The 57671-nt window shown below is 38.4% G+C and carries 55 protein-coding genes and 1 riboswitch (1 of these 56 only partly in view); of the genes, 20 read left to right on the top strand and 35 right to left on the bottom strand.

The window, feature by feature from the left end; translation table 11 throughout:
• Positions 1–151: 151 nt before the first annotated feature.
• From F985_RS20875 to prfB, 3 genes are all read right to left on the bottom strand, one after another.
• On the bottom strand, positions 152–1210 hold the full coding sequence (locus F985_RS20875) for an alkene reductase (protein WP_004704960.1): 1059 nt from the start codon (positions 1208–1210) through the stop codon (positions 152–154).
• 28 nt (positions 1211–1238) lie between these two features.
• The gene (locus F985_RS20870; RefSeq protein ID WP_002053977.1) at positions 1239–1541 is read right to left on the bottom strand and encodes an ArsR/SmtB family transcription factor; all 303 of its coding nucleotides are present in this window, start codon (positions 1539–1541) and stop codon (positions 1239–1241) included.
• A gap of 199 nt (positions 1542–1740) precedes the next feature.
• Positions 1741–2836, bottom strand: a protein-coding gene (gene prfB / locus F985_RS20865; protein ID WP_099143691.1) for a peptide chain release factor 2 whose coding sequence is annotated in 2 segments (ribosomal slippage) — positions 1741–2763 and positions 2765–2836 — 1095 coding nt in all. Because the reading frame shifts where the segments join, the coding sequence is not laid out codon by codon here.
• Positions 2837–3227: 391 nt separating this feature from the next.
• Between prfB and F985_RS20860 the strand changes: the two genes are divergently transcribed.
• Positions 3228–3995, top strand: coding sequence for a putative porin (locus tag F985_RS20860; protein WP_004704957.1), 768 nt, complete (start codon positions 3228–3230; stop codon positions 3993–3995).
• 40 nt (positions 3996–4035) lie between these two features.
• On the opposite strand, the gene recJ is transcribed toward F985_RS20860, so the two are convergent.
• From recJ to F985_RS20805, 11 genes are all read right to left on the bottom strand, one after another.
• The gene (recJ, locus tag F985_RS20855; protein WP_004704954.1) at positions 4036–5736 is read right to left on the bottom strand and encodes a single-stranded-DNA-specific exonuclease RecJ; all 1701 of its coding nucleotides are present in this window, start codon (positions 5734–5736) and stop codon (positions 4036–4038) included.
• Positions 5737–6393 (bottom strand): pyridoxamine 5'-phosphate oxidase, encoded by a 657-nt coding sequence (pdxH, locus tag F985_RS20850; protein ID WP_004704952.1) that lies wholly within the window; start codon positions 6391–6393, stop codon positions 5737–5739.
• A 10-nt stretch (positions 6394–6403) separates the two neighbouring features.
• Positions 6404–7741: a phosphoglucosamine mutase gene (gene glmM, locus F985_RS20845; protein WP_004704951.1), complete on the bottom strand. Its 1338-nt coding sequence runs from the start codon at positions 7739–7741 to the stop codon at positions 6404–6406.
• A 149-nt stretch (positions 7742–7890) separates the two neighbouring features.
• Positions 7891–9357: an IMP dehydrogenase gene (guaB, locus tag F985_RS20840; protein WP_004704949.1), complete on the bottom strand. Its 1467-nt coding sequence runs from the start codon at positions 9355–9357 to the stop codon at positions 7891–7893.
• Positions 9358–9492: 135 nt separating this feature from the next.
• Positions 9493–9858, bottom strand: a complete 366-nt coding sequence (locus tag F985_RS20835; protein WP_004704948.1) for a YkgJ family cysteine cluster protein — start codon at positions 9856–9858, stop codon at positions 9493–9495.
• 92 nt (positions 9859–9950) lie between these two features.
• Positions 9951–10748 (bottom strand): oxygen-binding di-iron domain-containing protein, encoded by a 798-nt coding sequence (locus tag F985_RS20830; RefSeq protein ID WP_004704946.1) that lies wholly within the window; start codon positions 10746–10748, stop codon positions 9951–9953.
• 269 nt (positions 10749–11017) lie between these two features.
• Entirely contained in the window at positions 11018–11593 is a 576-nt protein-coding gene (locus F985_RS20825) for a TMEM165/GDT1 family protein (RefSeq protein WP_004704943.1), read from the bottom strand.
• Positions 11594–11648: 55 nt separating this feature from the next.
• A riboswitch (yybP-ykoY riboswitch) is annotated at positions 11649–11805 on the bottom strand.
• A gap of 36 nt (positions 11806–11841) precedes the next feature.
• A complete protein-coding gene (locus F985_RS20820) occupies positions 11842–12114 on the bottom strand; it encodes a hypothetical protein (RefSeq protein ID WP_004704942.1) in 273 nt (90 codons plus the stop codon).
• 149 nt (positions 12115–12263) lie between these two features.
• Positions 12264–14243 carry a 2-oxo acid dehydrogenase subunit E2 gene (locus F985_RS20815; protein WP_004704939.1) on the bottom strand — a complete coding sequence of 660 codons (1980 nt, stop codon included), beginning with the start codon at positions 14241–14243 and terminating at the stop codon, positions 12264–12266.
• Positions 14244–14245: 2 nt separating this feature from the next.
• Positions 14246–16963, bottom strand: a complete 2718-nt coding sequence (aceE, locus tag F985_RS20810) for a pyruvate dehydrogenase (acetyl-transferring), homodimeric type (protein WP_004704938.1) — start codon at positions 16961–16963, stop codon at positions 14246–14248.
• A 250-nt stretch (positions 16964–17213) separates the two neighbouring features.
• Positions 17214–17906, bottom strand: a complete 693-nt coding sequence (locus tag F985_RS20805) for a M23 family metallopeptidase (RefSeq protein WP_004704936.1) — start codon at positions 17904–17906, stop codon at positions 17214–17216.
• Positions 17907–18013: 107 nt separating this feature from the next.
• On the opposite strand from F985_RS20805, the gene F985_RS20800 reads away from it, so the two are divergent.
• Positions 18014–18457 carry a DciA family protein gene (locus F985_RS20800; RefSeq protein WP_004704934.1) on the top strand — a complete coding sequence of 148 codons (444 nt, stop codon included), beginning with the start codon at positions 18014–18016 and terminating at the stop codon, positions 18455–18457.
• A 97-nt stretch (positions 18458–18554) separates the two neighbouring features.
• Here the strand turns inward: F985_RS20800 and lpxC are convergent, their stop codons facing one another.
• The 8 genes from lpxC to gshB all read right to left on the bottom strand — a co-directional run bounded on the left by lpxC (position 18555) and on the right by gshB (position 27792).
• A complete protein-coding gene (gene lpxC / locus F985_RS20795; protein ID WP_004704931.1) occupies positions 18555–19457 on the bottom strand; it encodes a UDP-3-O-acyl-N-acetylglucosamine deacetylase in 903 nt (300 codons plus the stop codon).
• A 110-nt stretch (positions 19458–19567) separates the two neighbouring features.
• The gene (gene ftsZ, locus F985_RS20790; RefSeq protein WP_004704930.1) at positions 19568–20743 is read right to left on the bottom strand and encodes a cell division protein FtsZ; all 1176 of its coding nucleotides are present in this window, start codon (positions 20741–20743) and stop codon (positions 19568–19570) included.
• A 164-nt stretch (positions 20744–20907) separates the two neighbouring features.
• Positions 20908–22170, bottom strand: a complete 1263-nt coding sequence (gene ftsA / locus F985_RS20785) for a cell division protein FtsA (protein ID WP_004704928.1) — start codon at positions 22168–22170, stop codon at positions 20908–20910.
• Positions 22171–22230: 60 nt separating this feature from the next.
• Complete coding sequence (locus F985_RS20780; RefSeq protein WP_004704927.1) at positions 22231–23085, bottom strand: cell division protein FtsQ/DivIB; 855 nt, start codon at positions 23083–23085, stop codon at positions 22231–22233.
• Positions 23086–23087: 2 nt separating this feature from the next.
• Positions 23088–24014 carry a D-alanine--D-alanine ligase gene (locus F985_RS20775; protein ID WP_004704925.1) on the bottom strand — a complete coding sequence of 309 codons (927 nt, stop codon included), beginning with the start codon at positions 24012–24014 and terminating at the stop codon, positions 23088–23090.
• 38 nt (positions 24015–24052) lie between these two features.
• Positions 24053–25501 (bottom strand): UDP-N-acetylmuramate--L-alanine ligase, encoded by a 1449-nt coding sequence (gene murC, locus F985_RS20770; protein ID WP_004704924.1) that lies wholly within the window; start codon positions 25499–25501, stop codon positions 24053–24055.
• Positions 25502–25512: 11 nt separating this feature from the next.
• A complete protein-coding gene (gene murG, locus F985_RS20765; RefSeq protein ID WP_004704922.1) occupies positions 25513–26610 on the bottom strand; it encodes an undecaprenyldiphospho-muramoylpentapeptide beta-N-acetylglucosaminyltransferase in 1098 nt (365 codons plus the stop codon).
• A gap of 237 nt (positions 26611–26847) precedes the next feature.
• The gene (gene gshB, locus F985_RS20760; RefSeq protein WP_004704921.1) at positions 26848–27792 is read right to left on the bottom strand and encodes a glutathione synthase; all 945 of its coding nucleotides are present in this window, start codon (positions 27790–27792) and stop codon (positions 26848–26850) included.
• Positions 27793–27953: 161 nt separating this feature from the next.
• On the opposite strand from gshB, the gene F985_RS20755 reads away from it, so the two are divergent.
• The 6 genes from F985_RS20755 (at position 27954) to F985_RS20735 (ending at position 34310) form a co-directional block, all read left to right on the top strand.
• Entirely contained in the window at positions 27954–28166 is a 213-nt protein-coding gene (locus tag F985_RS20755) for a DUF1737 domain-containing protein (protein WP_004704920.1), read from the top strand.
• Between the two features lie 226 nt (positions 28167–28392).
• Positions 28393–30582 (top strand): TonB-dependent receptor, encoded by a 2190-nt coding sequence (locus F985_RS20750; protein ID WP_004704919.1) that lies wholly within the window; start codon positions 28393–28395, stop codon positions 30580–30582.
• A gap of 584 nt (positions 30583–31166) precedes the next feature.
• On the top strand, positions 31167–31340 hold the full coding sequence (locus F985_RS25820; RefSeq protein ID WP_004704918.1) for a hypothetical protein: 174 nt from the start codon (positions 31167–31169) through the stop codon (positions 31338–31340).
• A gap of 85 nt (positions 31341–31425) precedes the next feature.
• Complete coding sequence (locus tag F985_RS20745) at positions 31426–32214, top strand: SAM-dependent methyltransferase (protein ID WP_004704917.1); 789 nt, start codon at positions 31426–31428, stop codon at positions 32212–32214.
• A gap of 10 nt (positions 32215–32224) precedes the next feature.
• Positions 32225–33091: an SAM-dependent methyltransferase gene (locus F985_RS20740; RefSeq protein WP_004704916.1), complete on the top strand. Its 867-nt coding sequence runs from the start codon at positions 32225–32227 to the stop codon at positions 33089–33091.
• 10 nt (positions 33092–33101) lie between these two features.
• The gene (locus F985_RS20735) at positions 33102–34310 is read left to right on the top strand and encodes an MFS transporter (protein WP_004704915.1); all 1209 of its coding nucleotides are present in this window, start codon (positions 33102–33104) and stop codon (positions 34308–34310) included.
• Positions 34311–34321: 11 nt separating this feature from the next.
• Here the strand turns inward: F985_RS20735 and F985_RS20730 are convergent, their stop codons facing one another.
• Together F985_RS20730 and pyrE are read right to left on the bottom strand one after the other, a co-directional pair.
• Positions 34322–34780: a CxxCxxCC domain-containing protein gene (locus F985_RS20730; protein ID WP_004704913.1), complete on the bottom strand. Its 459-nt coding sequence runs from the start codon at positions 34778–34780 to the stop codon at positions 34322–34324.
• A gap of 540 nt (positions 34781–35320) precedes the next feature.
• A complete protein-coding gene (gene pyrE, locus F985_RS20725) occupies positions 35321–35971 on the bottom strand; it encodes an orotate phosphoribosyltransferase (RefSeq protein WP_004704912.1) in 651 nt (216 codons plus the stop codon).
• 38 nt (positions 35972–36009) lie between these two features.
• On the opposite strand from pyrE, the gene F985_RS20720 reads away from it, so the two are divergent.
• Together F985_RS20720 and F985_RS20715 are read left to right on the top strand one after the other, a co-directional pair.
• Positions 36010–36834, top strand: coding sequence for an exodeoxyribonuclease III (locus tag F985_RS20720; protein WP_004704909.1), 825 nt, complete (start codon positions 36010–36012; stop codon positions 36832–36834).
• Positions 36835–37290: 456 nt separating this feature from the next.
• Positions 37291–37641, top strand: a complete 351-nt coding sequence (locus F985_RS20715; RefSeq protein ID WP_004704908.1) for an arsenate reductase — start codon at positions 37291–37293, stop codon at positions 37639–37641.
• A 37-nt stretch (positions 37642–37678) separates the two neighbouring features.
• Here F985_RS20715 and F985_RS20710 read toward each other — a convergent pair whose 3' ends face one another.
• Complete coding sequence (locus F985_RS20710; protein WP_004704906.1) at positions 37679–38116, bottom strand: DUF2147 domain-containing protein; 438 nt, start codon at positions 38114–38116, stop codon at positions 37679–37681.
• A gap of 149 nt (positions 38117–38265) precedes the next feature.
• Between F985_RS20710 and F985_RS20705 the strand changes: the two genes are divergently transcribed.
• Entirely contained in the window at positions 38266–39177 is a 912-nt protein-coding gene (locus tag F985_RS20705) for an alpha/beta hydrolase (protein ID WP_004704904.1), read from the top strand.
• A gap of 176 nt (positions 39178–39353) precedes the next feature.
• Positions 39354–40523: a sensor domain-containing diguanylate cyclase gene (locus F985_RS20700; protein ID WP_004704902.1), complete on the top strand. Its 1170-nt coding sequence runs from the start codon at positions 39354–39356 to the stop codon at positions 40521–40523.
• A gap of 24 nt (positions 40524–40547) precedes the next feature.
• On the opposite strand, the gene dsbD is transcribed toward F985_RS20700, so the two are convergent.
• From dsbD to F985_RS20680, 4 genes are all read right to left on the bottom strand, one after another.
• Positions 40548–42359 carry a protein-disulfide reductase DsbD gene (gene dsbD, locus F985_RS20695; protein WP_004704900.1) on the bottom strand — a complete coding sequence of 604 codons (1812 nt, stop codon included), beginning with the start codon at positions 42357–42359 and terminating at the stop codon, positions 40548–40550.
• 18 nt (positions 42360–42377) lie between these two features.
• Positions 42378–43145: a transporter gene (locus F985_RS20690; protein ID WP_004704898.1), complete on the bottom strand. Its 768-nt coding sequence runs from the start codon at positions 43143–43145 to the stop codon at positions 42378–42380.
• Between the two features lie 12 nt (positions 43146–43157).
• The gene (locus F985_RS20685) at positions 43158–43703 is read right to left on the bottom strand and encodes an ankyrin repeat domain-containing protein (protein ID WP_004704896.1); all 546 of its coding nucleotides are present in this window, start codon (positions 43701–43703) and stop codon (positions 43158–43160) included.
• A gap of 158 nt (positions 43704–43861) precedes the next feature.
• Positions 43862–44212 carry an HPF/RaiA family ribosome-associated protein gene (locus tag F985_RS20680; RefSeq protein ID WP_004704894.1) on the bottom strand — a complete coding sequence of 117 codons (351 nt, stop codon included), beginning with the start codon at positions 44210–44212 and terminating at the stop codon, positions 43862–43864.
• A gap of 252 nt (positions 44213–44464) precedes the next feature.
• On the opposite strand from F985_RS20680, the gene puuE reads away from it, so the two are divergent.
• The 5 genes from puuE (at position 44465) to F985_RS20655 (ending at position 48591) form a co-directional block, all read left to right on the top strand.
• Complete coding sequence (gene puuE / locus F985_RS20675; protein WP_004704892.1) at positions 44465–45430, top strand: allantoinase PuuE; 966 nt, start codon at positions 44465–44467, stop codon at positions 45428–45430.
• 99 nt (positions 45431–45529) lie between these two features.
• A complete protein-coding gene (gene uraD, locus F985_RS20670; RefSeq protein ID WP_025469225.1) occupies positions 45530–46033 on the top strand; it encodes a 2-oxo-4-hydroxy-4-carboxy-5-ureidoimidazoline decarboxylase in 504 nt (167 codons plus the stop codon).
• A complete protein-coding gene (gene uraH, locus F985_RS20665; protein ID WP_004704888.1) occupies positions 46030–46353 on the top strand; it encodes a hydroxyisourate hydrolase in 324 nt (107 codons plus the stop codon). The genes uraD and uraH overlap by 4 nt, the downstream gene beginning before the upstream one ends.
• A gap of 23 nt (positions 46354–46376) precedes the next feature.
• The gene (locus F985_RS20660) at positions 46377–47744 is read left to right on the top strand and encodes a nucleobase:cation symporter-2 family protein (protein WP_004704886.1); all 1368 of its coding nucleotides are present in this window, start codon (positions 46377–46379) and stop codon (positions 47742–47744) included.
• 121 nt (positions 47745–47865) lie between these two features.
• Positions 47866–48591 (top strand): outer membrane protein OmpK, encoded by a 726-nt coding sequence (locus F985_RS20655; protein ID WP_004704884.1) that lies wholly within the window; start codon positions 47866–47868, stop codon positions 48589–48591.
• A 54-nt stretch (positions 48592–48645) separates the two neighbouring features.
• Here the strand turns inward: F985_RS20655 and hpxO are convergent, their stop codons facing one another.
• The gene (hpxO, locus tag F985_RS20650) at positions 48646–49803 is read right to left on the bottom strand and encodes an FAD-dependent urate hydroxylase HpxO (protein ID WP_004704883.1); all 1158 of its coding nucleotides are present in this window, start codon (positions 49801–49803) and stop codon (positions 48646–48648) included.
• Positions 49804–50002: 199 nt separating this feature from the next.
• On the opposite strand from hpxO, the gene alc reads away from it, so the two are divergent.
• A complete protein-coding gene (alc, locus tag F985_RS20645) occupies positions 50003–51013 on the top strand; it encodes an allantoicase (protein ID WP_004704881.1) in 1011 nt (336 codons plus the stop codon).
• Positions 51010–51513 carry an ureidoglycolate lyase gene (locus F985_RS20640; protein ID WP_004704879.1) on the top strand — a complete coding sequence of 168 codons (504 nt, stop codon included), beginning with the start codon at positions 51010–51012 and terminating at the stop codon, positions 51511–51513. Before alc ends, F985_RS20640 begins: the two co-directional genes overlap by 4 nt.
• Before the next feature lie 116 nt (positions 51514–51629).
• On the opposite strand, the gene parE is transcribed toward F985_RS20640, so the two are convergent.
• Both parE and F985_RS20630 read right to left on the bottom strand, forming a co-directional pair.
• The gene (parE, locus tag F985_RS20635; protein ID WP_004704878.1) at positions 51630–53513 is read right to left on the bottom strand and encodes a DNA topoisomerase IV subunit B; all 1884 of its coding nucleotides are present in this window, start codon (positions 53511–53513) and stop codon (positions 51630–51632) included.
• 14 nt (positions 53514–53527) lie between these two features.
• A complete protein-coding gene (locus tag F985_RS20630; protein ID WP_004704876.1) occupies positions 53528–54109 on the bottom strand; it encodes a YqiA/YcfP family alpha/beta fold hydrolase in 582 nt (193 codons plus the stop codon).
• Positions 54110–54320: 211 nt separating this feature from the next.
• Between F985_RS20630 and F985_RS20625 the strand changes: the two genes are divergently transcribed.
• Positions 54321–55664 (top strand): PGAP1-like alpha/beta domain-containing protein, encoded by a 1344-nt coding sequence (locus tag F985_RS20625; protein WP_004704875.1) that lies wholly within the window; start codon positions 54321–54323, stop codon positions 55662–55664.
• 96 nt (positions 55665–55760) lie between these two features.
• On the opposite strand, the gene F985_RS20620 is transcribed toward F985_RS20625, so the two are convergent.
• The 3 genes from F985_RS20620 to F985_RS20610 form a co-directional block, all read right to left on the bottom strand.
• Positions 55761–56282 (bottom strand): hypothetical protein, encoded by a 522-nt coding sequence (locus tag F985_RS20620; protein WP_025469224.1) that lies wholly within the window; start codon positions 56280–56282, stop codon positions 55761–55763.
• 90 nt (positions 56283–56372) lie between these two features.
• Positions 56373–56996: a hypothetical protein gene (locus tag F985_RS20615; protein ID WP_025469223.1), complete on the bottom strand. Its 624-nt coding sequence runs from the start codon at positions 56994–56996 to the stop codon at positions 56373–56375.
• A gap of 271 nt (positions 56997–57267) precedes the next feature.
• Positions 57268–57671 carry the 3' portion of a hypothetical protein gene (locus F985_RS20610; protein WP_004704868.1) on the bottom strand. The gene runs 268 nt beyond the window's last position, so the window shows 404 of its 672 coding nt (coding positions 269–672); the start codon falls outside the window, past its right edge; it ends in the stop codon at positions 57268–57270.

The raw sequence follows: 57671 nt of genomic DNA, 5'->3' as shown, positions 1-57671 counted from the left end.
GTCAAAATTTAAAAACTGGGGAAAATATAACATAGATAAAAAAAATGGCAGAGTTTCGATACCTAAACTCTACCATATACAAGAAAAGTCATTGACTGAACTCACAAAAGAGCAAGTTCAGTAAAAAGAAAAACTTAATAATAAAATGATTTTATGAAGCTTCTAAAGCAGGATAGTCTGTATAACCTTCAGCGCCTTTAGCATATAAAGTCGTTGGTTGAATTTCATTTAATGGTAGACCTTGCTCTAAACGTTGTAAAAGGTCTGGGTTCGCAATATAAGCCTTACCAAAAGATACTGCATCTGCCTGACCTTCACGTAAAATACGTTTTGCCGACTCTGGTGTCAGATTTTCATTGGCAATCCACACACCATTAAATTTTTCACGTAATTGCGGACCAATACTATCGGCAGCTTCGTATTCGCGAGAGAAAATGAAAGCTACATTACGTTGACTCAATTGTTCAACCACATAACCGAATGTCGCTAACGGATTTTCATCCCCCATATCATGAGAGTCGCCACGCGGTGCAATGTGTACACCTACTCGGCCAGCGCCCCACACTTCAATAAAGGCATCAACCACTTCTAATAACAAGCGAGCACGATTTTCAACCGGACCACCATACTCATCATCACGTTGGTTGGTATTACTTTGAAGGAACTGGTCAATTAAATAACCATTTGCAGCGTGCAACTCAACACCATCAAAACCAGCGGCTTTAGCCAGTTCTGCTGAATGTTTATATTGAGCTACAACTTCTTGAATTTCTTCAATTGAAAGTGCGCGCGGTTTTACGAATGGGCGTTTAGGGCGTAATAGACTCACTTCACCCGCAGGTTGAATCGCACTTGGTGCAACTGGAATATCACCATCTAAAAGTTCAGGGTCTGAAATACGGCCCACATGCCAAAGCTGAACTACAATTTTTGAACCTTGCGCATGAACTGCTTCAATAATCTTATTCCAAGCTTGTGCCTGCTCTTGTGACCATAGTCCCGGAGTATCTGCATAACCCACAGTTTTTGAACCAATCACAGTGGCTTCCGTGAGAATGAGACCAGCATTTGCACGTTGCTGATAATATTCCACCATTAAGTCGTTTGGAACACGGCTTTCGCCACTACGTGCACGTGTTAATGGGGCCATTACCAGTCGATTTTTAATTTCAAAATCACCAACTGTTAAGGGAGTATTGAGTTCAGCCATGATCGCCTCGACTTACACTTTATTTGTTTTAAAGTGTTTGTTTTAAATGTTCGATATATTGCTGAATCAAAGCTTCGTTACGTGAAAAATAAGACCATTGTCCATATTTTTGGACCTGAATGAGACCGGCCTGCTGTAATACAGACAAATGATTGGACATTGTAGACTGAGCTACTTTACCCAAACGTTCAATATGACCTGCGCAAACCCCTTTTTCAAAACTACCACCACACTCTTCTACCGGTAAATAATGCGCAGGTTCTTTTAACCATTGCAGAATCTGCCGACGCAGAGGATTGGCTAGGGCTTTGCTAATTGCATCAATATCCATAGGCTCAACACGTCTTTTAAACGAACAAAGCTTCGTTCAGCATTTCGAAAACATAATATCGCATTTTCTCGATATTCATATCTATTTTTTTCGATATTCATATCGTATTTTTCCGATTAACTTCCGATCACTGAACTGCTTTGCCGTTTTAATCGCTAAAAATTTAAGAGTTTTAGAGAACTAAAAGTTCGAAAAACTCTTATAACCCCTGCTTTAAACTCGCTTCAATGAAACGATCAAGGTCACCATCAAGAACTGCACCAGTATTTGAGTTTTCAACACCTGTACGTAAGTCCTTAATACGAGAGTCATCAAGTACATAAGAACGAATTTGGCTACCCCAACCAATATCAGACTTCGAGTCTTCAAGTGCTTGAGCCGCTTCATTACGCTTTTGCATTTCTAGTTCATACAATTTTGCTCGTAACTGTTTCCATGCATGATCACGGTTCGCATGTTGTGAACGCTGGTTCTGACACGCAACCACAATACCAGATGGAATGTGCGTCAAACGAACTGCTGAATCTGTTTTGTTAATGTGCTGACCACCTGCACCAGATGCACGGTAAGTATCAGTACGAACATCCGAAGGATTAATATCGATTTCGATATTGTCATCAACTTCCGGTGAAATAAATACAGCAGAGAATGAAGTATGACGGCGGTTACCACTATCAAATGGTGACTTACGTACTAAACGGTGTACACCTGATTCTGTACGTAACCAGCCATATGCATATTCACCTTCTACACGAATCGTTGCAGATTTAATCCCTGCTACGTCACCATCAGATACTTCCATAAGCTCTGCTTTAAAACCGTGACGTTCAATCCAGCGCATATACATACGTAATAACATTGAAGCCCAATCTTGTGCTTCTGTACCACCAGAACCTGCTTGAATCTCGACATAGCAAGGATTTGGGTCCATTGGGTTGCTAAACATACGGCGGAATTCAAGTTTTGCTAATTCTTCTTCGGCAGCGCCAAGCTCAGATTGGACATCTACCAGCAAGCTTTCATCATCAGCTTCAACAGCTAAATCCAGCATTGCTTTGGCATCTTCAAGCTGTGTAGACAAGCCATCTAATACATTAATAACGTTTTCCAGTTCGCCCTTTTCTTTTGCCATTGCCTGAGCACGGTTTTGATCATTCCAGATCGCAGGATCTTCTAACTCACGTAAAACTTCTTCTAAACGCTCTTTTTTCAGATCGTAGTCAAAGATACCCCCGTAGTGTTTGGCTACGATCAGTTAAGTCTTTCAATTGGTTTAGATAAGGATTAATTTCCACGCGAGTGTTCCCATAAAAGCAGATAAACAATCGAATATTTTATCATAGCTATGGTTATCTTCGAACCTGCTTTAATCTTTAACTCATATTTTCAATTTAAAAAGTTTTTATTTCTTTCAGAAGATTTTAAGCTTTATTCGTAACATCCCCATACAAAATTGGGTACTTTTCCAGCATTTTTGAGTTTCTACACAAAATCTCCTCAATTTTAATAAAATAAAACATTGTGTATTTATATAATTAAATCAATAACTTAATTTAATTAAATTTACAAAAAAAGCACATGGTTACAGTACAGTTACTCGTGCAAGATTGACGCTAAATGATTTTGCTCTAGACTAAAAGTTGTAACAAAACATTTATAAAATCGTTTTTAGAGGGGAGAGATTCCATGAAAAAACTAGCAATTGCATCAGCTCTTTTATCTGCGCTTGCAGTAAGTGGCGCAGCAAACGCTTACCAAGCTGAAGTTGGTGGTTCTTACACTTATCTTGATCCAGATAACGGCAGCAGCGTAAGCAAATTTGGTGTTGATGGTACATATTATTTCAACCCTGTTCAAACACGTAATGCACCGCTTGCTGAAGCAGCATTCTTAAACCGTGCAAGCAATGTTAACGCACACGTTAACTATGGCGATAACAGCGGTACTAAAGATACTCAATACGGCGTAGGTGTTGAATACTATGTTCCTAATACTGACTTCTACCTTAGCGGTGATGTAGGCAGAAATGAACGTGAGATCGACAACACAAACTACGACCAGAAAGTTACAACTTATGCGGCTGAAGTAGGTTACTTACCAGCACCTGGTTTGTTACTTGCTTTAGGTGTTAAAGGTTATGACGAAAAAGATGGTAAAGACGGCGCAGACCCTACCGTTCGTGCAAAATACGTAACTCAAGTTGGTCAACATGACGTAAATCTTGAAGCTTACGGCGCGTTTGGTGACCTTGACGAATATAAAGTTCGTGGCGACTACTACATCGATAAAACTTTAAGTTTAGGTGTGGACTACTACAACAATGACTTAACTGATAAAGACGAATGGGGCATTAATGCTAAAAAATTCTTGAATCAGCAAGTAAGTGTTGAAGGTCGTATTGGTTTCGGTGATAACGACAACACTTATGGTGTTCGTGCAGCATACCGCTTCTAATCTTACCTAGATTAAAAAATCCGCTCAATTGAGCGGATTTTTATTGTTTTAAATGCACAATTCGCAGCTGTAAACTCACATTACCATTAAAAACATTACGGTCTATTTCATAGACTAAATGTACATGGTCACGCATAGGATCAAACTCGAAGCGGCCTGCTGCGTTAAAAGCAATTGCATCGAAACTATATTGATCTAAAGCCAATTTAAGTTTTAAGTGTGTCTCTTTGAGCCAACGGAAATCGATAACTTTAAAATATCCTTCAAATTGAGGCAGTGGAAATTTTTGTCCCCACGGGCCTAACTGTTCAATCCAGTTCAAGGTATCTAACTGCAAAGCAGAAACAGGGAGCTCACCATCAGTCCATAAGGTCGCTTGAAAGATAGATTCATCCATTGAAGCCACACAGTTACTAAATACTGTTTTAAAAGCCTCAAAGTTTTCTTTACGTATCGTCAAACCTGCTGCTGCAGCATGCCCACCAAAATGGCTCACCAACTCAGGATGCTGTTCGGCAACTTGTTCAATGGTATCTCGAATGTGCACACCGTCAATTGAACGCGCTGAACCTTTAATATGAATGCCATCTTCATCGGGTGCAAAAACAATCGTTGGTCGATGGAACTGTTCTTTTAGACGGCCCGCAACAATACCAATCACACCTTGATGCCAGTTTTCTTCAAATAGAACAAGCGCCGCAGGAATATCTTGCTGTGAAAGTTGCAAAGTATCTAAGGCCGATAAAGCTTGTTGCTTCATCTCTCCTTCAATTTGACGGCGATCGATATTTAACTGGTTTAATTGCTGCGCAATGGGATAAGCCGTTTCCATTGAATCTGCTAATAAACACTCGATCCCAATACACATGCTCTCCATACGCCCTGCTGCATTAATACGCGGGCCAAGAACAAATCCTAAGTCTTGAGCACGTATTGAAGTAGCTTCCCGACCTGCGATATCGAGTAAGGCTAAGATTCCTACTCGACACTGATATTGCTGAATGCGTTTTACGCCCGCATCGACCAAAATGCGGTTGTTATAGTCTAGAACAGCCACATCGGCATAAGTGCCCAAAGCGACTAAATCTAAATATTGTGTGACTTTACTAGTACTTTTGCCTTGTCTACTACGTAAACTCGCCAAATTGGCAAGCACATAAAAAGCAACACCAACACCAGCAAGCGCTTTACTTGGAAACTCACAGCCTAATTGGTTTGGGTTTACCACCGCCTCAGCAAGTGGGGTCTCTTTGGTCGTTAGATGATGGTCGGTAATAATGACTTGCATGCCTAGAGCATGTGCTGCATCAACACCAGCATGGCTAGAAATTCCATTATCTACCGTGATTAATAGATCGGGTTGATAAGTTCGATGGGCAAGTTCAGCAATGGCTGGAGTAAGACCATAACCGTATTTAAATCGATCTGGAACTAAATAGTCGACCTGTGCTCCCATGTCGCGAAGCACAAGCATCATTAGAGCTGTACTAGTTGCACCATCGGCATCATAGTCGCCTACAATCACAATTTTCTTCTGCTCATCAATGGCTTGATCCATTAATGCGACAGCAGCATCCATTCCTTTGAGCTCTGGTGCAAGCAGGTTCTTAAGTTTTAGCTCTAGTTCTTGTTCAGATTGCACTCCACGTCTTGCCAAAATCTCGGCAATAAACGGAGGCACGCCCTGAAACTGTTCAGGGCGTGTCAATAAAGGTCTTTTTTTAATTTGTATTTTTGTCATTTAAGGCATCAGTCGGTGCAACGTCCATTGACCGTCGATTTTTTCATAACTCAAGCGGTCATGTAAACGATTTGGTCGCCCTTGCCAGAATTCATAATAATCCGGTTGCAGACGATATCCGCCCCAAAACTCTGGCTTATCGAGTATTTCACGGCTTTGAACTTGTTGTTGCAAGTCTTGGAAGCGCTGTTGCAATAACTCTCGACTTTGGATCTTTCCGCTTTGAGGCGTACTAATATGAGCTGCAATCTGACTATCACGTGGACGCTTATGGTAATAGTCGGTAGATTCCTGTTCAGGAATCTTCACAACATGCCCGCCCACACGTACCTGACGCTCTAGACTCGGCCAATAAAATAGCAGCTCAGCATATGGATTTTCTGCCAAATCTGCGCCTTTTTGACTGTCATAATTGGTATAGAAATCATACCCGGCTTCTGTCGCACCACGTAATAATACAGTTCTGACATGCGGACGACCATTCGCACTTGCTGTTGCCAACGACATCGCATACGGTTCGTGCAAGTTAGCAGCTAAGGTATGATTAAACCAACCTAAGAATTGCTCATGTGGATTACTCGCGACTTGCGTCTCGTACAACTCACCTTGTTCATAACTTAAGCGTAATTCGCTTAAATCTTTAATGACATCACTCATGCCATACACCTTATGCGACTTGTGCTTGTGAACGAACTGCATTTGCTAAATGTTCAGCCAAAGCATTCACTTCTTGTTCGTCATCACCTTCAACCATGACCCGAATGACTGGCTCAGTTCCTGACTTACGAATCAGGATACGACCACGGCCTTTAAGCTGTGCTTCTGCTTTATCAAATTCGGTAACCAATGCAGGAATAGAATACGGATCAAGCATTTGTTCTAAACGTATATTTACCAGCACTTGTGGGAACAATTTAAACTCTTGGACTAATTCATGAAGCGCTTTATTCTGCTCAACCATTACCGTTAACACTTGAAGTGCTGCAATAATCGCATCACCTGTTGTGCTCTTATCTAAAGTTAAAATATGACCAGATGGTTCTCCACCTGTAACCCAACCATTTTCTTCTAATGCTTGTAGTACATAACGGTCACCGACTTTCGCGCGGACAAAGCCAACTTTCGCTTTTTCAAGTGCTACTTCAAGTGCCATATTACTCATGACCGTACCGACCACGCCCACAGGTTTTTTCTGAGCTTGAGTCGCTAGAATATATAAAATATGGTCCCCATCAATTAATTTACCAAACTTATCAACCATCACCACGCGGTCAGCATCACCATCAAAGGCAATACCTAAATCTGCTTCATGCTCAACCACTGCTTTTTGTAAGTGTTCTGGATGTGTTGAACCGCAGTTCTCATTAATGTTTAAACCGTCTGGTTCGTTGTATAAAGCAACAACTTTAGCACCTAGTTCACGAAAAACTGAAGGGCCAACACTATAGGCTGCACCATGTGCACAGTCCAACACGATCTTTAAATTATTTAAATCGAAGTGGTAAGGGAAAGTAGATTTACAAAATTCGATATAGCGACCATTTGCATCATTTACACGAACACTTTTACCTAAATTTGCAGTGTCCTCAATGAATAAATCCTTTTCTAATTCTTTATTAATTTCTTCTTGTAATGAATCCGGTAATTTTTTACCTTCACTTGAGAAAAATTTAATCCCATTATCATAATATGGATTATGTGATGCAGAAATTACAATACCTGCATGAGCATGTAATGCACGAGTAAGATGTGCAATCGCAGGTGTAGGTAATGGACCAAGTAAATGAACATATACGCCAGCTGCGTTTAACCCAGCTTGCAAAGCAGACTCTAAAATATAGCCAGATAAACGAGTATCTTTCCCTAATACAACAAGCGGTTTATTTTTTGGACTTTTTCGTTTTAATACCTTCCCTGCGGCAAACCCGAGCTTTAACGCAAACTCTGGTGTAATGGGCATTTGCCCAAATTTTCCACGAATACCATCCGTTCCAAAATAACTCATAGCTTATCTCATTTTTACGCCACTTCAACCGTGGCCTATTTCATATATGGCTATTTTGCCATATCTCTTTTCATCAGATTTACTTTACACCAAAAACAAAAAGCCGTCAGTGTACTGACGGCTTTCTTACTTGATTTAGTTACGAAAATCTAACCAACACGATAGTTTGGAGCTTCTTTAGTAATCGTTACATCATGAACATGTGACTCAGACATACCCGCTGAAGTAATTTTCACAAATTTCGCATTTTGGCGAAGATCTTCAATCACAGCTGAACCTGTATAGCCCATCGATGAACGTAAACCACCCATCATTTGATGAACGATATTACCCATTGGGCCTTTATATGGAACACGACCTTCAATACCTTCTGGTACTAATTTTTCAGCACCCGCTTTTGAGTCTTGGAAGTAACGGTCAGCAGAACCAGTGGCTCCAGCCATTGCACCTAATGAACCCATACCACGATATGCTTTGTAGTAACGACCTTGGAAAAATTCAACTTCACCAGGTGCTTCTTCAGTACCAGCTAGAAGTGAACCGACCATAATTGTGCTTGCACCAGCACCGATCGCTTTAGCCATATCACCAGAGAAACGAATACCGCCATCTGCAATTAAAGGAATTTGATCTTTTAGTGCGCTAGCAACGCTGTCAATTGCAGAAATTTGTGGCATACCAATACCTGCTACAATACGTGTAGTACAGATAGAACCAGGACCAATACCTACTTTTACAGCATCTGCGCCTGCATCTAATAACGCCAATGCAGCATCACCAGTTGCAATATTTCCACCAATCACTTGTACTTGAGGGAAGTTTTGTTTCACCCAACGTACACGTTCAATTACACCAGCAGAGTGACCATGTGCTGTATCAACAACAATAACGTCAACACCAGCTTCAACCAATGCTTCCACACGACTTGGTGTATCAGCACCAGTACCTACCGCAGCACCAACACGTAAACGACCAAGATCATCTTTACAACTGTTTGGATAACTCTCAGCTTTACGGAAGTCAGTTACCGTAATTAAGCCTTTAAGTTCATTGCTCTCGCCAACGACTAAGACTTTTTCAATACGGTGTTTTTGCAATAATGCTTGAATATTTTCTTTAGACTCGCCTTCACGTACAGTGACTAAACGATCTTGGCCTGTCATGATGTTGCTAACAGGTTGTTCTAAATTGGTTTCAAAACGCGTATCACGGCCTGTCACAATTCCAACAACCTTGCTGTCTTTAACAACAGGTACACCACTAATGTTATTAGCACTGGTAATTGCAATCAGTTCACGTACTGTAGTTTCAGGCGTTACAGTGATAGGATCTTTCACCATACCCGCTTCGAATTTTTTCACACGGCGTACTTCTGCAGCTTGAGCAGCAATATCCATGTTTTTGTGCAAAATCCCGATACCACCATTTTGTGACATCGCAATCGCCATACGTGACTCAGTCACTGTATCCATTGCAGCTGAAACTAATGGGATATTTAAATGAATGCCGCGAGTTAAACGTGTCTTTAGAGAGACATCTTTTGGGAGAACAGTAGAGTAGGCAGGAAGTAATAAGACATCATCGAAGGTTAGCGCTTCTTGAACGATGGTCAGCATAACAATCTCACTGGTAAATTCCGTGAGCTATTATAAACAAATTTCAATGCAATTTTCATATTATCTTTGCCTTTTTCAGCAATAGATATTCACCTACTCTAAATATTTCTCACTTATTATAGTGTTAGTTCATATTTAACTCACCTGATCATAGTCATGATCATTTTCTGAATCTGCTGGGTTGACCTCAATCAGAGGAATCAACTGGTGCGCTAGACGCGCTTTGTTACACTGTTCATCAGCAATCTGTACTTCTCTACAGGTAGAACTACGCACACCATAGATAGAACAGCCCACCTCTTTACCAATTTCCCCCGTCAAAGCCTGACATCGTGGCTGAGCCTGATTAGTTCCACGCATGCATGAATAAACGGGTGTCAAAGGTTCAACAAGATGTTCATCTATTAACTCGGCCTCAGCCCAGTAAAATGAAACCCGAAAATGTGCACAACATGCACCACAGCGAAGGCACTCATCTGGAGTCGCAACTTGAGATAACATTTTTATTCAAATTCTCGTCATCAAAATTTTTTCTGTGACGCAGAATCCTAAAAAAATTTCAAATTGGACTCAAGATATTGAACTTAACTTTTTTATGTTGGACAGCTGAAAATTTGTTCAGTCATTAAATCTACACCACATGGCAAGGTCTCAATCCAGTCTAAAAACTGCTTAATCATTTCTTTGCCAATAAATGGAGTACCATGCTGAGGCACAATCATTTCAATATCCATTTGACGAACCATGTTGACCCATAAACGGATGACTTTATTTGAGCACATATAGCGCTGATGAAAAGCCTTCATTTTCATCACATGAGCATCGAAATCTTTGAGAGGCTGACTTGCATCTTCAACAATAGAAGCCCCCATATCGCCTGAAAATAAAATTTTGGCAACTGGATCATAAAACTGAAAATTACCCACCGAATGTAGAAAATGTGCAGGAACCATGACAAGCTTTGATTCGCCCAATTGAATCACTTGACCACGATCTGGCAGCTCAATGAGACGGTCTTCCCAATTTCCTTTCATACGCTCACTCATAAATGATGAATTTAAGTGAGGTAAAAATCTCGCCCATAATTTAGAGGCAACCACTTTAGCATCGGTATAAACCAACCAACGAGGCATTGAAGTAATAATATCTGGGTCTTGATGCGAAGCAATTACATAGTCCAGATTTTTAAGACGAGTATATTTATTAAGTTCCATCGTTAATGGAACGTAGGTCAAGTCACCACCTGGATCGATTACAGCTGCTCGTTCATGATCAATAATTAAAAATTGATTGGCTTGTATGCCTTCCCCTTTAACCAAACTGGTAAAACTAATACATTTATGTACGCCATTATCAAATAGTATCTGCGATGTTGTTTTTTCAAACCCCATACAATTCCCCAAAAAAACTTTAAATATTAGATATTTTTATATCCCTACTAAAATAAAGGGATTCTAAAGTACTTGCAATGAATTGATTGATATTTCTCATAATATTTTAAAATTGATTTTACTTTTCTTATTCTATAAATGAATCATCAAGAAATTGTATAATCTTCTAAGACTTTCTTAAATAAATGTATTTTCAAGTTTAATTACTAAAATGACCTATAAAAAAAGCACTCAATTCGAGTGCGTTTTTTATAGCAGCGTTGAATATCTTAAAAGAAATAATGTTGTACTAGCGTAGAGACACCTACAATTAAGAAAATAGCAGCACCAATTTTATGAATAAGTGAGATAGGTAAACGTTCTGCCAGTTTATTACCAATAAATACAGCAGGAGCATTGGCAATCATCATACCAACTGTTGTACCTAGCATTACCCAGAAAATACTGTCATAGCGTGCAGCTAAAGCGACCGTTGCAATTTGTGTTTTATCACCAATTTCAGCTAAGAAAAATAAAATAAAGGTTGCACCAAAAACACCAAATTTTTGCCATTTATTAATACTATCAGTTTCATCATCGAGCTTGTCTGGAATAAGCATCCAGAATGCCATACCAATGAAACCAACAGCGAGCACCCAAACCAAAATCTCAGGACTTAACACAGTTGTAATCCACTGCCCAAGCACAGCAGAAATACCATGGTTAATGAGTGTGGCTAAAAGAATCGCAATTAAAATAGGAATTGGTTTACGGAAACGCGCAGATAGTAGCAGAGCCAATAGTTGAGTTTTATCACCCATTTCAGCGAGGGCAACAATCGATGTAGAAATCAGAAATTCTTGCATATTAGTTCTCTGGCTAGCATAAATGCCTATGACCTACCCCTCCTGCTAGCCAAATATCATAAAATGATTGCAGAGTGGTAAATCAAAGGTCTTGCCAACTCAGGAACGATGAGACGTTTAAGATATGATGACCATGTTCTGTTGAACAATTATGTTGACCATCACCTATTCACATTTGCTGTAAATAGCGGCTACTCCCCAATGAAGTATGTATTTATTATAATCAAGTCACTCTATTTTTCAAACATTCAAGCAACAAATTTTACCCACGCCCAAACAAATAAGCGTGCAATACCTAATAACACTGCAAAATAAGCACTTATATGAAGGAAACCAATATGGTTATTACTTACTCCTGTCTGATATTCAAAGGGTAAAATCAAGGTAGCTACAAACACCTCAAAACCCATCACCACATAAGTCATCCATTCCCACGGGAAGTGTAAAATACTGACCCATATTCCCATCAATAAAAATACAATCAACAGTAAGGGCAACATAATTTTCAGGAAACCCAACATTTACTATTTCTCCTTTACCTAATAACGAGAAATTTCTCCTCACGCTCAATAAGCCTTGCTTAATCTGTAGATTAACCCAAAATTTAATTAAAGAGATATCAAAAACAAAACCCCGCCGAAGCGAGGTTTTGGTTAATAATTTAAAAGAATTAGATTAATAAAGTACGAATATCTTTAAGAAGTTTCGTAAGTTTATTTGTAAAGCGAGCTGCATCTGCACCATTAATTACACGGTGGTCATAAGACAATGACAACGGCAACATTAAGCGCGGATCAAAGTCTTTACCATTCCATACCGGTTGCATCGTTGCAGGTGAAATACCCAAAATTGCAACTTGTGGCCAGTTTACAAGTGGTGTAAACGCTGTACCACCAATTGCGCCTAAACTTGAAATGGTGAAATTCGCACCTTGCAAGTCTTTCGGTGTTAATTTCTTATCACGCGCTTTTTGACCCAACACACCCAATTCAACTGCAATTTGCTTAATTGATTTTTGGTCTGGATTACGAAGTACTGGCACAGTTAAACCATCAGGTGTTGCTACTGCAATTCCCATATGGATTTCATTACGCAAGAGCACTGATTTACCATCATCAGATAGATGACCTGCGAACTCACGCTCTTCTTTCAACAAGTACGCAACCGCTTTGATAATGAATGCCATAATCGTCAGGCTGATACCTTCTTTTTTGAAGTTGCCTTTCAGCTCATTACGCCAATCTTCTAACTCAGTAATGTCAGCCAAATCAAACTGAGTAACTTGCGGAATAAAGTTATTCAACGACAATTGCGGAATTGATACTTGCTGCAAACGCGTCAGTACTTTTTCTTCCACACCACCAAACGCAGTGAAGTCAGGCAGCTTTGGTAAACCCGAAACCGCTGGTGCAGCCGCAGCAACTGGCGCCGCTTGTGGCGCAGTTAAACGGCTCTTCACATAAGCAAAGATATCTTCTTTAACAACACGACCATGCTCACCAGAAGTTTTAACTTGTGACAAAATCACACCAAGTTCACGAGCAAGCTTACGTACAGCAGGGCCTGCATATACTTTAGCATTTTCGGCTTCTTGCTCTTTGGTTAACTTGTCACTACCAGACGCTGGAGCAGATACAGCCTGAGTCGGAGCAGGAGCTGCAGCTTTAGGTGCTGCTGCCTGTGGAGCTGGTGCAGCTTCTGCTTTTGCCGCTGGAGCTGCTGCAGGTGCTTGACCTTCAGCTTCAATTGTTGCGAGCAATAAGCCTTGTGAAACCTGTTGGCCTGCTTGTAAGTGAATTGCTTTTACAATACCCGCAACAGTACTTGGAACTTCTACAGTCGCTTTATCAGATTCAACCACAACAAGGCTTTGGTCTACATCAACTTTATCGCCAACTTGTACTAAGATTTCAGCAACAACTGCTTTATCTACACCTAAGTCAGGAACATTTATATCAACTGGACCAGATTGAGTAGCAGCTGCCGCTACAGTTTCTTGCTTTGCAGCAACTGGTTCAGCGGCTACAGCTGGAGCTGCTGTAGAAGCAGGAGCTTCTGCTTGCGCACTTGATGCAGACGTCGTTTTCACTTGAATAAGAACAACACCTTCTTTAACGGTATCGCCTTCTTTAACTTGAATGCTTTCTACAATACCAGCAGTACTGCTTGGTACTTCTACAGTTGCTTTGTCAGATTCAACTACAACGATGCTTTGCTCAACATCAATCTGGTCACCCACTTTAACGAGGATTTCGCCAACTAATGCTTTTTCAACACCAATGTCAGGGACAGTTACGTCAACAGTTGCAGTTGATGTAGTGGCAGCAGGTTGAGTTGAAGCTTGAGCTTGTTGTGCAGGTGCTGGAGCAGCTGGCTTTTCAGCCGCAGGCGCCGGTGTTGGTTCTGGAGCAGCTTGCGCTGCACCTTCAGCTTCAAGTTCAAACAATACCGTACCTTCAGTTACGCTATCGCCTTCCTTGATTAAGATGCTTTTTACCACTCCTGCTGAAGTGCTAGGCACTTCAACAGAGGCTTTATCAGACTCAAGCAAAACAAGACTGTCATTTTCAGCAATACTGTCACCAACTTTTACTAAAATTTCAGCAACAACTGCTTTATCTACACCAATATCAGGGGTCTTAATTTGCATGCTTAGTTCCCCTCACCTGTTTGCGTTTCATTGTATTCAGCAACTGGCTGAACTTCCGGATGTGCTTGTGGAGCCCATGCAACCGGACGGTCAGTATCTAACTCAAAGTTAGAAATTGCATCTTTCACTAAACGTGCATCTACTTCACCTTCGTCGGCTAATTTTTTCAAAGTAGCAACAACGATATGTGCAGCATCAACACCAAAGAAACTACGTAAGTTCGCACGCGTATCTGAACGACCATAACCATCTGTACCTAATGCAACAAATGGACGACCATCTGGCAGATAAGCACGGATTTGTTCGCTGTACGCACGCATATGGTCTGTAGCAGAAACTACAATACCTTCTGTACCACGTAATTGCTTAGATACCCAAGATTCTTTCACTTCTTCAGCAAGTGGGTGTAAGCGGTTGTATTCTTCACATGCCATACCATCACGTGATAACTCATTGAAGCTTGTTACACTCCAAACGTTTGAGTGGATTTGGTATTCATCACGTAAGATTTTCGCAGCTTTGATCACTTCACGAAGAATTACACCTGAACCAAGTAATTGGACAGTTGCTTTTTCGTCTTTTTCGAATAAGTACATACCACGCTTAATACCTTCCTCAGCGCCTTCAGGCATTGCAGGATGCTCGTAGTTCTCGTTCATTACAGTGAGGTAATAGAACACACGCTCTTGGTTCACATACATACGCTGTAAACCGTCATGAACGATTACAGCTAACTCATAACCAAAACATGGATCATAAGATACGCAGTTTGGAATCGTGTTTGCCAAGATATGTGAATGACCATCTTGGTGCTGTAAACCTTCACCATTCAATGTGGTACGACCAGCAGTTGCACCTAACAAGAAACCTTGAGCTTGTGCATCACCAGCTGCCCATGCAATGTCACCAATACGTTGGAAACCAAACATTGAGTAGTACATGTACATTGGAATCATTGGCAAGTTATTCGTTGAATAACTTGTTGCCAACGCAGCCCATGCACTCATTGCACCAGCTTCGTTAATACCTTCTTGAAGCATGTGACCATCACTTGCTTCACGGTAATGCATTAACTGTTCTTGGTCTTCTGGAGTATATTTTTGACCATGAGCGGCATAAATACCAAGCTGACGGAACATCCCTTCTAAACCGAAAGTACGTGCTTCGTCTGGAACGATTGGGACTACGCGGTCTTTAATTGCTTTTTCTTTAAGTAAAGCAGCAATTAAACGAACCATTACCATCGTAGTAGATTGTTCTTTACCACCTGAACCGTTTAATACAGCATCAAATACAGACAATTCAGGAATCGCTAAAATTTCACTCTCTTTACGACGTGCAGGAAGGTAACCACCTAATGCTTCACGACGCGCCTTCATGTACTTCATTTCTGGAGAGTTTTCACTTGGGCGGTAGAATGGGAGCTCTTCTAATTTATCATCTGTAAATGGAAGGTTAAAACGGTCACGTACATATTTCAAAGAGTCGATCTGCATTTTCTTGATTTGGTGAGTTTTGTTCACCGCTTCAATTTCTTCAGATAAACCATAACCTTTAACAGTTTTTGCAAGAATAACTGTTGGTTGACCTTTAGCTTTCATTGCTTCTGCATAGGCAGCAAAAACTTTGTATGGGTCATGACCACCACGATTGAGATTATCGATGTCTTCATCGCTTAAATCTTTTACAAGTTCCGCAGCTTCTGGGTACTTGCCAAAGAATTTCTCACGTGTATATGCACCACCTTTTACTTGGTAGCGTTGGTATTCACCATCAACAGTTTCTTCCATTACCGCTTTTAAAGCGCCTGTGCTGTCTTTTGCAAGTAGCGGATCCCAATGACGACCCCATACTACTTTAATGACACGCCAGCCTGCGCCACGGAATAAAGATTCTAATTCTTGAATAATTTTACCGTTACCACGTACAGGACCATCTAGACGCTGTAAGTTACAGTTAACAACCCAAATGAGGTTATCAAGTTTTTCACGGCCAGCGAGTGAAATTGCACCAGTACTTTCTGGCTCATCCATCTCACCATCGCCAAGATAAGCCCAAACTTTACGATCTTCTTCTTTGATCAAGCCACGGTTCATCAAATATTTTTGAATGTGTGCTTGATAAATCGACATGATTGGACCAAGACCCATTGATACAGTTGGGAATTGCCAATAGTCCGGCATTAAATATGGGTGTGGATAGCTTGGTAAACCGTTACCGCCAACTTCACGGCGGAAATTACTTAACTGCTCTTCAGTTAAACGTCCTTCAAGGAATGAACGTGCATAAATACCAGGAGCACAGTGTCCTTGGTAATAAATCATATCTCCGCCAAAGCTATTGCTGTTTGCGCGGAAGAAATGGTTAAAACCTACGTCATATAATGTTGCACTTGATGCGAAACTCGCTAAGTGACCACCTAAATCATCACCTGTTTTATTCGCACGAAGTACCATTGCTAAGGCATTCCAACGAATCAATGCACGAATACGGCGTTCCATATCTTGGTCGCCTGGCATTGCAGGTTGTTCTTCAACAGAAATTGTATTTAAGTAAGGTGTATTGAGACGTTGAATTGGAACATGCTTAGCAATTGCTTGTTGGTAAAGTTTTTCCAACAAGAATGCCGCTCGCTCAGTTCCCATATGTTGTAAAACTGAATCGAATGCATCTTGCCATTCTTGGGTTTCTTGTGCGTCGGAGTCACCGTAAAACGCCATAATTCACCTGTTCCTTGTTCTCTAATCTACTTTGTATTTTTACCACGTTTTGCCCCTCTCAAGTTATTGCCACGGGTGAATGTGAGGGGGCCCTATTATTTTCTGAATGAATAGTCATTGACCGAGCATGACTCAAAATAACAAAAAAACGCCAATATAGGCGTTTTTTTATACGATAATTGCGTTAAGAAAGGTTTTATCTCATTTTAGATTCAAAAATTTAATAATCCTAAATTTTAACAAATACGATTTAAGGCAACATTGCTAAGTAAGTTGATGGATTCTTACGTTGACCATCTTTTACTACTTCATAGTGTAAATGTGGCCCAGTACAACGACCTGTACAACCCACATTTGCAATATGGTCACCAGCAGAAACCTGATCGCCCACACGAACCATTAAACGTGAAGCGTGTGCATAGCGTGTTAAATAACCATTACCATGGTTGATTTCAACATACTGACCATAACCTGTGCCCCAACCTGATTTAGTTACAATACCAGGACCTGTTGCATAGATTGGCGTGCCACTTGGCGCAGACATATCTAAACCACCGTGATGCTCTGCACGACCACCCATGGTACGACCACCAAAGTTAGAAGAAACACGTACGCTATCAGGAAGAGGATGAGAAACTAACCAAGAATAAGGATTTGAAGAAGAGGTATTAAAAGAGTTTTTAGCGGTAGTATTACCATATTTTTTTGCCAGTGAGTCGTTGTTGAGCTCAACTGTTTTCGGGCGTAAAGTGACTGAAACTTTTGCACTTGCCGGAAGATCTAAATCATCAGGATGCGTATATGAACCTTGAGATAATGTTTTTGATAACTGTTCCAATCGATCTGAATCTGTAGATTGGTTAATATTTTGATAATCTGCAAAAGCAACCGATGCTGCCGAAGCGGCTAGTGAAAATGCTAATAAAATACGACGCGTGTGCATAAAAACCTCTTGAAACTGTTCTTACTCAAGTTCCTTATGATCTCTTCCTTGATATCAGTCGAAATGAACGCTTAAGATGGAGACAAGAAACCATTCGAGAATGATCAATGTCTAAACCCGATAACGTTTTTCAACAATCCGGAAAACACATAAAAACAGGAAACCTTACGTTTCTAACAACGCAAGTCGCGCAATGGCAAAGACTTACGAAAATAATCCAACCCTTATTGCCCCAACCGGAACAATGGCAGGTCGTGTGTTATCAAAATGGCACTTTAATTATTACTGGTGAAAATCAGGCAATGATTAGTCAACTCAGCTATTTACAGAGCCAATATATATCTAAATTATCTCAACTTGAAGGACTAAAAGACTTACAAAGAATTCAAGTTCGCTTGAGAAATAAGACTATTTCTACAGCGCCCTCATCATCTGAGCCTTCTAAATCCATCCCCCCGGAAACACAAGAAATGTTACGTAGTGCCGCCGACTTCGTGAGCGACCCTAAGCTTAGCCAAGCTTTACTACGTTTGGCAAGCAATAAAAAATGATGAGCTTTCCATTTCTTAATTAGAATCGTTCTTATTTTGTGATAAAAATCACACTATCCATTGTTACATTATAACATAGACAAATAAAGACAATGACTTATGTCACACTCACATATGGAATTGGACATTCATTCTCGTCATTAAATGTTACAATTTCATAATTACTCGGATCACTTTGAACATTGCGTAACAGCTGATTATTTAAAGCATGTCCCGATTTATAGCCATCGAACTTGGCAATAATTTGATGACCAAGTAAATACAAATCACCCACTGCATCTAAAATTTTATGTCGAACAAATTCGTCAGCAAATCGTAAACCTTCTTCGTTCACAACCCCTGTATCATCTACACCAATGGCATTATCCAGACTTGCACCTAAAGCCAAATTATTTGCTTTGAGGTAATCCAAGTCTTTCATAAAACCAAAAGTTCGTGCTTCGCTAACCTCATACACAAACGTTTCGGTTGAAAAATCGATTGTCGCAGACTGGTATTCTTTTGCAAAAGCAGGATGATCAAAATCAATGGTAAAGTTGAGCTGAAAACCATTATGTGGTTGAAAAATTGCTTTTTTATCGTCAATTAAAGCTTCAACTGGTTTTAATATTCTTATAAATTTTTTAGGGGCATTTTGCTCGCGCAAGCCACCTTGCATTAATAGATAAATAAATGGTCCAGCACTGCCATCCATAATTGGGACTTCGGATGCTGACACTTCTACAATTAAATTATCAATTCCTAAACCCGCAATCGCACTCATTACATGCTCAATTGTACCTACTTTAATATCACCGGTAACAAGGTTCGAACACATAAATGCTTCTTGAATAAGCAATGCATTAGCAGGAATATCAACAGGTGGATTCAAATCGATGCGGCGAAATACAATACCTCCATCCACGGTATGTGGAATGAAATTGATCATCACTTTTTGACCGCTATGAAGACCTATTCCACTCGCTTTTACCACACGATTGAGAGTACGCTGTTTCACCATGCTTTGTAACTTCTTTTTTAAAACCGCTATACGTTAGCATATTTAGTCATTGATCAAAAATAAAAAAAGGCAGTGTTTAAACACTGCCTTTTAATAGATCAAAGACTGAATTACTTACGTTGCTGATTTTTCAAGTAATCTTGAATACTCATTGGCGAAGAACGCGGTGATGAACTTGGCGCATTATTTACATCAGTTTCAGCATTTTGGCGTTTATTAATTGCAGGAACATCATCTTCATCTACAGATTGTGCAGATTGAGTTGATGTATGGCTTACTGTATTACGCTTTCTCGGTTCTGCATCAGCAGCATTACGAGTCAAACCAGTTGCAATCACAGTTACACGTAATTCATCACGCGCATCTGGATCAAATACTGTACCGTAGAAGATTTCGCCTTCATCAAGGTCAACAATTTGGTTAACCACATCAGTAATGATTTCTGTTTCACGTAACGTGATGTCATCACCACCCGTAATGTTAATTAACACGCCTTTGGCATTAATAATATTTACGTTATCAAGTAATGGACTACGAATTGCCTGTTCAGCAGCTTGACGCGCACGGTCTTCACCACGACCCAAACCAGCACCCATCATTGCGTAACCGCGAGTACTCATTGCAGTTTTCAAATCGGCGAAGTCAAGGTTAATGTGACCGCGATTAACAACAAGATCAAAGATACTGCGTACAGCGTTTAACAATACATCATCTGCCTTTTTATAGGCATCTTTCATTGAAATATCACCATACACGCTTAACAAACGCTGGTTAGGAATAATAATCAATGAATCAACATGTGCTTCTAACGCTTCGATACCGCGTTCAGCTGACTTCTGACGACGACGACCTTCAAAGTTAAATGGAGTCGTTACCACACCAACAGTCAAAATCCCCATTTCTTTAGCAACTTCAGCAACAACCGGAGCTGCACCAGTACCTGTACCACCACCCATACCGGCGGTTACAAACACCATGTCAGTCCCTTCAAGGTGCTGACGAATAATTTCACGACTTTCTTCTGCTGCAACTTGCCCCACTTCTGGGTTAGCACCTGCACCTAGACCACGTGTACTTTGCTCACCTAACTGAATTTTGAAAGGAGCATTCATACAGTCAAGTGCTTGTTTATCTGTATTGGCACAAACGAATTTAACACCCTGAATATCAGACTGTACCATGTGCTGAACGGCATTACCGCCACCACCACCTACACCAAATACAGTGAAACGGGCTTGACCGTTGCCATCGTTTAGTTCATCTTCTATAAATTCAAATGAGGCCATGACCTTTAGGGTTCCTAATACATTATGGCAGTCACTTCAGCCCGTATACTGCCTTGATTTTCAAAAACAACTAATTTTAAGAATGCTGTGCAATACAAACCTTGTCAAGTACAGTGGTTTTCTCTTACAACTTCCTAACAATTCTACCAATAAATCCATACATCCTAAAAAATGGCTTTAAGTTTGCTATTAAACGCATTCCAACCATTTACCATTCGTTCCCATACCGAACGGTCACTACCCTCTTCAGGTTCCTCAACAGCTTCTTGTAATTCGCTTTGGCTAAACATAAGCAAACCAGCTGCTGTCGCATACATTGATCGACGTAACGCAGCTTGATGCTGATCATCAGCATACACCTGTAACGGTGGATTACCTAAATGAGCAGACACACCCAACATACGACGCGCTAAACTTACCATACCCTCAATCTGGCAAGCATCACCTGTCAATACAACACCATGATACAGACCATGGATTGCACCGCTTTGTTCTAGTTCTTCACGAATTTGACCAAAAATCTCTTCGTAACGAGCAATAATAATTTCTGACAACTCAATTCGGCTAATGGTTTGAGGACCATCAATACCCTGTACCTGAATCATATGATCAGGTTTAACAGCACTTAGATCAACGCAGCCGTGTAAAATTTTAATCCGTTCAGCTTCGTCGGTCGTTGTTTGTAACACAGCAGCAATATCACGTGTCACATGTTCGCCACCACGCTGTAATGTACGCGCTAAAGCTAAACGACCATCTAAATAAACTGCTAAATTGGTAATGCCTGCGCCAATATCAACGAGACAAACACCATACTCTTTTTCATCTTTGAGCAAACTTGCTTCAGCGGTTGCCAAGCAAGAAACTACCATTTTTTCAACACCAATGTTCGCACCTTTCATGGCACGATCAAGGTTCTGCATAGTAGCGATTGGCATCATCATGAGTTGATAGTGACCAGTCATGCTATGAGCAGTCATATTAATTGGATTTTGAACCCATTCAGCAGAGTCACCTAACTCAAACCCAAGTGGGACTGCACTCGCTAAATAATAATCAGAGGTCACATGGCTTGCTTTTGCTAACTCCAATGCACGTACAACTTCATTGGTTGTAATCACATGTGCGGGGTTAGCAACAGGCGTGCGTCCAGAAGCATAGAAACTTTGCAGCTCGGTACTTGGAATAGATACCCACGCACTATGAATGCGACATTCAGCCATATTTTCCGCTTCAGAAACGGCGTTCTTAATCGCAGCAATGACTTTATCGAGACTTACAATTTTTCCTTTGTTCATGCCTCGATTGCGAGCAGTTGCCATACCGATAACCTGAATGTTATCCGGTGCATGAATTTTTCCAATCAAAACTGAAACTTTATGCGTCCCAATGTCAATCGCAACAACTGAGGGAACAGCTTCACTCATCACTCATACCATTTCTTTGTTGTCTAATACCAGGCAAATTGCCTATTTTAAAGCCACGTATTATGGCTTTGCTTTTGTACCACCTGCAATGCTTGTGTCATCACTCGTTACAACAAACTGACCATTCACAATTTTAGGTGGAGTTGCATTCTTCCATTGAATAGATAATCCATTACGATATCGCAAATCAATGGCTGAGATTTTCGTCCACACAGGTTTTAGGTCAGATTGTGCCAAGTGACTTAAACGTTGCAATTTATTCATTGTTTGGTCTTGGTCAACAATAATGCGCAAACCAGAATCAAACTGCATAAACCAAGTCATTCGTTCTGTTAGATATAACTCTTTTAAACGCAAATTAACAGGATGGAATAACTGATTAATTTCATTATAGCGTCGCATCATCATTTTAGACTGGCTTACCGGGCCATGTAACAGCGGCAGCTCAGGATGAAGTTTCGGTTCTGCCTCACTAAATACGTCGCCACCATCGCTTAATAAGCGGCCTGTTCCCCAACGGGCAATCGCATGTTTAGGCATGATACGAACACGAATACCATTGGGCCAAGCACGAGATACAACGACTCGGCCTACCCATGAAATTTCTAATGCTTTATCACGAATCTGCTCTAAGTCAGACGTAAAATAATTATCTTTTACAATCGGCTGCACATATTGCATTACTTGCTGAGATTCAACTGGAGTCGTTGAACCCACAACTTCAAGTTTTGCAACAGTTGCATCGGTAATAACCTTATATAGCCCGTAAATTCCGACTGCCAGCACTAAAAAAGCAATAACCAGCAACATCCATCCGCCTGCATTGGCAAGCTTTTGCTTACGCGTAGGCGGTTTTTCATGAATGGATGTAATTGCCGCACGTTTACGGCGCATGGAAGCCGGAAGTTGTGCCATATTTAAGCTGTACCTTCCAATGTTTGCTCAAGAATTGCAACACACAACGCTTCAAAGCTATAACCAACTGCTTTAGCAGCCTTAGGTACAAGCGAATGACTTGTCATACCTGGCACAGTGTTCACTTCTAAAAGCCAGAAAGTACCTTGCTCATCCTGCATTGCATCAATACGACCCCAACCTTCTGCGCCTACTGCTTGGAAAGCACGCAAACTTAAAGCTTGTAATTTTTTCTCGTCTGCATCACTTAAACCACAAGGAATACCATACTCGACATCATTACGTTGATATTTTGCTTCATAGTCATAAAAAGCAACATCTGCAGGTGGTTGCAAACGAATAACAGGTAAAGGCTGACCATTTAAAAATGAAATCGTAAATTCACGACCAGTGATCCATTTTTCTGCCATGACTACTGCATCGTGCTGAGTTGCTTTTTCAATTGCTGCCGCAAAATCTTCTGCTTTCTCAACCTTACTCATGCCTACGCTTGAACCTTCATGCACAGGCTTAATAATGACTGGTAGACCCAATTCCGCAATAACTGAATCGAGGTCAGTTTCTTTGGTAATAATTCGATATGGTGCTGTAGGTAAATCACTACCTTGCCAGATTTGCTTGGTTTTAACTTTATCCATACCAATGGCAGAACCTTGTACACCAGTTCCTGTATATGGAATATTCAACCACTCAAGCACACCTTGGATCTGACCATCTTCACCGCCACGACCATGCAATACAATAAATGCGCGATCATAGTTTACAAGTTCAGTTACACTACGGTCTTGCGGATCAAATGCCTCAGCCTGAACACCTGAACTTAACAAAGCGTCCAAAACTGCCTGACCACTATCTAAAGAAACAGCACGCTCAGCCGATTTTCCACCAAACAACACAGCAACTTTGCCGAATTTTGTAGCATTTGACACGTTTAAATCCTTAACCCGATAATTCAATACTTTTTTGTTTATTTCACATACAAATGGTGCTGTGCAAGTTCTACTGAAATTGCTCCCACGTTACCTGCACCTTGCGTTAATAACAAGTCATTTGGTTGTAACACATTTTGCATGATGTTTTGTAAATTACCGTCAACGGGATCAATCAAAATCGGTTCAACCTGACCACGCAAGCGGATACTACGCGCTAAAGTACGGCTGTCTGCACCAACAATTGGTTTTTCACCAGCAGGGTAAACTTCGAGTAATAATAATTGGTCGACTTGAGATAAAACTTCAATAAAGTCGTCAAAACAATCACGTGTACGAGAATAACGATGAGGTTGGAAAAGCATCACTAAACGACGATCTGGATGGCTCTGACGAGCTGCTTTAATAGTTGCTTCTACTTCTTTAGGATGATGTCCATAGTCATCGACTAATTTTACATTACCCTCACCAAGCTCAAATTCACCTTGCACTTGGAAGCGACGCCCAACACCACTAAAGCCTTTTAATGCACGACTAATCGCTTCGTCTGAAACACCTTCATCAGTTGCAACACCAATTGCAGCCAAAGCATTTAAAACATTATGCATGCCCGGTTGATTGATCGTTAAACGAAGTGGCTCACGTCCTTTACGCAATACCGTAAAATGCGAACGCATGCCATCTTGCTCTACATCAATCGCACGGATGTCATTATCTTCATTAAAACCATACGTAATAACCGGACGGCCTACGCGTGGCAAAATCTCACGAATGTTCGCATCATCACCGCAAACTACCGCTAAACCATAGAACGGTAAATTATGTAGGAACTGCACAAAAGTATCTTTTAACTTATCAAAGCTACCTTCATAGGTATCCATATGGTCAGCATCGATATTGGTTACAATCGCTGCCATTGGCTGTAAATAAAGGAATGAGGCATCTGATTCGTCAGCTTCTGCAACAATAAAACGACTTTCACCAAGCGCTGCATTTACACCAGTACTATTAAGCAAACCACCAATCACATAAGTTGGATCAAGGTTTTCTTCAGCCAACATTGTGGTTAACAAACTTGTTGTTGTGGTTTTACCATGTGTACCTGCTACCGCAATACCATGACGGTAACGCATCAGTTCACCGAGCATTTCTGCACGACGTACAATCGGAGTACGTTGTTCAATTGCAGCTTTAATTTCCGGATTTTCCGGATCAATAGCAGTTGAAACGACAAGCACATTAGCGTTTTTAATATTTTCTGCTTCGTGTCCGATATAGACCTTAATGCCATTTTCTTCTAATTGTTGTGTAGTTTTAGAAGCTTTAATATCTGAACCGGAAATTTTATATCCTTGGTTAGCTAACACCTCAGCAATACCACACATACCTGCTCCGCCAATACCCACAAAATGAATGTGTTTGATACGGCGCATTTCAGGCACTTTAATCAATTTTTTTGCTTGGTTTGCAGCTGTTGTTGGAGACATAGTAAATCCGATTACATTTTTTGAATAAGATCAACCACATGCTGAGTTGCATTTGGTTGGGCATGTTGACGCGCTTTCACTGCCATTTCTGTAAGTAATTGGCGGTTCATCAACGTAGTAAACAATTGATTTAAAACTTCTGGTGTCATGGTCGATTGCTGGCAAATTTTTGCAGCACCGACATCGGCCAGAAATTTGGCATTTGCAGTTTGGTGGTCATCTACCGCGATAGGTAACGGTACAAAAACTGCTGCAACACCAGCGGTTGCAACTTCTGTCACAGTTAAAGCGCCAGCACGGCAAATAATCAGGTCTGCTTCGCTATATGCCTTCGCCATGTCTTCAATAAATGGCAAAACATGTACAGTTAAATTTGCAGGCGCATCTGCGTACAATGCTTGTGTTGCTTCAACTTGTTGCTGACCACACTGATGAAAAATATTCAGTGGAACCTGTAGTTGCTTTAAAGCTGGGGGTAAACGTTCATTGAGTGCTTTGGCACCTAAAGAGCCACCTACAATTAAAATATTTAACGGTTTACCCGCTTGTTCACGCTCATCGTAGCGCCATTTTGGGCTTAAAATATCTGTTATTTCACGGCGCACAGGGTTTCCTGTGGTCACGACTTTGCCACCAGCAGGAAAAGTATTAGGAAATGCTTCGCACACCACTTTAGCTACACGTGATAACTGCGCATTGGTAAAACCGGCAACTGCATTTTGCTCATGAATGAGAACAGGAATACCTAATAAACGAGCAGCCAGACCACCCGGTCCTGCAACATAGCCACCAAAGCCAGCGACTGCGTCAACTTTGAGCTGTTTCATATAACGCATAGCGCTAAAAGTTGCTTTTAAAATTTTAAAAGGCGAGGCGAGTTTACGGATGACTCCGTTTCCGCGCACACCTTGAATATCAATTTGATATATTGGAATATTTTGATCTTTTAATAATCGATTTTCCATACCTGTTGGCGTGGCTAGCCATGAAACCTGACAACCTTGTTGTTGAAGTTGTTTGGCTACGGCGAGGGCTGGAAAAACATGTCCACCAGTACCGGCAGCCATCATCATGACATGTTTAGGTTTGCTTTGCTGTGAATCTGTCACGGTCTAATTCTTCAACTCAAAAAACAATGGAAATTGTCATCTATTTTTGTAGCCGTTTATTTTAATCCTAAAGCTTCATTAACGAAAAGCGAATTTCACTCGTTTATAACAGAAAGATGTGCTTTTTTGAAAATATGCCTACAAAGCGCCAGCGTATTTCATATTGTGGTTTTATTAATTGATAAATTTTTAGGTGATTTCCCAATATTCGCTTAGGAAATCACCCAAAGTAGATGATTAAGCAGGACGACCAGCTTCTAATACGTCAAATAGATCATCGGCAATCGATGTACCAAATTGAGCATCAATTTCGCGGATACAGGTTGGGCTAGTGACATTAATTTCAGTAACATAATTACCAATCACATCTAAACCTACAAAAACCAAACCTTTTTCGCGTAAGAAAGGCCCGATTTTCACTGCAATCTGTTTATCATTTTCAGTAAGTGGTCGTGCTTGACCTAAACCACCTGCAGCCAAGTTACCGCGCACTTCACCATTTTGCGGAATACGGGCTAGACAATAAGGAATAGGCTCACCATTCACCATTAGAATGCGTTTATCCCCTTCTACAATTTCAGGAATATAACGCTGTGCCATAATTGGACGAGTACCTAATTCTGTCAGCATTTCCAAGGTAGAACCAATATTTACACCGTCTTGGTATAAACGGAAAATTCCCATCCCACCCATACCATCAAGTGGCTTAACAATCACATCACCATGTTCTTTAATAAATTCACGAATTAAACTTTGTTGAGACGTTACAAGTGTAGGCACTTGTAGCTCTGGAAACTGCGTAGCAAAAAGTTTTTCATTGCAATCACGCAGTGATTGAGGCTTATTAATAATCCATGAGCCTTCACGCTCAGCTTGCTCAAGCACATAAGTTGTGTAGACAAAATTCATATCAAACGGCGGGTCTTTACGCATGAGTACAACATCGTAAGACGCAATAGATTCTTTTCTCTTTTCGCCAAGCTCATAGTAATGGTTGTAATCTTCAAATACTTCTAAAGGAGAGATTAGACCGTAAGCTTTACCTTGATCGATATATAAATCTTGCTGTAATGCATAACCTAATTCATGTCCGCGACGGCTCGCCGCCCACAACATTGCCATGGTTGAATCCTTTTTCAGATTTACGGTTTCAATCGGATCCATGACGACAAGTACACGCATGCTCAAGCTCTTCTTAAAATTTAAATTAGCATGAGTATAACTGAGATTTTTCACTGGTTTTTCTTAATTTCAGTAAAACCTTATCGGTTATTTCTTTATCTTGAATTCAGATAAATTCAGTTAAACTAAGGTCATAAAATATTATTTTTTAAAGGCTAAAGATGAAACTTTATCGCTATTTAACTGGCCCCGATGACTCTGCTTTTTGCGCAAGAGTGACTAAAGCGCTCAATCATGGCTGGGAATTATATGGAGCACCAACCATGACCTTTAATGGTACTCAAGTGATTGTGGGCCAAGCCATTTGCAAAACGATTGATGAAAATTATGATCCTGAAATGGATATTTTAGATGTACTTAAAAACAATGCTTAACTCTAAGGGTGTTTTTCAATAATGATGCACCGTCCTCAAAATCTCATTTATAAATAAAACTAATACTTACCTTATACTCGCCCTTTAACATAAAAATTATATTTTTAAAATCAATAACTAAAAGCACAGCTCGATAATTCCATAGGCAATAGTTCTTTTATTCTAAATAATTAAATGATTATAATTATCATTTATACTTTTATTTTTGTTAACAGACTTTGTTTTTATGTTAAAAATTTCTATATCTTCTCCCCAAATTAAAAATTCATTTCCGCTTAGCTTACTCAGCTTAATGATCTTGAATATTCAAGGTGTCTACGCAGAGGAATTAGCTGACTCATCATCAAAAGTTGCAGCAGTCATGCCGACTATAAAAATTGAAGCGATGAGTGAACTCGACCCCATCAAAAGTTATATCGACTACGACAAAGCCAATGTCACACGTAATGGTTTAGACAAAAAAGATATTCCCCAAACTATTGATACCATTGATGTTCAAAAATATAAAATTTATGGATCAAATGACTTAAGCGTCATGCTGCAAGGTACACCAGGCGTATCAACCAGTTACGATATGCGTGGTGATGGAATTACCATTCGTGGTTTTGGTGCAGACACAGGTGATATTTACCGTGATGGCATACGTGAAAGCGGACAAGTACGTCGCAGTACAGCCAATATCGAACGTATTGAGATTTTAAAAGGCCCTGCTTCGGTTTTGTATGGTCGTAGTGCTGGCGGCGGGGTTGTGAATATGGTGAGTAAATTCGCCAATTTTGACTCTAAAAGTTCAGTTGGTACATACGCAGGCTCATATGATAACTACGGAACGACGGCTGACATCAACCAAGTACTTAACGAAAATTTAGCAGTACGTTTGACTGGAGAATATGGCGAGTCAGATAGTTTCCGCTCAGGTATTAAAAATAAAATAGAGATGCTCTCTCCAAGCTTTACCTATAAAAATGATGATGGAACACTCACTTGGACCACACAATATACCTATGACAAATTAGGTCGAGTGCCTGACCGCGGACCAACGCGTGACAATCTACCTACAGGTACATCTATCAAAACAGGATTTGCCCAAGATGGCGATTATGTTGATGATATTTTGCAAGTTGTGCGTACCGATGTGAATTATCAATATGCACCTGATTGGAACTTTCATTGGGCAGCAAGTTACCGACAAGCAGAACAGAACTTTGACCACTTTTACTTTGGAACTTATTGTGGCTTAGATGGAAACGACCTAAAAGGTAAAGAATGCAACACTAAAAAAGGCTATATCAATCAAATTTACTACTGGCAACAAACCAGCAATAAGACCACCACCAATACATTTGATATTAAGGGCAAGTTCAAAACAGGCTCGCTTGAACATCAAATCATGATGGGTACAGATTGGACATATGAACAGCGAGAGCCACGCTTAGCAAATGAAGCTAAAAATGGTCCTATTTACGGCTACGTTAATCCATTCACAGGTAAACGTGAATATAGCCGTGGCAATGGCCCATTAAAGATGAGACAGCATAACTATAATGAAGGCACAACTTACGGCGTATTTATTCAAGATTTAATTGGTCTAAATGACCAACTTAAACTGATGATGGGCGTCCGCTACGATTACTTTGACTTTTCAACCACTAATAAATTAACTAATGAACACCGTAATGTAAAAGATGGCAGCTTTAGCCCAAATGTGGGTCTGGTATGGCAACCGCTTCCGGAACATAGCTTTTACACGTCTTACTCTAAAAGCTTTGCACCATTTGGCGGGCAAATGGGTGTTAACCAAGTTACTGGGAGCACCGATGTCACAAAAATGGATAAAGAGCCTCAATATAATGAGCAATATGAAGTTGGAGTAAAAAGTGAATGGTTAGATAACCGTTTAAATACTCAATTTTCTGTCTTTGATATTCGTAAAAATAATATTCGCTATAAACCAAACCCAGACAGTGAGCCAGATGTATGGGCAACTGCGGGGCAGCATCAATCTCGTGGTCTCGAATTTAGCTTTATTGGCCGTGTACTTGATAATGTCTTTATCCGCGGTGGTTATGGTTATACCGATGCAAAAGTAAAAGAAGACAAACAAAATCCTGAACGTGAAGGCAACTATTTAGCCAACACATCTAAGAACACAGGTAATTTATTTGTTCGTTATTTACCAACCGAGCAGTGGTATACCGAAGTGGGCGTGACTTATGTCGGCTCTTATTATCCAAATATTAATAATCAGGTAAAAATGGAAGGCTTTAATCGTGTCGATGCAGCGATTGGCTATACTGCAGCCCCATGGAATGTCACACTTGCGGTAAATAATCTAACTAATAAAGAATATTGGCGTTCGGACAGCATGTCAGGCACACCACGCAATGTGTTATTGCGTTTAAATTATAAGTTCTAAATAAAAATATTAAATTGGCATACCTCTATTTAGAAGTATGCCAATTTCTTTTTAGATACCGTATTTTTCGCGATAAGCTTGCATGTTTGCTAGCGCTTCTTTTTCCTCTTTGGTAATAACCAAAAAAGGGCAAAAGACAAGTTAGGGGTGACATTAGAGTGCAAGAAGTGCGATATAAAAGATTTCGAATAGATCACTTTATATAATAAAAAGTGACAAAACCCCTCAAAAAAGCAGCCGACATATTACAAATTTGGATTTTTGCTGTTCTTTACAATAAAAAATTAAATATTGATTTTAAAATAAATTTAAATAATTTTGTGCAATTTATCATTATACTAAATAGATAAACCCTTTTCTTACATATACAACTTTTTAGATTCTTGATCATTTTTTAATTAGTTGTTTATCAAGATTTTTGCCAATCTTTATTTGCATTTCATTTTACAAGTATCTTTTCATGTATACAAAGGGCCTTTAGCAACTCTATTATAAAAAATCATTTTGGCACAGTATTTGTATATTTATAAATGAATATTCAAAAGAATATTCATTTAACATTAATAAATAGAGGAAGAGTAATCATGGGCCATCTTCGTTGCTTAACATCCGTTCCAGCAAATATTGATAAAGTACTTTCCCAAGGAAAATATTCTAACAATACTGTTAATATTGTAGAAAAAGATACATATCAAGATAAAATCAGCAAGCTTTTAGTTTTACCACAAGATACTAAAATATCGAGTAAAATAAAATAGATAGCTAACATAAACAACCTATCTAATTTAATTAATATTAAATTAGATAGGTCAATATAATTTAATTAATAATAGGGTATCTATCTTGAAAAAAATAAATATAGTTGGTGGTGGTCTCCGTTCAGCAAATCAAATGACACTAGAAGCAATATCAATTATAAGATCCTCTTCATTTGTACTAGTCTGGGGGGGATTGATTGAAGGAATAACTGAGATATTGAATGATATTAATCCTAATTGGAAAGATATATCTTCTTTTTATTTAAATAACGCAGATGATACTGTTAATTATCAGATTTTAAATAAAAAAGTTATAGAAGCTGTTAGAGAATTTGATAACTTAAGTATTATTGTTTATGGACACCCCAAAGTTGGAGTGACTTTTAGCCAGAATATTCAAGAACTTATAAATTTATCAAAAATAGAGGCAGATGTTATTTGCTACCCTGGAATATCTAGCTTCGATACAATGTTAATAGATAAATCATTAGACCCTTTAGAAGAAGGAACATGTCTGGTTGATGCAAATCGTTTAATTTTATATGACTTAAACATGGACACTAGTCTAAATTATTTTATTTATCATGTTTGTTCTATAGGGGTTAGACAAACTGATTTTGTATCTCCGCATGAAACAACTAAATCTTTATATCTTAAAGAAAAGCTTAAAAAACATTATTCATTAGATCATCCACTAGAATTACTATTATCACCAACAAGTAATAATTCCTTATTAAAAATCACTCATGGCACAATTAATGATTTAGAAGAAATTTTAAAAAATGTATCTTTTTCAAGTACTTTATTTATACCAGCAAAGCTACCTAGTATTGATAGAGTAAATGTTGAATTTTATAATGACTTAATAACTTAAGTGGATATTTATGAAAAAAGATTTAGCAGCAATTCATCATAAATGGATGTTAGATGATAAGTATAGAATCAATCAATATAAATTAGCAATAGAAAAAATATGTAAACATAATGATACTATTGTGGATCTAGGATGTGGGACTGGTGTACTTACCCATTTATGTAAAACAAAAAATGTAAAATCAATTATAGGGATAGAATATTTCGAATGGGTTGCAAAACTATTCGAAAAATCTATTCCTGCAAATTTAATATATAAGTATAAAATAGAAAATAAGTCTTCTTTTGAGGTTGATGTAACAAGAGATAATCCAACTATATTGATTACAGAGACAATTGGTCAAATTGGTCCAGAAGAAAATATTGTAGAATCTATTTTTGATTTTTGCCAAAGACATAAAACTATAAATAAAATAATACCTAGTGATTTAGAAATATATATTCAACCTGTATATAGCTATAAAATTGAAGAATTAAAAAAATCTTTTATAAATTCATATTTATCATCAATTAATTATGGAGATAATGAAAAAGAAGTTATAGATTTCTTAGAGAAATCATACAGTGAAATTATCTTAAATGAATCAATAGTAGATTCAATATTAGATGGTGAAAGGATATTAATCTCACATTATAAATTAGGAAAAACATATGATTCTTCCTTTGAAAAAAAAATAGATGTGTCATCATATACAAACTCAAATGCTATACATATCTATTTTAATGCACGGTTAGATGAGGAAATATATTTAAGCTCATATTTGTATGGAAATACACATTGGGGATACTCATATATATATATACCGCATGACTATAATTCACTTCTTATAAGATATGTAGCAGGATCTGGTGAAGTTACTATAGACTGGATTAAATAAGGTATTATACATGGACAAAGTATTTTATTTATTAAAAAATAATAAATGGTTTTTATTTTTATCTATTTCTTTTCTTCTATCTGGAATAGGATCCTCACTAACTCAAGTTCTTGTATTTGGACAATTGATTGAATTAAAAGCAAGTAATTCAGAAATTGCTTTTAATTTCTTTTTTGTAACTATATCAAATATAATTGCTCTACATTTTGGAACTAAGTTAGCTTATAGGTATAGATCATTTAATATTTTTATAGCTTGTGAATTATTATCACTAATAGGCTTATTAATTCCTTTTTATGCAATTGCAAAAAACAGTATATTATTTTTCAATATTACAACCTTAGTACCGAGTATTTGTTCTGGTCTTATATTTGTATCCTACACTTCACTTGTTAAAGATAATTTTTCGGATGAAGACTTTGAACCAATATCAATAATCGAAAGTATTATCTTTTCTGCAGTAACATTGATTGGAACTGGATTAGGATTAATTATATATAGAATTCTACCCCCACTTGAGTTTATTTACTTTGATGGATTATTATCAATAATTGTTTTAATTATTTTTGTATTTATAAAAAATCTACATCCAATACAGAAAATTGAATATAATCTTGAAGAAATTTCAAATTACTCTATTTTAAAATTGAATGGAATAAAATTACAAACATTTATATTACCGTTAATACTTTACTCTGCAACAGCTCCAGCTATGGCCCTAATGCCAACGCTAGGAAAACTTTTTCCAGATTTAAACTTTACATTTGGCCTAACAATTTCAGCAGGAATAGCTTTAATATTTTCTAGAGGAATTGGTCAAGTTCTTGGACCTATAGTTCTTGGTAAGATTGGTATCACAAAAAATTTAAAAAATGAAAAAACTATTATATATATATTATTAATATTTATTGTTTTTTATTCATTTATATTTCTTATTAAGAATATATATATAATTTTATGCCTCATAATTTTTGCTCATATTTTATCTAATATTGTATTTTCTATATCACTATATATGATGTATTCTAATTTTAGCGAGAATGAAATATCATATTTCTCGACAAAATCATATCAAATTGGAAATTTTATTTTGCTTATTAGTAGTTTATTATCTATAGTTTTAGTTAAATATGTTACTCCATATACAGCATATATCACAATCTCAATTGCATCCATGTTAGCGTTATTTTTTGTTAATAATTTAAATAAATTTAAATAAATTTAAATAAACTATTTTTTATATTCTACCCATTTGACAATATGTAAATGCTTTTCATCTTCAGATATATCATCTATAGAAATAAGATTTAGTCTTAGTTCTTCTCTTACAATTTTTACAATATTTTCATAACTCCCCGTCAATAACGGATGCCAATATGGAATTTTTTTATTCTCACTCAACAATTTATAAGCACATGTATCAGGGTATAAGTGTAAAGTAGAGTTTATTATATCTCTAAAATTTTCACATGAAGCTTCTAATTCAAATCTTAATTTATAGTTTTTACATTGATGATTTTCTAAGTTAAGCTGCCTACATGCCAAATCTGTATATATCAGAATATTAATATCACTATAATATTCTTTATAACTGCAACAAAAACCACACTTATCACATAATAGTTCCCACTCATCTCTGGTAAGATCTTCCAATTTATATTTTTCCCAGAATTTATTTCGTATTTCCATAATCCGCTCAAATTTTTTAAATATATAAACAAGCAATTATAATACCAAATTAAATTTTAATAAAAATATCAATTATTAACAATATAATTTCTCATAAATTGAGATATATTTATTTTCTTCTGAGTTTATTCGCTTTATTTAAATAGCTGTTAAGTAATTACTTTTTCAACAATTGAGCGTGGAATTAATATGTTTATGGCATCACATAATTAATATTATTTTAGGAAATGGATATTTTGACAAATGTGCTTCTTTTTTGTTCAAAAAAGCACTAAAACAAATCATATTTTAACTAATTTTGTGCAAAGGTTAGGATTTTCTAGAATAAACTTATTACCTCTTATACGAAATTATTGGATTTTTCTTTTTAATATCAAAATTCTAACTTAAACCATTCCATTATCCCCCCGTAAAAAACAGTTTCTCCCGTGAACTTAACTCTTCACGACTATCATTTAACCAGTGCCATTAGATCAACTGTGTAATTTAATAAAATTATAAAAAAAGGAAGCATTAGCTTCCTTTTTCTACATCTAACTCTTAGATACCGTATTTTTCGCGATAAGCTTGCATATTTGCTAGCGCTTCTTTTTCGCCTTTCGTCTCTAAATAATCCATTAAATCTTTCATGGTAATGAGTGCGTGCACAGGAATTTCTAATTCTTTTTGCACTTCTTGAATTGCAGAAAGTTCACCTTGACCACGTTCTTGACGATCTAATGCCACCAAAACGCCCGCGATAGTTGCACCAGCATTTTTCAAAATCGTTACAACTTCACGAATCGCTGTCCCTGCGGTAATTACGTCATCAATAATCCAGACTTTTTTACCTTCAACCGCAGCACCAACTAATACACCGCCTTCACCATGATCTTTCGCTTCTTTACGGTTAAAGCCCCATGGCACACTCTTATTATGTGTTTGCGATAAAGCAACAGCAGTCGCTGCTACAAATGGAATACCCTTGTATGCTGGTCCAAAAATCACATCAACATTTTCACATTGTGTTAATTTATCGGCATAGCCTTGTGCTAAAAGAGATAAAGCTTCACCATCGTTGAGTAGGCCTGCATTAAAAAAATAAGGACTCACGCGTCCAGATTTTAAAGTAAACTCACCAAATTTAAGCACACCGCGTGATAATGCGAGTTCGATAAATGCTTGCGGGTGAAATGACACAGGCGTTGTCATGAGGTGCTCCAAATTCACAATTGAGGTTAAATTTTCGCATGATACCAAAGGATCAGTATCCAAGTGATGTAAAAATTCTTCGAGTCGTTTCCATTAACGTAAATGGCTTACGTTCTTCAGTAACGAAAGGCTTACTTGAATGGTTAGAACAGTCCGATGCCGATGTCGTATGCATGCAGGAAAGCCGCATTACCCATGAACAATGGACTGAAAAATTTAGACCCGAAGGATGGCATACCCATCTGTTTCCAGCAGAGCGTGCAGGCTATGCAGGTACTGCAATTTATAGCCGCTTACCCTTTGTTTCTATCAAAGATGGTTTAGGGTTTGAATTGGCCGATAGTCAAGGCCGCTTCATTTCTGCCGAATTCGATTTAGGTTTGTCACATCCCGTACATATTGCATCATTATACTTACCTTCAGGCTCAAGTGGTGAAGAAGCTCAAGCACGTAAAGATTTATTTTTGGGTGAATACGCAAAAATCTTAAAACAATGGCGTGATGAAAATAAGTCCATCATTATTTGTGGCGATTACAATATCGTTCATAAACGAATTGATATTAAAAACTGGTCGGGTAACCAGAAGTCGTCTGGCTGTTTACCACATGAACGTGCATGGCTTGACCATATTTATGATGAACTTGGCTATGTAGACACCTTCCGTGTGGTAAGAACAGAAGCCGAATTGTATTCATGGTGGTCAAATCGCGGTCAAGCGCGTGCGAAAAATGTAGGTTGGCGTATTGACTATCAAGCTTGTTCACCAGACTGGAAAACACGTACAACAAACGCATGGGTCTATAAAGATCAATGGTTTAGTGACCATGCTCCAGTTATTGTTGACTATAAAATTCAAGAATAAGTGAACACATGTTCACTTACATTGTCGTTTTTGCTTACAGCACATGTCGTTTTTGAGTATTTTTCTTACACACGTTTAACGGCATTATAGCCCCACGGCACAGGGAAGCAGTCAGGATGACGCGAAAGGATAGGACGCCGTAGGAAGATAAAATAAACTTATGATAAGTTTATTTGCAAGGATGTGACAATGGACGTTGAAATGAGACCCGCATGATCAGGATGATTAAATGCGGGTTTTCTCTTTTCTATCTCTTATTTTTTGCGCTAAGTTCTTTTAGTTTTCTAGATTCTTCTTGTTGGGCTCATTATTACCTCGTCTTATGACAGTAACATGACATTGTTTATTGTTTTAATCATTATTTTTCATTTGTTTTAAAAGTATCGGTATAAAGTAGTCCTCAAAAGCATTTTGGGTTAGGCTGTGTGTTCTTTCTTTTTGACATGGTCCGATAAAATGTTAAAAATTTATGGTATTAAAAACTGTAATTCAATGAAAAAAGCATTTGATGCCTTACAAGCAAAAGGTTTGAACTATGAATTTCACGATTATAAAAAACAAGGAATCGATGCCGACACCCTCAAAATCTGGTTAAAAGAAATAGGACAAGATACTGTTCTCAATAAAAAAGGCACCACGTGGAGAAAATTATCTGAAGAAGAACAGACGCGTGCATTAAGCAGTGAAGATCATCTTATTGAAGCTTTAATTGCCCAACCAAGCTTAATTAAACGACCAGTTCTACAGACGTCTAAAGGTTTTCTGGTAGGTTTTGATGAAACTGCCTATCAAAACTTAAGTGCATAAAAAAACGAGCCATTTGGCTCGTTTTTTATTTACAGATTTAGTTCGCACGAATCCATGTTTGGTTACGGCCTAATGCTGACACACCAATATAACCGCGCAATTTAAGCTTTTTACCGCCCTCGGCCAACTCACCTTTTAATTTATAAGTTTTGCCAGATTTAGGGTCTAAAATTGTACCGTTTTCATAACTGGTGCCACCTACATTTTTTAGATTATGTACAATGGTCACACCTTTAAGCGGTTTGTTTTTATACGGCCCTTCACATTTTGTACAGGAGTTTTCTTCACCTGGTGTCAAAATGTTTTGAATGGTTGCAGTTAAGGTTCCATCCTTCTGTTCCGTAAACTTTACTACGGCTTTGGGCTTATTGGTTTGGTCATCAATCGTTTTCCATACCGTTCCATTGAGTGGATCAGCCGCATTTGCAAATGCAGCCATACCAACAAGTCCTAAAGCTAAAGCAATCTTTTTCATTTTTGTAATATCCTTGGGTCTTTCAAGACTTCAGTATTCAAAACTCGCAACGATATTGCAATTTTTGAATGTGACTGTTTCGTGTAACCTTGTAACCTTGAAAAATAAAATTTATAGGGAAACAAGTTATTAACATAAGCGGATACTATATGAATATACCAAACGTTTTAAAATATTATTTAACTGAAACATTTCTAAAAACAGCGATTCGTAAACCAAGTCAGTTGAATTTACCTCCAACCGCCCTGCGTCCGATGCTTGAACAACTTTGCCGAGCATTTCCAAAACAAAAAAACGTAACTGTTCGTCCGATTCGGCTTGCTGGTGTAAAAGGTGAGGAAATTAAAGCTCAGGATTCAGCAACCCAGCTTATTTTTCATATTCACGGCGGCGCTTTTTTTCTAGGGAGTGTGAAAACCCATCATGCATTCATGACGGATTTAGCGGCCCGTACTCAAATGCAAATTATTCACGTGGACTATCCACTTGCTCCTGAGCACCCATACCCTGAAGCGATTGAAGCATTATATGATGTATATCAAGCTTTATTAGTTCAAGGTATTCAGCCCAAAGATATTATTTTATCGGGTGACTCATGCGGGGCCAATTTAGCTTTAGCACTTTGCTTGCGCTTAAAAGAACAGCCTGAACTGATGCCAAGTGGTTTAATTTTATTGTCTCCTTTTTTAGATTTAACCCTAACCAGTGAATCTTTAAGATTTAACCAAAAACATGATGCCCTACTTTCTTTTGAAGCCCTGCAAATCGGTATTCAACATTATATTGGCAATCATATTGGAGCAGATGACCCGCGTGTTTCACCTATTTTCGATAACTTAGCAGGTTTGCCACCGACTTTAGTACAGGTGGGTTCTAAAGAAATTTTATTAGACGACGCGAAGCGCTTTAGAGAAAAAGCTGAAGAAGCAGGTGTCAAAGTACATTTTAAACTTTACACAGGCATGTGGCATAACTTCCAGATGTTTAATGCTTGGTTTGAAGAAGCAAAACAAGCGATGGCAGATATTTCTGAGTTTGCACATGAACTCGACAAAACTTAATTGAAATAAATGAAGTGACAAGTTTTAAATACTTTTCACTTCATTTTTTATAAAAACCCTAATCTTAAGGTTTAATAATTGAATCATGATATGTTTAGGTTATGAATCATTCCAACTCTCCCATTTTAGGATGATCTGAAGAGGAAACATCTCTATTTAGGAGTTCATCTATTATTATGAAAATTCGTTTCATCACTTATTCTATAAATAAAATAAAACAGGTGGTTCTCGAATTCATCCATAACAACCATATTATTAATTGGACGCCATTAGAAAAAAGCGCACTGATGCTTACACTTGCATGTGCAATGAATTTCAGTTGGATTTTATGGAAAGGCTATATCTTAATAACGCCTAGCGTTTGGCAATTGGCAAATTTACCGCTCGTAGAGTCACAACTCTGGCTGAATTTATTGACCTTATTTTTATTGGCACTACTGATTATTCCTTGTTATCGCTACAAAGACCAAGAGCGGGCTCAAAAAATTGTTCCTTTGGTTAGCGTACAAGTCTTCATGCTTATGCTGTGTCATGATGGATATTTAATTGGTAGTATCAGCCCTGCCACAATGGTTGGATATGTAGGCACCATTGGTGTAGGTCTGGTTTTATTTGAAAGAAAAATTGTTTATAGCGCCTTTATACCAGCAACAATTATTTTAGCAGTATGTACTTATTTAAGTATGAATGGCGTTATTCCCTACGCTCCTTTATTTAACTTCACCATAATTCGACATGCCCAAACCAATCCATTTTGGTTAGGAAGCATGCTATTTTTTATTATGCCGATTTTAGTCGCCTGCCTTATTTTATTTGAAATATTACTGACCCAGTGGCGACAACGAGAAACTTATATTCAGCGCTTAAGCCAAATTGATCCATTAACTAATGTATTAAATAGACGCAGTTTAAATACCCATCTTGAAGCACTTCACGAGCAACAATTCGATTATGCTTTAGTCCTTCTCGACATAGACCATTTTAAAAAAATTAATGATGTCTATGGGCATCATCAGGGTGATCAGGTCTTAATTAAAATTGCTCAATGCTTGTCTGAGAACTTGCGTAATGAAGACATTATTGGTCGATTTGGTGGAGAAGAATTTATTTTATTACTCCCTCATACCGATATTACTCAAGCGGAAAAAATTGCAGAGCGTTGCCGACTTGCTTTAGAAGAGCTTTCTATTTTCAACAATCAAAATATTCAGATTCATGTAAGTGCAAGTTTTGGAATTAGTAGTTCCGCTTTTGCAAACGATCCCTACCTCGTCATTCGACAAGCAGATGAAGCGCTTTATGCGGTAAAGGCTTCAGGGCGCAATCAAGTACGCACTTTTCAATAAATACCACATATAGAGTCAATTTGACTATTTAGCTTTCGATAAGCTTGCAAGCTGTTGCAAGAGCTCTTGCTGGCTAAATGCACCAGTTAAACGTAAAGAACGTATTTCTTGTTGATGCTCATTTAAAAACAGATAAGTTGGTGGCCCTAGAATACTCCACTGCTTGAGTAGAGCCTCATGTGACTGGTCATAATGACTCAAATCAAGCTTAATAAGATAGTATGGTGCAAGAGCTGACTGAACTTCTGGTGCTTTTAAAATACGATGTTCAATAGGCTGACAAGCCACACACCAGTCTGCATAGACATCAATGACAATAGCCCGATCAGCAGGGGCTGCTGCTAAAATTTTTTGAAAGTCTGCTGCTGTAGTCGCAACGTGCCATTCAGCCATGTGCTCGGAACTTTGCAAACTGCGATTTTGAAAATGCTGATACTGGTTATAGGCAACAAACGGAGTAACCAATAAAAGTAATAAAGCATAGAGCCACTGTAACTGCCCTTTTTTCCAAAAGAACTGATAAAGTGCGTAGGCAATAAAAGCGAGGCCTAGCAATAAACTAAGCAATTGCATGCCCCAATCTGGCAATAAAGGGCGAATAAAATAAAGACTTAGACCCAACATCAGAAAAGCAAAAATTACTTTAATCTGATGCATCCAGTCGCCAGCTTTAGGTAAAAATCTTGCACCTAAAACACTAGCGATGAGTAAAGGAATCCCCATTCCAAAACCTAAACAAAATAAAAGCAAAGCACCTTGCCATTGGTTTTGGGTTTGAGAAATAAATAGTAAAGTTCCAGCCAAAGGTGCGGTCATACATGGACCAACCAAGAGCGCAGAAACTACGCCCATGACTCCTGCACCAACTAAAGTACCACCTTGTTGCATGGACTGAATGCGATCGAGTCGATTTAACCATGTTTGCGGTAAACGAATCTCAAACAATCCAAACAGATTTAGGGCAAAAACCACGAATAACAAACTAAACGCGATAAGCGTGGCGGGCTGTTGCAACCAACGTTGGAAATTTAGGCCTGCTGAAGAAGCAATTAAACCTAGACCTGCATAAACCAATGCCATACTACATACAAAAGTAAGTGCAATAGTCCAAGCCTTTAAACCTTTATGCTCTCGAATAATTAATGACGTTAAAATCGGCAACATGGGTAAAGAGCATGGTGTAAATGCGAGTAACATGCCTAAGCCTAAAAATAATAAAACACCATACCAAAGTGAGTGTTCAATTAATTTCGCCGACCAAATCTGGTCTTCTGCAATTTGTGGAGTAGTCGCATCTGCTTTAGTTTCTGAACTTGTCTGATTAGTTAGAGTTTCTTGAGACGATGCTTGTGTATTTGCCAAATCTAATAAGCGTTTCGGTGCTGCCCCTGCTTGGTTTTGCACACCAACCAATCCATCTACATCGGTTTGAAACTCGATGGTTTGGGGTGGATAACAAATACGGTCTTTGGCACAGCCCTGCCAAGTTACAGTGTAGTGCTCTGAAGGCTTGGTTTTAATCTGGAAATTGATTTGATGATAATAAACCTGACTTTGCCCATAGTTCTCATCATATTGAGAAACTGCCTTAGGCAAATTCAAAGTTAAAGGTTGAGTACCCTGTTGTACGGTAAATTTATGCTGATACAAATAATAGTTCGGCTGAATCTGCCACGATAATTTCGCAGTATGCGATTGTGGCGACTCAACCGAAAATGAAAAAGCCTGTTCTGGTGAAAGTAGCTTATCTTCTGCAAAAACAAACTGACTGAATACCAACGTAGCCGCAGCTAGAAAATAAATAATTCCCTGAGAAAAAAGCTTTTTCATTAACATCTATTCAAGTTAGTTTTATCAGAATAAGAATGCCATACCCAAGCCACCGCGGTAGCCTTTATATTGACCATCTAGATCTACTCCAACACTTGCATCAAGCTGAGTACGCTTATTGACTGCATAAACTAAGCCTGTGCCTAGGCTATATTGATAGTCTTCGCTTTCAGCTTTACGATATACGAACTCAGAATATCCAGAAAGTTTGCCGGCAATTTTATAGTTGATGGTTGGAATAGCAGTCACAGCCCAGTTGCTGTTTTGCACTTCGTAACGCATGGTAATTGCTGTATTGATCAAATCATTATATTGATAAGCCACTGCCGAACTTAAACTATAAATATCGTCATGTGCAGTAAATTCATCATTACCTGTTGCAATAAGCGCTTGAGCCAATACAGCCATTGTTAAATTTTCATCATTTAAATCAATCGCTTTTTTTAAGCCGATGCTTACATCACCTAAACCAGAGGTATCTGTCTTTTTACCTGCGCGTTTAGTTTGAGTCCAAGCCGGACCTTGCCAACCTAATTGTAATTCTAGGTCCTTAGCCAAACCTGTACGGAATAACATATCTTCATTGACGGTTACGGTCTTTTCTCTCACACCATCAACATTTGATTCTGTATAAGTTGCACTTGGTAAACCTTGTTCCCAAGCTAACTGCCCTACTGGAGTGATGCCTGTTCCAAAGCCTGAACCAGGACGGTCAAACGAGAACTCAGCAGCAAAAGTACTTCCTGCGGCAACAGTGGTCAGAGCAAAAGTTAAAATTTGAAATGTTCTCATTCTATTATCCAATCAAGTAGTTAGTTCTTTTGACATTTTTGCCCCATGATGGCGCAACAATTCTAATGTTTCACGCTCTTCTTGAAGCGCTTCTGACCAATCTATTTCATCAAAATCACAATCAAAGAACAACTGGCTGATTGAAGATAAAATGGTAAGTCCTTCTTCATCACGTGTATTTGGGTCAACTTTTTCATCAAGTAAACGTTGAACCGCTGGTGCGCATGCCGAACTTGCCGCATCCCATAGTGGGCCATAAAATTCTTCTGCATCCCAAAGATGAACATTTGCTTTAGCTTGGATTAAGGCATCAAGGATATCTAGATAAACTTGTAATGCATCTTGCTTTTCTTGTTTTGATAAAGGAGTACCCGCTTCATAAGCTTCTGAAACGTCTTCCCACCATTTAAAAATTCCATCACAGATAATTGACACGGGTGGCCCTTGTTCCGGATCAATGAAATTCGGATCAAGCCCCTCAGCAAGTAATTTTTGTACTTGCGTAAGTTCTAATTCTTCTATGGCTTGAATTAAAGCCTGCTGCTGGGTGGTTAACATGACCATCTCTCAAAAATATATTAGGGCTATTATGCCTAATCTCTGATAAAGATTTTAGAGGTCAATGCTATTGCATTGCAAACCAAAAGTTGTGAAGAGTTTTTATTCTTGTTTTTAATATTTCATAAAAAAAGCCCCGAAGGGCTTTTTAGCTATTTTTAAGCTTCATCATCAATGAATTCAGGTTGACCACCTCTCGGGTGTTCCTTTTTCTCAAACGTATGTTCAAGGCTGCGTTTTAGTTTTTCAATCGCGCCATGAATTGAAGCATCAATATTTCCTGCTTTATGGTGCACTGCAACTGGTTTCAAACCAGCAGGACGGGCTTCAATCATACAGTGGATATCTTTGTCACCACCTTTGTCCCCATTTTCATCACTAAAATGAACCGAAAAATGCGTAATACGTTCGCTATGACGTTGGAATTCTTGAGTAAGTTCTGCACGTACATAAGTAATTAAACGTTCACTATTATGGATGTTTTTATCTGTGCGGATTTCAATATTCATAAATACCATCCTCTCTTTCTTACTGTGGATCTTTTCTATGCAAAACTTTTTTATGTTGGCATGTTTTAAGCATGCATGAACTGACTTCAATTGTACATTTTGATGGTGTAATGGTTTGTTATCTCCTGACTTAAACGTACTGCTTTTAATTTATTTTGAAGATCTTCATATCTTCAATATCAGTCCATCTATAAAAATATGCAAGCTGATTTTTTAAATTTTTATGAAAAATCGAACAAAAGGAGAGCAATTGTGACCGAATCTTATCTATATGGAGCAGAACTCATTGAGCAGATTCAGAAGTCTCCTTATTCACGTGATTTAATCGGTTATCACGGACAGCCTCCAGAGGTGAAATGGCCCAACAATGCTAAGGTTGCAGTGCAATTTGTCCTGAATTATGAAGAAGGTGGAGAAAAGCATATCGAGCATGGCGATGAGGGTTCGGAACAGTTTTTATCAGAGATTATTGGTGCTGCAAGCTATCCAGCCAAGCATATGTCGATGGATTCTATGTACGAATATGGTTCACGTGCTGGTTTTTGGCGCATTCATAGTGAGTTCCAACGACGCAAGCTCCCAATGACCATTTTTGGCGTTGCCATGGCGTTGGCGCGCAACCCTTATATTGTCGAAGCGATTAAAGAAGCTGATTATGATGTGGTTTCTCATGGCTACCGATGGCTTCACTATCAAGACACTGACATTAAAGTCGAAAAACAGCATATGAAACAAGCTTTATCTGTTTTAGAAAACTTGTTTAAAAATAAAACTATAGGCTGGTACACTGGACGCGATAGTCCTAATACCCGTCAGTTACTCGCAGAGTTTCCGCAAATACAATACGACTCAGATTATTATGGCGATGATCTACCCTTTTGGACGACCCTTACCAATGAGGCAGGTTCATCCCGTCCGCATTTAATTATTCCTTATACCCTCGAATGTAACGATATGAAGTTCTGCTCACCGGGTGGATTTAATAGCTCTGAACAATTTTTTCAATATTTAAAAGATAGTTTTGATGTGTTGTATGCAGAAGGTGAAACTGCACCAAAAATGATGTCGATTGGAATGCATTGCCGTATTTTGGGGCATCCGGGTCGTTTTAAAGCGTTACAAAGGTTTCTCGACTATATTGAAATGCACGATCGTGTCTGGATCTGTCGCCGTCAGGATATTGCAGAGTATTGGTATAAAAATCACATAACTCGATAGTTGATTATTCATTTTGCTAATTCATTAGCGAAATATTAACCACTTTTGGCACTGTTATTGCTAAAACTCTATATCACTATATTGAGTTTAGGAATGACAGTGTTTGTAGCCGAGTTTAACCAAGCCCCACCCGATCAACTCAAGACTCTGTTAAATAACTGCGTCCATATTCCAGCTTGGGCCGAAAAAATTATCTCAGAACGCCCCTACTCATCAACGTCTGTTCTTTTAGGATATGCGGAACAATTGAGCCACACATGGTCATGGGAAGAGATTGAAAATGCTTTAGCAACTCATCCAAAAATTGGTGAACGGCAAGCAAAAAAACAGCTGAATACAAAAGAACAAAATTTTTCAGCTCAAGAGCAAGCTGGCATTTCCTTAGATGAGCAAACACAACAAGCTCTGCTACAAGGCAATCTCGATTATGAACAGAAGTTTGGCTTCATTTTTTTAATTAAAGCCGCAGGCCTTAGTAGCGATGAGATTTTAAAAAAACTTAATCAACGTCTTCAAAACAACTTAGCTATAGAAAAAGTCATTGTACATGAGCAACTCGCAGCAATTGCTCTATTACGTCTATCTCAGGAAATACAAGCATGATCAGCACTCATATTTTAGATACAAATTTAGGTAAACCCGCTGCAGAAGTCGAAGTGAAGTTATTTCATGCAGCAACTCATGAACTGATTGCAACCGCAACCACCAATAAAGATGGTCGAGTAAGTGATTTTGGTATCAAAGATTTAACTGAAGGGCCATATCAACTTGAATTTGAAATTGCGCCTTATTTTTCGGCGAAGCAAGTCAAAACTTTTTTCCCGCGTGTTTGCATTCAATTTTTTATAGAAGACATCAAGCAGCACTATCACATTCCACTACTCATTAGCCCGTTTGCTTACTCTACTTATCGTGGTAGCTAACTGAATTAAAATAGGAGAAAAATATGAATGATCGACAAAAGAATGCGATTTCTCCAGAGCATGAATATTTAGGAATCTCGAAAAGTTTTGCTTACGGTTTACAGCATGTGCTGACCATGTATGGTGGTATTGTGGCTCCGCCCCTTATTATTGGAACTGCTGCAGGTTTAAGTTCGGCACAAGTCGGAATGCTCATTGCAGCAGCTCTATTTGTAGGCGGATTAGCAACACTCATACAAACCATAGGAACCAAATATCTAGGTGCAAAATTACCTTTAGTACAGGGCGTGTCTTTTGCTGGCGTGGCAACCATGGTCGCCATTATTACCACGGGTGGCGGCTTACCTGCTGTGTATGGTGCGGTCATTGTAGCCTCTCTAGTTGGACTTTGCCTTGCACCTTACTTTTCAAAAATCATTCGTTTTTTCCCCCCTGTTGTGACTGGATGCGTCATCACGATTATTGGGCTATCTCTGTTACCCGTTGCGATTCGCTGGATGATGGGTGGCAACGATAAAGCACCTAACTGGGGAAGCGTAGAAAATATTTCTTTGGCCCTACTCACCTTAGGCATTGTGATTATTTTAAACATGCTGCCACAAGCTAGCATTCGTCGCTTATCTATATTATTAGCGATCGTGGCTGGTACCATACTGGCTTACTTTATGGGCTTCGGTGACTTTAGTCAGGTCAGCTCAGGTGCATGGCTACAATTTCCACATTTCTTTGCATTTGGTTTGCCTACCTTTGAACTGAGTGCCATTTTATCAATGCTCATCGTCACCTTGGTAATTATGACGGAAACTACAGCCGATATTATTGCTGTCGGAGACATTGTAGGAACTGAAGTCGATTCAAAACGTATAGCAAATGGCGTTCGTGCAGATATGTTCTCAAGTGCTATGGCACCGATCTTTGGTTCATTCATGCAAAGTGCTTTTGCCCAAAATGTTGGGTTGGTTGCGATTACAGGCATCAAAAGCCGGTTTGTTGTAGCAGCGGGTGGTGTCATTCTCATTATTTTGGGACTATTACCTGTTATGGGACGTCTAATTGCAGCAATTCCTATGCCTGTACTTGGTGGTGCAGGACTGGTCTTATTTGGGTCAGTTGCAGCGAGTGGAATTCGCACTTTAGCAAAAATAAATTATAACGATCAGAAAAATTTGATCATTGTCGCGACTGCTTTATCGGCAGGAATGATCCCAATTATTAACCATGAGTTTTATGCACATTTTCCAGTTTGGGTACAAACTTTGTTTCATTCGGGTATTAGTTCGACTTATATCTTTGCTATCTTATTGAATTTATTATTTAATCATTTGCCTTCATTTCGTAGCTCATCGACCCCTCATTTGAGCCAAACCATAAATACTAGAAATACACATTAATAGATTGGTTTTTAGCGCCCCACTTCGGTGGGCCTTTTTTTAACCGTTGATCAAATTTGGCTTCATTTTTGCTTAAGACCCTGTATCCTTAGCGTGCTTTATTTGGGGGGAGATCATTTAAATGCAATTAAAGCAACTTGCGGCGACTTGTGCCTTGTTATCTGCAACTGCCATGGTTCAGGCAAAACCAATTTGGCAAGATTTTAGTGTGACTGGACTTTATGGTGAAAACTATGAAGTTGTAGACAACAAAGAAACTACGATTACTTTGGAATATGCTGCAAAAGTTAAATATGCTGATGTGTTTTTCTTCATGGACCGTATGCGCGGTGAAGACGATCATAAAAGTACATATTTTGAGTTATCACCACGTTTAAGCTTGGGCGAAGTATCTGGCAAAAAATTGGCTTATGGCCCAATTAAAGATGTGCTCATTAGTACCACTTGGGAAAGTAACAGCGAAAACGGCAATAACTTTGATAACTTCTTATATGGTTTTGCTGTTGATTTAGATATTCCATATTTTAAATATGCGAATTTAAACTTCTACCGTGCAAATAATGAGAAAACTGACGACGATTATCAAATGACTTTCGTTTATGGTATTCCATTTAACATTGCATCGGAAGAATTCTTGGTTGATGGCTTCCTAGATTGGTCAACTGCTGAAGGTGACCATGCCAGCGAGTTAAACTGGACAACTCAGTGGAAATGGAATGTAGGTAAACACATTTCTCCTGACACACGTCTATACCTCGGTATTGAACACTCTGTATGGAATAATAAATTTGGTCTACAAGGCCGAGATGAAAATAACGTGAGTGCTTTGGTTAAATACCACTTCTAAAATTTTTATTTAGAAGCTTAAAACAGCAAGGAAAAAATCCTTGCTGTTTTTGTTTTAGTCGAGTGGATTACCCACAATATTACTAATAATCCCCTGCATAATATGTCCGCCTTGTTCACGGCGTAATTCTGCATACCAAGCTTGGGTCACAGTTTCATCTTTCATATGGGTTACATCACAACGTTTACGGGCACGAAGAACCAACTCATTGGCCCGTTCATTACGCTTGTTTTGATAACGACGTAAAGCGTCCTCTAGACCCAAAGTATTTATTTGCAAAGAACGCGCTAAATAAATCGCATCTTCCATGGCTTGGCAGCCACCTTGTCCAATATCAGGTGTGGTGCTGTGTGCAGCATCGCCTAAGATCACCACGCGACCCTTATAAAATTGGGCAAACGGTTCAATATCATGGATTTCTACCCGATTGGTCTTTTGTGGGTCTAAGCGCTCAATGAGTTGCTGTACAGGTTGGCACCAATCAGCAAAATATTGTTTTAAAAGTTTTTTATATTCATCTCGATTATTTTCTAAGCCTGCTGGCAAAGGCACATCTAAAAAGAAGTAAAACTTACCATCTGCAACTGGCATAAGTGATGCACGCTTACCTTCTCCGACATAAGTCGTCCATTGCTGAGCTGGCGCTAAATCTTCAGAAATCTCAACTAAACCATTCCAGTTTACATAACCAGCATAACGGCGCTGTACTTGCTGACCCAACACATAGGCACGAGTCATTGAATGAGTACCATCCGCCCCAATCAATAAGTCAGCTTGTGTTGAACTGCCATCTGCAAAATGTACTTCGACATAATCGGTCTTGTCTTCAAGGCTAACCATTTTTTTGCCTAGATAAATCTGGTCTCGGCCAAACTCATCCATTAACATATTTTGTAAATCGGCCCGTGCAACTGGATATGGGCGCTGTCCTACTTCTTCAATTAAAGGCAGTAAACTGAATTGTGTCATCACATCTCCAGTTAATCCATCGACATAGGCCAAGTCGTCCATTTGTCCGCCAAGTTTGGCGATTTTGTCAGTTAATCCGAGATAGTTCAGACATTTCACACCATTTGACCACAACGAAATAGCAGCGCCGACTGGAAGAATCTTTTCAGTTTGCTCAAAAATACGAACTTGGTGACCAAATTTTTTTAATGCAATGCCTGTGGTTAGACCTCCCATTCCCGCACCAATAATCACCACATTCATAACACTCTCCTATAGATATTCACCTATAGGGTGCTTATGCTAAAAACATGCCATCGTTCAAAATTTATTTAGCTTTTCCACAAAACTGGCATGCCCCATGCTTATATATTTAAGTATAAAACTCGTCTCAACGTGCTCTGTATGTTGATAGTTTTAAATGAAAAATCATGTTTTTAACAAGAAATACGGATACCCCATTATGGCAACTTTACACGCTCCAGCTTTTGAACTTCCTGAAATTTTGAACACAAAAACCAATTTGGCAGATGTCCGAATTGGTGCACAAGTCATTGAGTGTTCGGATGATTTCTTTGCAGAAGCAAAGCGTATGCTGCAATTTGAAGCACCTATTTTTGTTGAAGATAAATTTGATGACAACGGTAAATGGATGGACGGTTGGGAAACGCGTCGTAAGCGTCACGCGGGATATGACTGGTGTATTGTGAAGCTAGGAGTGAGTGGAAAAATCACCGCACTTGATATCGACACCAGCTTTTTTACAGGAAACTATCCAGCATCTGCCTCATTAGAAGCGTGTTATGCACCAAATGGAGACCTAACAGGTGCAAAATGGGAGAATGTTCTAGAAAATACTGAGCTAGGGCCAAGTCAACATCATATTTTTATGGTCAATAATGATGCAATTTTTACCCATATACGCCTCAATATTTTCCCAGATGGCGGTGTTGCTCGTTTGCGTGTTTATGGAGATGTTCATATTCAGGTGACTGATAGTGAGCAAACGCTTGATTTATTAGCACTTGAAAATGGTGGTCGCGTAGTTGCTTATAGCGATGCGCACTTTGGACACCCACGTAATTTGATTAACCCTGGTCGTGGTATCAACATGGGCGATGGTTGGGAAACCAAACGCCGCCGCGCACCGGGTTATGACTGGTGTATTCTTGCGTTGGGTAAAAGCGGAAAAATTGAAAAGCTCGAAATTGATACGGCTCATTTTAAAGGGAACTTCCCTGCCCAAGTATCTATACAAGCGGTTTACCTTGAAAATGCAACCGATGCACAGTTAATTCCACAAAGTATGTTCTGGTCTTATTTACTTGAAGCTCAACCAATGCAAATGGACCATATTCATGAATATGTGAATGAGATTTTACAGCATGAAAAGATCTCTCATATTCGCATTAACATGATTCCAGACGGTGGTATTAGCCGTGTTCGTTTATGGGGGAAAATTGCTAAATCATGATCATGAATACTGTTCAAATTCAGCCCTTAACTATTGAAAACTTTCAACCCTTCGGAGAAGTCATTTGTTGCGACGGGCATGATTTTTTTCATATTAATGATGCCCACACCGAGCGCTACCATGCGCTCGTTGAAACCGAAATTGAAGGTGAAGCAAAGGCAGGAATTAGTATTTTCCGTAATATTAAGACCAGTGTATTACCTCTGGAAATCTCAATGCTAGAGCGTCATCCGAAAGGCTCTCAGGCATTTATTCCATTACAGCAACAAAAGTTTTTAATTATTGTCGCGCCAGCTTTAGATGAAAACACTCCCGATATTTCAAAGCTCTGTGCTTTCGTTTCAAATGGAAAACAAAGTATCAATTATCGGGCAGGCACATGGCATCATCCGTTGCTTACCTTTGAGGCACCCAGTGATTTTGCAGTAGTAGATCGCATCGGAAGTGGAGCAAATTGTGATGTTTTTCAGTTTCCACAATCTATAGAAATTAGGTTTTAAATAAAGAGTGATTTATACAGACTTGTCTGTTTTAAATTAATTATATAAATACATCGAATTATCTGTCGCTAAAATAAAAATCCCCGCCTATTGAGCGGGGATTTTTTAATTTTATTTTAAACAGTGATATCGGCTAAGTTACCCTTCTGCTCAAGCCATTGCTTACGATCTGCAGAACGTTTTTTCGCAAGCAACTTATCGAGTAAACCAGCTGTTAAATGTGCATCATCCAGATCAAGTTGTACTAAACGACGAGTGTTAGGGTCCATGGTTGTTTCGCGAAGCTGAATCGCGTTCATCTCACCCAGTCCCTTGAATCGAGTAATTTGAGGATTCTTATTGCCTTTGACATTTTTCAAAATGGTTTCAAGTTCATCATCATCGAGTGCGTAATGGACATCTTTACCAATATCGATACGGAACAGTGGTGGCATTGCTACAAATAAATGACCTTCTTCCACCAATGCAGGAAAGTGCTTAACAAATAAAGCACAAAGCAAAGTCGCAATGTGTAAACCGTCCGAGTCGGCATCGGCCAAAATACAGATTTTGCCATAGCGTAGTTCTGACAAATCATCACTACCCGGATCTACACCAATCGCAATCGCAATGTCGTGAACTTCTTGAGAAGCGAGTACTTCATCTGAAGAAACCTCCCATGTATTTAGGATTTTTCCACGAATTGGCATGATGGCCTGAAAGTTTTTATCACGCGCTTGCTTGGCACTACCGCCCGCAGAGTCACCTTCGACAATGAATAACTCACTTTCTTCACGAGTTTGGCCAACACAGTCTGCCAATTTACCCGGTAAAGCTGGGCCTGAAACAATCTTTTTACGCTCGACTTTCTTGGCTGCTTTTAAACGACGACCTGCTTTAGAAATCGCCATTTCCGCCAGTTGCATAGCAATTTCAGCATGTTGGTTGAGCCAGAGAGCAAATGCATCTTTAGCAATATTTAAAACAATATTTGATGCTTCACGACTCGAAAGACGCTCTTTAGTTTGACCTGAGAATTGTGGCTCTTGAAACTTGAGCGACAAGATATAGTTCACGCCATCCCAAACATCTTCTGCCGAAAGTTTAAGATTACGCGGTAACAAGTTACGCAATTCACAGAACTCACGTAACGCCTCGGTCACGCCTGAACGTAAACCGTTCACATGCGTACCGCCTTGTGCTGTCGGAATCAAGTTGACGTAACTTTCTTGAACCTGCTCACCGCCTTCTACATTCCAGCAAATCGCAAATTCACAGGCTGCGCGGTCTGCTTGTCCACTACTTACAAATGCAGGGTTTGGCAAAATTTCGCGGTCTTGTAATTCATCCATCAAATAATCGACGAGGCCATTTTCAAATTGCCATTCGATTTTTTCATCATTAATTTGATCGATATAAATAATTTTTAAACCAGCTGCTAATACAGCTTTCGCTTTTAAATTATGTTTGAGTGCTTTTAACGCAAATTTTGGACTATCAAAATATTTAGCTTCAGGCCAGAAATGTACCGTTGTACCAGTCGCGCGTTTTGGTGCTTTGCCTTCTAGCACTGCTAAAGGCGCAACAGGTTCACCTTGCTCAAAAGCCATCTGGTATAGGTTACCCTGACGCTGAACCTCCACCTCAACACGTGTAGATAAAGCGTTTACAACCGAAATCCCCACACCATGCAAACCACCTGAAAACTGGTAGTTATCGGTACTGAATTTACCACCTGCGTGGAGCTTGGTCAGAATGATTTCAATACCACTTTGGCCATATTCAGGGTGAATATCGACTGGCATACCACGGCCATTATCTTCAACCGACAATGAACCATCTTTATAAACCGTGACACAGATTTTGTCGGCATGACCAGCTAATGCTTCATCGACAGCATTATCAATAACTTCTTGGGCTAAATGGTTAGGTCGAGTCGTATCGGTATACATTCCCGGACGACGACGAACAGGGTCTAACCCAGAAAGGACTTCAAGCGATTGAGCCGTATATTGTGTCACGTTGTACGTTTTCCTTATTTGATGGTGTGCGCAAAGAATTCGATCACTAAGGGTAATTTTTCTTCAAAATCTTCCATGGCATGATTGCCATGAGCATCCGTCAAAATCAATGAGGATGGTGTTGCAGCACTATAATAGCGTTGTGCTTGACGATAATCCAAAATTTCGTCGCCTTGTTGCAGTAAGACGAGTATTTTGTCGGCATTTTCAGGTTGTTTCAGTTCCAGTTGTTCTAACTGTCGTAACTGAACATGATCAATTGACCATTGATCATTCACCTTATAAGGCATGCTTTCAACTTGAAATAACTTATCAAACAACTTCCATGGTTGCATAGCAGGGTTAATCAGTACAGCAGGAATATTATATTTCGCGACAAAATATGTCGCAAAAAACCCGCCAAGGCTACTGCCGACTACCGCCACATCTTGTAAAGACTCGATTAGCTCTGAAACTTGCGCTACGACCTGATCTGGAGATCTATTTAAATCTGGCAAATGCACATTGATGCCCAATTCGCTACAATACTGCTTAAGGCTCAGCCCTTTAATCGAAGAAGAGCTGCTATTAAAGCCATGGAGGTAGATAATATTCATATATTTCCCTCTTAAATTGAGATTAAACTCACATTTTTGTTCTCAGTTTGTATATAAAAACACTATTGTCAGACAAGAAAAACGATTCAACTTACCATTCATCAGTATTTTAAAAACATGTGTTATTTAAACTACTAAGATGGAAACGTTAGCTGCCGTTGATAAAAAGTACAGCTTAAAACGTCGGTTATAACGTAAATGGGGAAAAGATATGCCGAGCTTAACACCGTTACATGAAACTTATTGTAAATGGGATCGTACGCCACCGAGTCAGGCCGACGTACTAGAAGGTTTAGCTCAACTGTTCAGCACCAGCTTAAATGGTGTACATGAATTAATACAAGTCATTAATATTGAAGTATTAAAAAATGCTTTTGGTATTAGCGCCCAAAATGCAAAAAACTTTCAAAAACGACCATTTGTGCAAAAGCTATATCAATTTTCTTATGGCGCTTTACAAAAATATGGTAGCCACTTTTTAGCACCAAGTTTACGTCACATAATTGAAAAATATCCCACACTTCACGAAAAACCACTCACCCCGAGCCAACATTTTTTGGTGGGTATTTTAAATGGTATTTTTGGAGACTATTTACTTAAACAACATAGTCCCCTTGCCTTACCCATGGTGCTATACGACCACTACGGTGCAATCCAGCAAGGTGAACTTGCAGGCCGTATCGTGATTTTGGCTCATGGTCTATGTATGAACCATCTGACTTGGTCAAATGCACACTATGGCGGCATTGGTGAACGTCTGCTCGCGCAGCGTGACCATAACACCATGTTGTATTTAAACTACAACACAGGTCGCCGCATTTCAGCCAATGGCCGCAGTTTCTCTAACTTGTTAGAAGATTTGGTACAACGTAATCCAAGAATTACCAGTATTGATATCATTGGTCATAGTATGGGTGGACTGGTTTCCCGTAGCGCACTGTTTTACGGTAAACAAAATATGTACCAATGGATTCATATGGTCGAGAACCTTGTCTGTATTGGTTCCCCACACCATGGTGCAGTACTTGAGCGCTTTGGCTTTGCTATACAAGATAAACTCGGGGCGTTCCCATTTGTCGGATTACTTGGTCAGTTGGTTAATATTCGTAGTAATGGCATTTTAGACCTACGCCACGGTAGTGTTCGTGACGATGACTGGGAATATATGGATGCCCGTATCGGCATGATGGATGACAACCGTGCTCCAGCTCCTCTACCTTCTCATATCAATACCTTTTTAGTGGCTGGAACACTCGAGTTTGAAAAGGTGCGTAATAAAGCGCTTACCGTGATTGGCGACTATTTGGTGAGTGTGAAAAGCGCACTGGGTGAACATCCAAATCCACGTTTTCAGCTTAAAGTTCCAGACTCACATAAAGCCGTTTTTTATGGTTTAAATCACTTTGAAATTCAGTATCACTCGAGTGTTGCTGAACAGATTACTCGCTGGCTATATCCTCATGTAAATGATTATGTGCAAGACGGTATTCAAACTCATATTATTGATATGCCGAACTATACGCTTGAAGATTTGGAAGGAATTGTAGAGACGTAAATAGAGCCCAATTTATGAATATAAAAACTATTTAAAATAATCTATCACTAATTTGTACCTGATCTTATCAACACATAAAATCAGGTATAAGTAATATTACTCACAATCAGATAGATCAAATCCTTTTTTCCCTAAATGTATTCCTTGTATTTTTCCATGTACAACATCAAAAATTAAACTATTATTTTTCTGTAAATTATCAGTCACTATGTAAGTATAGTCATCTTGTGAATCTCCAGCTCCATCACTTTTCATTTTTTTGATATTATAACCCTTATAGTTTTTGTATATATTTTCAACACCCATACCATTCCGTATATTTTTTAATGTGTATATACTTTTATTTTCACTTCCAATTAATACTTCAACCAACTTCTGATTATTAAGAGTATATGAAATACTATTATTAAAATCTGAAAAAGTTGTACAGCTTCCCATTTGATCTTTTGCTATACCTTCTGACGAAAAATTAATATCAGAGTATTTATTATCAATAATATAAGATTTATCTTTTAAATTTATTGAGTTAAAGTCTAAATAATTTTTTCTATCCAAATTTACAGCACAATAACTGTGCATACTTATACAGCTGAATATAATGATAAATGTTAGTTTCATATCAAAAGCTTATACTATCTAATTTACAAAGGTTAAAAGTTATGACTCTTGACATAGAGTTAAAGAATTAATATTACAGAAAAATCTAAATTATAATCCTGGAATTTCTTTAAAATAAACTTTTTCCTTATCGGAACATACTCCATAAAAAACTCCATAAGATTCATTCTTAACAGATGGATTATTCAAATAACTATTACAGTCCAACACTAAATCTCCAGTATTTCTCTTAAAAACTATTTTTTGTTTTTGATAATATGGAGCACCCGCATAATTATCAGCTAAATAATAGATTCCTGATTTAAAATTCTTTGATTCAGCCTGTTTAGTTGCATATCCATTCTTTATAAAATCAATCCCACCCAAGGCTAAGTTAACTTTATCAATATTTAAATTCAACTCACTACTATTATTTTTATCCGCTTTAGCTTCTGCCCATCCAACTTGAACATCTTCACTATAAACATTTTTATAATATAAGGTAAAATTACCATTATTATCTTTTATATAAAATTCATCATATGCAGGGTCAAGTCTTTTAAAGAGATAATTATCCATCTTTTTTGGAGGTGTAAAATTCTTGCACTTTCCTGACTTTTCACAGATTCGATATGAAAAATAAAGTTTTGTGTTACTTGATTTAGGCTGATCTGCCTCAGTTATACATGCATACATTAAACTAATTACAAATAAAATAAATAATCTGCTCATTATTGCATACTCTCTATATAGTTTTTCAATCAATACATTAGTTTAAATAAGTTCTAAAAACTTCTATATTTTAAATTTCATGGAAATAAAAAATCAAATGGGCTCTAGAGTTTCTAGGGTTAACACCCTTTACATAAGAAGTTCAACAACAGGACAAATAAAAATATTATAAAATCAATTAAACAAAACTAATATAGGCACTTTTAATAATAAAAGTTCCTATATTAGTTAAATTAAATTTTCATTTATCGTGAATATTATCAGCTACTTTACATTAATTTTCTCTATATTTGTTTCTTAAATCCAACAAACCTTTACTATATATTTCTTCATTTTCAGTACATGAGGCTTGTAAGTTCATATCTAGGTAAGTATAACGATGTAATAATTTTTCTTCATTATTGTGTCCTCCAAAAATATTAAAATGAGCACCTTCATTCAAAAAACATTCAGTTACAATATTAGGGATTCCATTCCCTATTAAATCAACTCCTCTAATTTTATTATTCTTATATAGAATCTGATCCTTATTTAATTCAAAACCATAACCACGAACTAACTCCTTACTTCTTTTATTAATATTATAAAAATAATTAGGCTCATCTGTAACAAAAGCTAATTCTGAAACACAATCACTACTATCTTTTTTCAATATTGGATTCACAATATCATATTTAA

The organism is Acinetobacter seifertii, assembly GCF_000368065.1.
GTDB classification, from domain to species: domain Bacteria; phylum Pseudomonadota; class Gammaproteobacteria; order Pseudomonadales; family Moraxellaceae; genus Acinetobacter; species Acinetobacter seifertii.
Note: the sequence above shows the minus strand (reverse complement) of the source record. Positions and strands in the feature narration are given on the sequence as shown.

Coding starts and splice junctions, on each gene's coding strand:
- F985_RS20875 (WP_004704960.1), bottom strand. CDS start 1,210: ATGGCTGAACTCAATACTCCCTTAACAGTTGGTGATTTTGAAATTAAA.
- F985_RS20870 (WP_002053977.1), bottom strand. CDS start 1,541: ATGGATATTGATGCAATTAGCAAAGCCCTAGCCAATCCTCTGCGTCGG.
- F985_RS20860 (WP_004704957.1), top strand. CDS start 3,228: ATGAAAAAACTAGCAATTGCATCAGCTCTTTTATCTGCGCTTGCAGTA.
- recJ (WP_004704954.1), bottom strand. CDS start 5,736: ATGACAAAAATACAAATTAAAAAAAGACCTTTATTGACACGCCCTGAA.
- pdxH (WP_004704952.1), bottom strand. CDS start 6,393: ATGAGTGATGTCATTAAAGATTTAAGCGAATTACGCTTAAGTTATGAA.
- glmM (WP_004704951.1), bottom strand. CDS start 7,741: ATGAGTTATTTTGGAACGGATGGTATTCGTGGAAAATTTGGGCAAATG.
- guaB (WP_004704949.1), bottom strand. CDS start 9,357: ATGCTGACCATCGTTCAAGAAGCGCTAACCTTCGATGATGTCTTATTA.
- F985_RS20835 (WP_004704948.1), bottom strand. CDS start 9,858: ATGTTATCTCAAGTTGCGACTCCAGATGAGTGCCTTCGCTGTGGTGCA.
- F985_RS20830 (WP_004704946.1), bottom strand. CDS start 10,748: ATGGGGTTTGAAAAAACAACATCGCAGATACTATTTGATAATGGCGTA.
- F985_RS20825 (WP_004704943.1), bottom strand. CDS start 11,593: ATGCAAGAATTTCTGATTTCTACATCGATTGTTGCCCTCGCTGAAATG.
- F985_RS20820 (WP_004704942.1), bottom strand. CDS start 12,114: ATGTTGGGTTTCCTGAAAATTATGTTGCCCTTACTGTTGATTGTATTT.
- F985_RS20815 (WP_004704939.1), bottom strand. CDS start 14,243: ATGCAAATTAAGACCCCTGATATTGGTGTAGATAAAGCAGTTGTTGCT.
- aceE (WP_004704938.1), bottom strand. CDS start 16,963: ATGGCGTTTTACGGTGACTCCGACGCACAAGAAACCCAAGAATGGCAA.
- F985_RS20805 (WP_004704936.1), bottom strand. CDS start 17,906: ATGCACACGCGTCGTATTTTATTAGCATTTTCACTAGCCGCTTCGGCA.
- F985_RS20800 (WP_004704934.1), top strand. CDS start 18,014: ATGTCTAAACCCGATAACGTTTTTCAACAATCCGGAAAACACATAAAA.
- lpxC (WP_004704931.1), bottom strand. CDS start 19,457: ATGGTGAAACAGCGTACTCTCAATCGTGTGGTAAAAGCGAGTGGAATA.
- ftsZ (WP_004704930.1), bottom strand. CDS start 20,743: ATGGCCTCATTTGAATTTATAGAAGATGAACTAAACGATGGCAACGGT.
- ftsA (WP_004704928.1), bottom strand. CDS start 22,170: ATGAGTGAAGCTGTTCCCTCAGTTGTTGCGATTGACATTGGGACGCAT.
- F985_RS20780 (WP_004704927.1), bottom strand. CDS start 23,085: ATGGCACAACTTCCGGCTTCCATGCGCCGTAAACGTGCGGCAATTACA.
- murC (WP_004704924.1), bottom strand. CDS start 25,501: ATGTCTCCAACAACAGCTGCAAACCAAGCAAAAAAATTGATTAAAGTG.
- gshB (WP_004704921.1), bottom strand. CDS start 27,792: ATGCGTGTACTTGTCGTCATGGATCCGATTGAAACCGTAAATCTGAAA.
- F985_RS20755 (WP_004704920.1), top strand. CDS start 27,954: ATGAAACTTTATCGCTATTTAACTGGCCCCGATGACTCTGCTTTTTGC.
- F985_RS20750 (WP_004704919.1), top strand. CDS start 28,393: ATGTTAAAAATTTCTATATCTTCTCCCCAAATTAAAAATTCATTTCCG.
- F985_RS25820 (WP_004704918.1), top strand. CDS start 31,167: ATGGGCCATCTTCGTTGCTTAACATCCGTTCCAGCAAATATTGATAAA.
- F985_RS20740 (WP_004704916.1), top strand. CDS start 32,225: ATGAAAAAAGATTTAGCAGCAATTCATCATAAATGGATGTTAGATGAT.
- F985_RS20735 (WP_004704915.1), top strand. CDS start 33,102: ATGGACAAAGTATTTTATTTATTAAAAAATAATAAATGGTTTTTATTT.
- F985_RS20730 (WP_004704913.1), bottom strand. CDS start 34,780: ATGGAAATACGAAATAAATTCTGGGAAAAATATAAATTGGAAGATCTT.
- pyrE (WP_004704912.1), bottom strand. CDS start 35,971: ATGACAACGCCTGTGTCATTTCACCCGCAAGCATTTATCGAACTCGCA.
- F985_RS20720 (WP_004704909.1), top strand. CDS start 36,010: ATGATACCAAAGGATCAGTATCCAAGTGATGTAAAAATTCTTCGAGTC.
- F985_RS20715 (WP_004704908.1), top strand. CDS start 37,291: ATGTTAAAAATTTATGGTATTAAAAACTGTAATTCAATGAAAAAAGCA.
- F985_RS20710 (WP_004704906.1), bottom strand. CDS start 38,116: ATGAAAAAGATTGCTTTAGCTTTAGGACTTGTTGGTATGGCTGCATTT.
- F985_RS20705 (WP_004704904.1), top strand. CDS start 38,266: ATGAATATACCAAACGTTTTAAAATATTATTTAACTGAAACATTTCTA.
- F985_RS20700 (WP_004704902.1), top strand. CDS start 39,354: ATGAAAATTCGTTTCATCACTTATTCTATAAATAAAATAAAACAGGTG.
- dsbD (WP_004704900.1), bottom strand. CDS start 42,359: ATGTTAATGAAAAAGCTTTTTTCTCAGGGAATTATTTATTTTCTAGCT.
- F985_RS20690 (WP_004704898.1), bottom strand. CDS start 43,145: ATGAGAACATTTCAAATTTTAACTTTTGCTCTGACCACTGTTGCCGCA.
- F985_RS20685 (WP_004704896.1), bottom strand. CDS start 43,703: ATGTTAACCACCCAGCAGCAGGCTTTAATTCAAGCCATAGAAGAATTA.
- F985_RS20680 (WP_004704894.1), bottom strand. CDS start 44,212: ATGAATATTGAAATCCGCACAGATAAAAACATCCATAATAGTGAACGT.
- uraH (WP_004704888.1), top strand. CDS start 46,030: ATGATCAGCACTCATATTTTAGATACAAATTTAGGTAAACCCGCTGCA.
- F985_RS20660 (WP_004704886.1), top strand. CDS start 46,377: ATGAATGATCGACAAAAGAATGCGATTTCTCCAGAGCATGAATATTTA.
- F985_RS20655 (WP_004704884.1), top strand. CDS start 47,866: ATGCAATTAAAGCAACTTGCGGCGACTTGTGCCTTGTTATCTGCAACT.
- hpxO (WP_004704883.1), bottom strand. CDS start 49,803: ATGAATGTGGTGATTATTGGTGCGGGAATGGGAGGTCTAACCACAGGC.
- alc (WP_004704881.1), top strand. CDS start 50,003: ATGGCAACTTTACACGCTCCAGCTTTTGAACTTCCTGAAATTTTGAAC.
- F985_RS20640 (WP_004704879.1), top strand. CDS start 51,010: ATGATCATGAATACTGTTCAAATTCAGCCCTTAACTATTGAAAACTTT.
- F985_RS20630 (WP_004704876.1), bottom strand. CDS start 54,109: ATGAATATTATCTACCTCCATGGCTTTAATAGCAGCTCTTCTTCGATT.
- F985_RS20625 (WP_004704875.1), top strand. CDS start 54,321: ATGCCGAGCTTAACACCGTTACATGAAACTTATTGTAAATGGGATCGT.
- F985_RS20620 (WP_025469224.1), bottom strand. CDS start 56,282: ATGAAACTAACATTTATCATTATATTCAGCTGTATAAGTATGCACAGT.